Source organism: Pseudomonas sp. EL_65y_Pfl2_R96 (assembly GCF_963970905.1).
Lineage (GTDB): Bacteria > Pseudomonadota > Gammaproteobacteria > Pseudomonadales > Pseudomonadaceae > Aquipseudomonas.
On sequence record NZ_CAXAQH010000007.1, the window covers coordinates 169292 to 225642 of the forward strand.

Sequence of the window (56351 nt, forward strand, 5' to 3'; positions counted from 1 at the left end):
CGATCGGCCCGCGATGCCCGGCCTGTTCCAGCGACACCACCGCATCGACCATGGTCAGGCCGGAGCCAATGATCAGCACCGTCGACTGCGGATCGAGCTGCCGCATGGCGGCGACATCCCAAGGATCGAGCGCAGCCGCATTCAAGCCGCTGGACTCAGTCTGCGGCGTACGCGCGGCGGGAAACATCCCGGTCGCCAACACCGCGTAAGCGCCCTGCAATTGCTGCCCGTCACTCAGGCTCAGCCGTACCGAATCGTTCGACGTTTCCAGCGCAACCACCTCGGCCCGTACATGCTCGACGGTTGAGCCATTCACTGCCCCCACCGTTTGCGCCTCGGCCAGACGCTGCTGCACATAAACACCAAACAGACCGCGTGGCGGAAACAGTTCACTGACCGGCACATGCTGCTCATCGGATTCAGGCCAACCGCCGCCCGCGATGTATTCGGTCAGCCATTGGGTCAGGTCGTCGGCGTTGTCCGGATCGACGCTCATCCGCGCCGCGTTGCCGTTGAGCGTATGGCCCAGTTCGACCGCGCTGTACGCCTCGCCCCGACCGAGTTCGGCGCGGGGTTCGATTACCAGCACCTGGCGCTTGCCCGGTAAACGCAACAACTGCGCCGCCAGCATCGCGCCGCTCAGGCCACCGCCGATGATCAGGATGTCCGCGTGACGGATGGCGTCGGTCGCCTGTCCGCGTGGGGTGTCAGTCATGGCGCTCTCTCTGATCAATGTTCACTTAGATAGAAGTCGTGCATATCGCCCGTGCCAGTCACTCATCGGCGGTGCCGGGCAGTACCACTCGACCGATCCCGACATCTCCTTGACGATAATAGGCGATTGAGCTCATGCGATGTCCCGTTTGAATTCGGCGAGCCAGGTCGGCTCCGGCTGGGCGCCGGGGGGGCCAGCGCGAGCAGCAACAGATTCGGTTCGAACGCACCGCTCAAGGCCAGGCGCGAATTTTCGGTAAAACCCTGCTGGCGCAAGCCATCGGCCAACCGTTCGACATCGCGCAAGGCATCGATCCAGCGCCAGACGAACCACTGGCCGTGGCGCTTGTGTCGCAGGGCCGGTTGCAACGGACTGACCTAAGCCCAGTGCTGCAACTGCTCCAGGGCCCGGGGCACCTTGACCTGCCATTCGGCGGTGTCCGCGATGGGCAGACGTTTGAGTTCATGCACGCTCATTGGCTTACCTCTCATCCATGGGGTAAAAAACATGCGGTGGTCCGCCGGGCTGAAGGGGTTAACTCAATCTGTAAAACACCACCGAACCATTGTGGGGATGTGTGTTGTGTTCAAGTCATTCTGGCAGACGTCACTTTTTGGTCCTGTCGCCGCAACGCTGCCAGGTCGCGATAGCCGCTGCCCGAATTTCACGGGCCATCAAACCGTGCTCCGCACACTCGGTGGATGAATGCCGTTGAGGCGGAAATTGCCGATCAAGTGAAGTTTCCAGCGCAGCGGATCGTTCAGGGAGCCCGGCAATGGTGTGCGCTGGCCGGTGAGTTCGAATTCAGCGTTGCTCACGGTGTTTAACGCATCGGCGCTGGCCAGGTGCGACTCGGCAATGGCAATCGTGATTTCTGTATCCTCCTGAGCACCATTCAGAAACACTTCGGCACGCTCGAGCAACGCGGCGGCCACTTCAATGCGAATCTGCAAGTCGCCGAAACGGCTGATCACGTAAGGGTCGTCGGTGGCCTTGGCGAGGCCACTGCCGGCCCAGGGTTGAGCCTGCTGACGAACGAAGCGCAGGGTCGCGTCGAGCAAGGTGCGAGCGTTGTGCAGGTCGTGCTGACTCTTGGCCAGGGGCTGCCCGGCGGCAATCGGTTGGGTCAAGGCGTTCATGGGTCGCTCCTCAGTTCCAGGCGTGGCGCGCGGGTTTCACGCCATTGAGCAGGTAGTTGCCGATCAGGTGGTATTTCCAGCGCGCCGGGTCGTGCAGGGTGTGCGTCCGGGCGTTGCGCCAGTGACGGTCGAGGTTGTACTTGCCGAGCACCGAGCGGGTACCGGCGAGTTCAAAGAGTTTGCTGCTGGCAAGCAAAGCGATTTCGGCAGACAGGACTTTGGCCTGGGCAACCACGACCGAGGCGCGGGCAACGGTGTCTTCATTGGGTTTGAGCAATGCAGCGTCGATGGCCTGGCCAGCCTTTTTCAGGATCGCTTCGGTACCGTGGACCCGCCATTCCAGATCGCCGATGGCGGCGATGCTGAACGGGTCCTGCCAGCCGTGATCCTGCTGGCTGTCGATCCACGGCCGGGCTTCGCGGGCGTAGCGCTTGGTTTCTTCCAGGGCACCGACGGCAATGCCGGTGTCTACGGCGGCCTGGATGATTTGCGAGATCGGGCCGTCAGCGGTGGGCTCGTCGAATGCCTTGTGGGCCGGGATCACCGCGCTCAACGGCACGTTCACCGCGCTCAGGGTCACGCCGCCGCTGGCGGTGGTGCGCTGGCCGAAACCGTCCCAGCTGTCGATCACGGTCAGGCCGGGATTGTCACGCTCGATGAAGGCGATGAACGCCTTGTTCTGTTCATCGACCGCCACCGCCGGCACGATATGCGCGAACAAGACCCCGGTGCAGTAGAACTTCTCGCCGTCGATTTGCGCGGTGTCTTTCTCGAAACGGATACGGGTTTCGAAAGCCCCGGCGTTTTTGCTTTTGGATTCGGAGAAGGCGTTGCCGAAACGATAACCCTGCAGGACTTTGCCAAAGTAGTAGCGCTTCTGCTCTTCGGTGGCGGCTTGCAGCAGGATGTCGAGCACGCTGAGATGATTCTGCGGGATCTGGCCGAGGGACGGGTCGGCGGCGGAAATGATCTTGATCACGTCGCTGACCGTCACGTAAGACACGCCCGCGCCGCCGTATTCCTTGGGAATGGTGATGCCCCATAAACCACTGGCCGAAAACTCGTCGAGCTCGGCCACCGGCAGACGTCGCTCGCGGTCGCGAACACTGGACTCGACGGCGAAGCGGGCGGCGAGCTGGTGAGCGACGGCGATGGCCTCGGCGTCCGAGTGGATCACATGGGCAGTGTGAGGGGGTTGGGCTGAGGCTGTCATGGGCCGACTCCGGAACTCTGGTGAATGCCCCAGAGCTTTTGCAGGAGTCGTGCCTGAAATTAAATTTGTTCTATTTCAATACGTTGTGAAATTTTTATAGAAACACTTGCAGCTTTAAATCAGCAAAGTGTTTATCCAGTGTTGGTCTGCAAACAGTCAGATCACCACATTGCGCACAAACCGCGCCGCCACTTCCCCATCGTTGCGATAGGAATACGGCTGGTTGCTGGCAAACATGAAGAACTCGCCGGCAGCGATCTTCTGCGGCTGATCGCCGAGCATCAGGGTCAGGCAACCTTCGAATACATAAAGCTGTTCGCTGTAGCCTTCGGCATCCGGTTGCGAGGGGTAAATTTCGCCGGGTTGCAAGCACCATTCCCATTGTTCCACCTCGCGGGTGGCGGTGGCTTTGGACAATAAAACGGCTTTGCTGCCAGGAATTTTCCCGGCCCAGGCCAACTCATTGATGCGACTTGGGTCGCGAGCATCCGGTGCCTGGATCAGGTCGCTGAACGCCACGTCCAGCGCTTCGGCCACGCGGTCGAGGGTGGTCAGGCTGACGTTCTTCTCGCCGGCCTCGATGGCCACCAGCATCCGGCGGCTGACCCCGGACTTTTCCGCCAGGGCCGTCTGGCTCATGTCGGCGGCGTGGCGCAGGCGGCGGACGTTCTGGCTGACGTGCTGGAGGACCGACGCCCGTTGGGTGGAATCTCTGTGCACTATATTGCTCACTGGGTGGTGTTGGGCAGTATACTGCCCAACTTCCGGCGCATTGTGCGTCTCCCTCAGGTGGTGCGCAAGGTCATGACGTCGGTGAACGCTTCTCACACTTCCTCCCGTTTCTCGCGGCTCAGCAAGGCTGAGTGCGTGCTGGTGCTGATCACCGTAGTCTGGGGCGGGACCTTTTTGCTGGTGCAGCACGCAATGACCGTCAGCGGGCCGATGTTCTTCGTCGGCCTGCGTTTTGCCGCAGCGGCGAGCATCGTCGCCCTGTTCTCCTGGCGTCATCTGCGCGAACTGACCCTGTTCGAACTCAAGGCCGGGGCGTTCATCGGCGTGGCGATCATGCTCGGTTACGGCTTGCAGACCGTGGGCTTGCAGAGCATCCCCAGCAGTCAGTCGGCGTTTATTACCGCGCTGTATGTGCCGTTCGTGCCGTTGCTGCAATGGCTGGTGCTGGGGCGTCGTCCGGGGTTGATGCCGAGCATCGGGATCATGCTGGCCTTTACCGGGTTAATGTTGTTGTCGGGGCCGTCCGGCGCTTCGTTCAATTTCAGCGCCGGTGAAATCGCCACACTGATCAGCGCCGTGGCGATTGCGGCGGAGATCATTCTGATCAGCACCTATGCCGGCCAGGTCGATGTGCGGCGGGTGACGGTGGTGCAACTGGCGGTGACTTCGGTGCTGGCGTTTCTGATGGTGGTGCCGACTCAGGAAGTGATTCCGGACTTTTCATGGTTCTTGTTCGGCAGCGCATTGGGGTTGGGTGCAGCGAGTGCGGCGATTCAAGTGGCGATGAACTGGGCGCAGAAAAGTGTTTCGCCGACTCGGGCGACGTTGATATACGCCGGGGAGCCGGTCTGGGCCGGGATTGTCGGGCGGATTGCCGGGGAGCGCTTGCCGGCGATTGCGTTGGTGGGGGCGGGGTTGATTGTGGCGGCGGTGATTGTCAGTGAGTTGAAGACCAAGGGTAAGGTGGCTTCGCCTGAAGAAGAGCTGGAGCAGGAAGCACAGGGTTAAGCCGCAATATCTGCGTTGCATGATAGACAGCCATCGCGGGCAAGCCCGCTCCCACAGGGTCTGGAGGTGTACACGCGATTTGCGTACAACCAAAATCTCTGTGGGAGCGAGCCTGCCCTCGATGGGGCCGGGACAGGCGAAATCGCGCTCCCTGATACAACGATAAACAGGAATTTTCCGTCTACTTTGTAGGATTCTGCGACAGCTTGGCGTTTGGCGAACCGGGAGCTGGCACGTATGATGCTTCACAAACTTCCGCAGATTAGAAGCCTATGTCCCTGATAGTTCTACTGCTTCTGCCTTTTATCGGCAGCTGTCTGGCAGCCTTGCTGCCGCACAATGCGCGTAACACCGAATCACTGTTGGCTGGCCTGGTGGCCTTGATCGGCACCGTCCAGGTCGCCCTCTTGTACCCGCAAATCGCCCATGGCGGCGTGATCCGAGAAGAATTCTTCTGGTTACCCAGCCTGGGCCTGAACTTCGTGCTGCGCATGGACGGTTTCGCCTGGCTGTTCTCGATGCTGGTGCTGGGCATCGGCACGCTGGTTTCGCTATACGCCCGTTATTACATGTCACCGGACGATCCGGTACCGCGTTTCTTCGCGTTTTTCCTGGCGTTCATGGGCGCCATGCTGGGGCTGGTGATCTCCGGCAACCTGATCCAGATCGTGTTTTTCTGGGAGCTGACCAGCCTTTTCTCATTCCTGCTGATCGGCTACTGGCACCACCGCGCCGATGCGCGGCGTGGCGCCTACATGGCGTTGATGGTCACCGGTGCCGGCGGTTTGTGTTTGCTGGCGGGGGTCATGCTGCTCGGCCATGTGGTCGGCAGCTATGACCTGGACAAGGTCCTGGCCGCCGGCGATCTGATTCGCGCACATGCCCTTTATCCCATCCTTTTACCCCTGATCCTGATCGGCGCCTTGAGCAAAAGCGCACAATTCCCCTTCCACTTCTGGCTGCCCCACGCCATGGCGGCGCCAACACCGGTCTCGGCCTATCTGCACTCGGCGACCATGGTCAAGGCCGGGGTCTTCCTGCTCGCTCGCCTGTGGCCATCGCTGTCCGGCAGTGAGGAATGGTTCTACATCGTCAGCGGGGCTGGCGCCTGCACCCTGTTGCTCGGTGCTTACTGCGCGATGTTTCAGAACGACCTCAAGGGCCTTCTGGCCTACTCGACCATCAGCCATCTGGGCCTGATCACCCTGCTGCTGGGGCTGAACAGTCCGCTGGCCGCGGTGGCCGCGGTGTTCCACATTCTCAACCACGCCACGTTCAAGGCCTCGTTGTTCATGGCCGCCGGAATCATCGACCACGAAAGCGGCACCCGGGACATCCGCAAACTCAGCGGCTTGGTCAAACTGATCCCGTTCACCGCCACCCTGGCCATGGTCGCCAGCGCCTCCATGGCCGGCGTGCCACTGTTCAACGGCTTCCTGTCCAAAGAGATGTTCTTCGCCGAAACCGTGTTCATCAACGCCACGGCCTGGATCGAGATGACCCTGCCCATCGTCGCGACCATCGCCGGGACGTTCAGCGTGGCCTATTCCCTGCGCTTCACCGTCGACGTGTTCTTCGGCCCGACCGCCACCGACCTGCCGCACACCCCGCACGAGCCGCCGCGCTGGATGCGTGCGCCAGTGGAGTTGCTGGTGTTCACCTGCCTGGTGGTGGGGATGTTCCCCGCTCAAGTGGTCGGCCCGTTGCTCGCGGCGGCGGCATTGCCGGTGGTGGGCGGCACGCTGCCCGAGTACAGCCTGGCGATCTGGCACGGCTGGAACGCACCGATGATCATGAGCCTGATCGCCATGTCCGGCGGCATCGTGCTCTATCTGCTGCTGCGCAATCAGCTCAAGCGCGGGCGCTTCATGCACCCGCCGGTGATCCACCACTTCAACGGCAAGCGCCTGTTCGAGCGCAGCCTGGTGATCATGATGCGTCTGGCCCGGCGACTGGAGCGGCGGATCAGCACCAAGCGCCTGCAAACCCAACTGTTTGTGGTGGTGCTCGCCGCGGTGCTGGCCGGGTTGATCCCGATGCTGCACAGCAGCCTGAGCTGGGGCGACCGGGCGAAAATTCCGGGCTCGATCGTGTTCGTGATCCTCTGGCTGCTGGCGATTGCCTGCGCCCTCGGCGCAGCCTGGCAAGCCAAATATCACCGGCTCGCGGCCCTGACCATGGTCAGCGTCTGCGGCCTGATGACCTGCGTGACCTTCGTCTGGTTCTCGGCGCCGGATCTGGCCCTGACGCAACTGGCGGTCGAGGTGGTGACCATGGTGCTGATCCTCCTCGGCCTGCGCTGGTTGCCGCGACGGATCGAAGAGGTGTCGCCGTTACCGAGCAGCCTGCGCAAGGCGCGGGTGCGGCGGGTTCGCGACTTGCTGCTGTCGATCGCGGTCGGTGGTGGCATGGCGCTGCTGTCCTACGCCATGCTGACCCGTCAGACGCCCAACGATATTTCCTCGTTCTACCTCAGTCGCGCCCTGCCCGAAGGCGGCGGCAGCAACGTGGTCAACGTGATGCTGGTGGACTTCCGTGGCTTCGACACCCTCGGCGAAATCACCGTGCTGGTGGCGGTGGCCCTGGCCGTGTTCGCCCTGCTGCGACGCTTCCGCCCACCGAAAGAAAGCCTGCAACTGCCAGCCCAACAGCGCCTGCTGGCGCCCGATGTGGTCACCGATCTGGTCAACCCGCGTCACGCCAGCGACACCGCGCTCGGTTTCATGATGGTGCCAGCGGTGCTGGTCCGTCTGCTGCTGCCGATTGCGTTTGTGGTGTCGGTCTACCTGTTCCTGCGCGGGCACAACCAACCGGGTGGCGGTTTCGTCGCCGGTCTGGTGATGTCGGTGGCGTTCATCCTGCAATACATGGTCGCCGGCACCCAATGGGTCGAAGCGCAAATGAGCCTGCGCCCGCTGCGCTGGATGGGCACCGGGCTGCTGTTCGCCACGGTCACCGGGCTTGGGGCGATGGCGGCCGGGTATCCGTTCCTGACTACCCACACCTGGCATTTCGAACTGCCGCTGCTGGGCGACATTCACATCGCCAGTGCGCTGTTCTTCGACATTGGCGTGTACGCCGTGGTGGTCGGTTCGACCCTGTTGATCCTGACCGCCCTCGCCCACCAATCGGTACGCGGTCATAAAACCAACGCGCAAACCAGGCCCGTGGCCAAAGCCGTCGTCACGCAAGGAGCCATTTGATGGAAGAAGTCATCGCAATCGCCATCGGTGTGCTGGCCGCGTCCGGCGTGTGGCTGATACTGCGGCCACGGACGTTCCAGGTGGTCATGGGCCTGTGCCTGCTGTCCTACGGCGTCAACCTGTTCATCTTCAGCATGGGCAGCCTGTTCATCGGCAAGGAGCCGAACATCAAGGACGGCGTGCCTCAGGATTTGCTGCACTACACCGACCCGCTGCCGCAAGCACTGGTGCTGACCGCGATCGTCATCAGCTTCGCCATGACCGCGCTGTTCCTGGTGGTGCTGCTCGCCTCCCGGGGCCTGACCGGTACCGACCATGTGGATGGCCGGGAGCCTAAAGAATGATGGCGCTGCCCCACCTGATCGTCGCACCGATTCTGCTGCCGCTGCTGACCGCCGCCGTGATGCTGATGCTGGGCGAGAAACACCGCCCGTTAAAGGCCAAAATCAACCTGTTCTCCAGCCTGCTGGGGCTGGGCATTGCCGTGATGTTGCTGCAATGGACGCAAACCACCGGCGTGCCCGGCTCCATCGGCGTGTACCTGCCGGGCAACTGGCAGGCGCCATTCGGCATCGTGCTGGTGGTCGATCGCCTGTCGGCGTTGATGCTGGTGCTGACCGGGATCATCGGCGTCAGCGCGCTGCTATTCGCCATGGCCCGTTGGGACGGGGCCGGTTCAAGCTTCCACGCGCTGTTCCAGATTCAGTTGATGGGCCTGTACGGCGCCTTCCTCACGGCAGACCTGTTCAACCTGTTCGTGTTTTTCGAAGTGCTGCTCGCCGCCTCTTACGGGCTGATGCTGCACGGTTCGGGCCGGGCGCGGGTGTCGTCGGGGCTGCATTACATCTCGATCAACCTGCTGGCCTCGTCGCTGTTTCTGATTGGCGCGGCGCTGATCTACGGCGTCACCGGCACGCTGAACATGGCCGACCTGGCGCTGAAGATCCCGCTGGTGCCGGAGGCCGATCGCGGCTTGCTGCATGCCGGTGCGGCAATTCTGGCGGTGGCGTTCCTGACCAAGGCCGGGGTGTGGCCGCTGAACTTCTGGCTGGTGCCGGCCTATTCCGCGGCCAGCGCGCCGGTGGCGGCGATGTTTGCGATCATGACCAAGGTTGGCGTCTACACCTTGCTGCGCCTGTGGACGCTGCTGTTCTCCGGCCAGGCCGGGGCATCCGCGTACTTCGGTGGCGACTGGCTGATCTACGGCGGCATGGCGACCATCGTCTGCGCCGCCGTGGCGATCCTCGCCGCGCAACGCCTGGAACGCATGGCCAGCCTGAGCATTCTGGTGTCGGCCGGCATCCTGTTATCGGCCATCGGTTTCGCCCAGCCGAACCTGATCGGCGCGGCGTTGTTCTATCTGGTCAGCTCGACCCTGGCCTTGAGTGCACTGTTCTTGCTGGCCGAGTTGATCGAGCGTTCGCGTTCGGCCAACGAAATGCCTCTGTTCGATGACGGCGAGCTGCTGCCACGGCCTCTGGAGTCCTTGCAGCCACCCAAAGGCATCAACCTCGATGACGACCAGAAAGTCGTGGTCGGCCAAGTGATTCCCTGGACCATGGCCTTCCTCGGTCTGAGCTTCATCGCCTGCGCCTTGCTGATCATCGGCATGCCGCCACTGTCCGGGTTTATCGGCAAACTCAGCCTGCTCAGCGCCCTGCTCAATCCGCTGGGCCTGGGTAATGGCGGCGACGAACCGGTTTCGAACGGTGCGTGGGGTTTGCTGACGTTGTTGATCCTGTCCGGCCTGGCCTCGTTGATCGCTTTCTCGCGTTTGGGCATCCAGCGTTTCTGGGCCCCGCAAGAGCGTCCGTCACCCTTGCTGCGCCGCCTGGAATGCGTGCCGGTCGTCGTTCTGCTGGGGCTGAGCATTGCGCTGACGTTCAAGGCTGAACCGCTGCTGCGTTACACCCAAGCGGCTGCGCAGGCGCTGAATAATCCTCAGCCATACGTGATGGCGGTGCTTGGCACCCGTGCAATTGCGAGCCCGCAAGCCAGCGCAGCACGGGTGGAGGAGCAACCATGAAGCGTCTGTTTCCTGCACCGTGGTTGTCGTTGGCGCTGTGGCTGTTGTGGCTGGTGTTGAACCTGTCGATGAGCCCCGGCAATGTGCTGTTGGGCGCGGTACTTGGTATCTGTGCGCCGCTGATGATGCGCAAACTGCGGCCGCTGCCGATTCGCATACGTCGCCCCGGGGTGATCCTGCGTTTGTTCTTGCTGGTCGGACGCGATGTGCTGGTGTCCAACCTCGCCGTGGCCTGGGGCGTGCTCAATGCCGGGCGGCGTGCACCTCGCTCGCGGTTCATCAAGGTGCCGCTGGACTTGCGCGATGCCAACGGCCTGGCGGCGCTGTCGATCATCTGCACGGTGATTCCCGGCACGGTCTGGTCGGAGCTGGCACTGGATCGCAGCATTCTGTTGCTGCACGTTTTCGATCTGGATGACGAAAGCCAATTCATCCAGCACTTCAAGGCGACCTACGAGCGCCCCTTGATGGAGATCTTCGAATGAGCGCATTGCTGTCAAACGCGATCCTGCTGAGTCTGTTCCTCTTTTCGGTGGCGATGATTCTGACCCTGATCCGCCTGTTCAAGGGCCCGTCGGCCCAAGACAGGGTTCTGGCCCTGGATTACCTGTACATCGTCGCCATGCTGATGATGCTCGCGCTAGGCATCCGTTATGCCAGCGACACTTACTTCGAGGCGGCGCTGCTGATTGCCCTGTTCGGCTTCGTCGGCTCGTTTGCCCTGGCCAAATTCCTGCTGCGCGGCGAGGTGATCGAATGAGCACTGAACTGTCTTTGTGGGTGGAAATTGCGGTGGCGACTCTGCTGGTGTTCAGCAGCCTGTTTGCGCTGATCGGCGCGGTCGGGTTGCTGCGAATGAAGGATTACTTCCAACGCATGCACCCACCGGCACTGGCTTCGACCTTGGGCGCGTGGTGCGTGGCACTGGCGTCGATCATTTATTTTTCGGTGCTCAAGTCAGGGCCGGTGCTGCATGCCTGGCTGATTCCGATTCTGTTGTCGATCACCGTGCCGGTGACCACGCTGCTGCTGGCCCGGGCGGCGCTGTTTCGCAAGCGCATGGCCGGGGATGATGTGCCGGCGGAGGTGAGTAGTCGGCGTACGGAAAGTGGGAGTTAAGTTCAGAAGTTTTTGTTGATTGGGCGGGCCTCATCGCGAGCAGGCTCGCTCCCACAGGGATTTTGTGAACACTGAAGATCCAATGTGGGAGCGAGCCTGCTCGCGATGGCGATAGTCAGGTCGGCTCAAATCCAGGCCACTGCCAACAATCCGGCTCCCAACACCACACACAATGGCGAATAGGCCCAAGTATCCAGCCGGGCAAACTTGGAGTCCTTGACCTGCTTGAAGAACCCCATCAAATTCGAATCGCCGATCGCCCGGGCGAACATCAGCATGGCGATCGCGCTGATCACCCATTGCAACGACCAGTGATGCACCGTGGGCAGGTACAGCCCGACCCGCAGGCACACCAGCATCGCGATCAGCAGCAAACCCACCGCCACCAGCAACGTGGCAAAGCCCGACGGCTTGAATGCGGGCCTGGATGCCTCCCCGCCCTCCCCGGGTACGCGCGGCACCGCTGCCTCGCTGCCCCACTTGCCACCTGCGGCCCAATACAGGTGGACCAGGCTGATGAATAAAAAAATTGCAGCAATCCATTGCGCGACCAATAGGCTCATATTCAGACATCCGGTGTGAAATGTTGCAGCAGGATGAACTTCATTGGGTGTTTTTGTAAGGGCATTCGTTATCGACGGTAGCTCGGCTGCACGCGCGCGCCTACGGGCTTTATGTACATCCGGGAATTCCCGCGTGTACATAAATCGGTTCATTTCAACTCGGCAGAGACTTTGTCCGCCACTTCCTTGGGCACCCAGGCTTGCCACACCTGCGGGTACGCCTTCATGAACGCCTGCGCCGCCTGGCGTGGCGGGGTGTGTTTTTCGCTCATGTCCGCCAGGGCCTTGTTCAACGCCTCGATCGGCAAATCGACCTTGCTGAAGAACTCGACTATCTGCGGGTACTGTTTCTGAAAAGGCGCGGACACGCCGATGGACAGCTTCGAGGGCAGCGAGCGAGTCGGTTTCGGGTTGGGGTTATCGGCTTCGGTCAGGGTTTTCCAGGCTTCGGCGTCGAACGGCGGCTCTTGCAGCTGAATCAATTTGAAGCGGCCGAGCAACGGCGTCGGAGACCAGTAATAGAACAGGACCGGCTTGCCGCGACGAATCGACGAACTGATCTCCGCATCCAGCGCCGCCCCCGAACCACTGCGAAAGTTCACGTAGCTGTCGTCCAGCCCATACGCCTTGAGCTTCTGTTTGTTGACCACTTCCGAGGTCCACCCGATCGGGCTGTTGAGGAAGCGCCCCTTGCTCGGGGTTTCCGGGTCTTTGAACACGTCCTTGTAGCGCGGCAGATCGCTGACACTGCGCAGGCCCGGCGCCAGCGGCTTGATGCCCTTGGCCGGGTCGCCCTTGATCACATACTCCGGCACCCACCAGCCCTCGGTGGCGCCCTTGACCGTATCGCCCAGGCTCGCGACTTTGCCCTCGGCCTCAGCCTTGACCCAGACCGGACTGCGGCCCGCCCACTCTTCGCCAATGACCTGAATGTCATTGTTGGCCAGTGCGGTTTCCAGGGTAATGGTCGTTCCCGGCAAGGTGTCGGTCGGCAAGCCGTAGCCCTTCTCGACGATGATCCGCAAAGTCTCGGTGATCAGGCTGCCGCTTTCCCAGTTCAGGTCGGCGAAGTGGATCGGCGCCTGGGCAGCGAACACCGAAACGGGTGAAGCCAACACGCCGAACGTGGCCAGGGTAGCGGCCAGTAACCGTCGAAATCCCTTCATGCTCTTGCACCTCGCGCTGTTCACAGCAATAGCAGGATGGCCTGACAAAGAAGATCGCAAGCCTCTGAATACTCAGTCAACTGACTGTAGTAGAGGTTTCTGCTTTCGAGGGGCGAGGATTATTTTTCAGAAGGTTCCTGCAAGCGCGCGAGCTCTCTTCTGACCATGCTGGCGTACGCCGCCGGACGCAGCAGGTAGATCTGTGATGCCACCCAACTCAGCCAGGTTCCCTGCAAAACAACCTTCTGGTCAAACAGCCGCTGAGCCTCGGCTCGGGCGCTGGCCTGGTTCTGTTCGTGGAAATCGGCGCGGGTCAGGGTCATTACTCGCTGGCCTTGAAGGTCACCAGTTCGCCCTTGCGCCACTTGGCGGCTTTGGCGGTCACGGCCTTCAGGGTTTTGGTCAGGCCTTCCTGCAACTGTTGGTGGGCCGCGAACACCATCACTACGCTATGACCTTCCTTGAACACAATGCCATGGCCGTCTGCGGTGGTCACGAACGCGTAATCCCCCAGTCCGTACACCGTGAGCTTGATTTCGCGGAACTTGATGTCCAGTTTGCCACCTTCGCGACTGGGCAACACCGAGGCGCTGAAATGATCGCCGACCTTGAGTTTAAGCCCAGGCTTGTCATCCACCACCAGCGCTGATTCGGTGTCGATCTCGGCAATGTAAATGCCTTCAGCGTTCTGTTCGGTGATGTAGACGAAACGTGACTGAAACTGCTTAACCAGCTTTGCGCGCAAATCACCCAGTACGAACAAAGCATGCATATCGAGATTACTTACTGCCAAGGAAACATCCCCACATCTGAAATGATGCCGTACGCAGGAAACGCGCACAGCAGAAAAAAGCGGCAATGCCGAGGTGTAGCCAAATGACCCGGGTCGAATCCTGGAATGAGCAGAGGGCCCATTCATCGCGAGGTTTGAGAAGATTACTGGAACATCCCTCACGTCGTCTTGCCTGGCAGTCGTCAGAGGTTGAAGGAAAACGCCTTTCTGACGGCCAGAGAAAACCGGACTACCAACTTTAGGGAAAAATCTCTTTAAAAGAAGCACTTTTCCGACATATCGCCAGTAAAAAATTGCTTTAGATGGGCATCAATCGCCAACCAGTGACGGCAATTCTAGAGCAGCGACGCTCACCGAGACTACCCAAAACAACGTACACACGTCGGTAAAACCACGAAAAGGACTTCATATGTGCACACTGACTCACTTCGTCCTGCCTCAGGCACGGAACAAAAACGACTCGTCACCTCTACATTCGAGGGTGCTCCGGCAACAGGATTTCCTCCCTGAAGAGTGTCTGTTCCCGCGTTTTCAGGTGGTACTGGCCGGCAACGCCTTTTTTCACATCAGGGAAATATCCACCGGCCGTGTCAGAGGTTTCCGCGGCAACCATAATGATGCCTGCGCCCTTGCCCGTTCACTCGAGTCATACAGCTGACGCGCCTTGCAGCCCGCATTTCTATAGACGTTTCGTCACGCCGGTGACTTAACTCAGCCGCCGGCAGGCAACTACTGCCATACTGCCCGACCAATGAAACCCGTCCCCAGGGCGGACGGCGTTCAACACAACAGAATATTTCCAAGGGAAGACTGCTACGTGACGGAATTTGATATCGGTGAATTTTTTATCCGGGGCGAAGCCAGAGAGGTCGACGGCGAATTCCAGGCAGTCATTATCATGCGCACCAAACCACCGTTGACCACTTTGACGTATCACCAGGTCGAGAAGGATCGCTGGTTCAAGACCGCGGATGTCGCGGCCATTGCCGCCCAGGATGCCGCGAAAGCCCTGAAGCTTGCCGTCGATGAGGGGGCGTTGAACGCCTGAGATGGGAGTGGATAACGCAGCAGGTCAAGCCTGAGAATGTCAGTGGCGTGCCAGCCTTGTGCAGATAGCACGCCTTAATCTCGACAACCGGTCAGATCAGCTTGCGCTTGACTGCTTCATCCAGCGTGCTTTGGGTCAGGTGTTTGAGCACCGCGTCCCCACGCTCATTGAACGGCAAGCCGACAATCAGCAAAATCTGCATCCAGGTACGCGTGCTTTCCTGTTTGACGATTTTGCCCAGCAGGTTGCCTTCCCGATCCTTGAACACCGTTTCCAGCGTGAAGGTGTTGCTGAACGTTGTCGGGATCACGAAGAACGTGAAGCCTGTCAGCCAGGCGCTCGCGATATTTCCCTGCTCGTTATTGGTCAACGTACTCGTCACGTACAGGTTCGAGTCGACCTTGTCCGTGGTCACGTTCTTGAACTGCCCGGACGCCTTGAAGGTTTCCAGCATATTCTGTTCCACCAGCGCCGCATTGCCGACACCACCCGACAGTTCGCCGTTGAACTGCTGCTGGGTGGTCACGTGCAGATAAGCACTGGGCTTGTCCTGCCGGGCCTGCGCTGGCGGCCACTGGTCCACCGGCGCCAATTCATGTTGGGAATAGGAAATGCAGCCGGTCAGGGTGCTGCTGACCAAAAGCAGCAAAACCAGAAGATATTTACTCATGAGCAGCCAGTTCCTTTGACGGTGTACGCAATTGAGGGGTGGCACTGGCCAGCAGTTGAGCGATCAGGTCGCGCAATTGGGCACCGCCCAGGCGTGGATTGAGGTAGTCGGCGTTCCACATACCGACATTCTTGTCGAGCTTGACCTGCTCGACCGACCTGGCCAGTTGCTTGCCCTGACGGTCTTCGATGATCAGTTCGCCGGCGAGGTCGTATTTGTCGACGTAAATCGGCCCGTCGACCCAGATCCAGATAGTCAGCGTCACCAGCGCGCCGGGGATGTAAGCCGGGTGCATGGTACGTTTGCCTGCCAGTGAGGTCAGGTTGAACTTGAGCACCACGTCGTCTTCGCCCGCCTTGGCCGGGAACACCACGATTCGCTTGAAGTAGTCGCTTTTATCGACATAGGCGCTGACCTGCTCGGTCAGTTGTCGGCTGCCGGCGACACGCACCTTGTCGTCCAGGTCGGGAGCGGAAATCACCACGTCGCTGATCTCGGCACTGCGATCGAGGGTGGACGGCGCAGGGTTCAAGGGTTCGCCAATGGGCCCCAGCGGCGTGAAAGACACACAGCCAGTCAACGACAGGCCAAGTGCGATGGCCATCAGATAAACAAGACGCTTCACTGCTTACATCCTTTTCTGCGGGATCGGGGGTGGGTCGACTCGAAAGAAATCACGCAAGGGATGGGCAAATCAGCAGCGCAAGGCGCTAAACCCGAGACGACAACATCCATGTGCGGACTCTTTGAGTGGCGGCTTGATGACGCCAAAAATTCGACGGCATCGTAATCGCTGAAACAACGACAAGCAATAGCTCATTGCCATCATTGGTGGCGAATCCGCAGAAAACTGCTAAAACCCTATCGAACACTTGGCGTGCGGCTCCCTCAGATGCAATGAAGCCGCACCTCGGATCTCGCACCCGAGGCGACTGATTATCTGCAAGGAGATGAAGATGGATTCACCCACACATGACTTGAAAGGCTTGTTCGACCAGCTCGGTCTGGACTCCAGCGAAAAGGCCATCGACGATTTCATTGCAAGTCATTCACCCATGCCCGATGACAAGAAACTCATCGATGCCGAGTTCTGGACCCCGCAACAAGCCGGCTTCCTCAAGGAACAACTGCGTGAAGACGCCGATTGGGCGCACGTGGTCGACGACCTGAACCTGCGCATGCACCAGATCCACTAGCCACGGGTTCAGCGAGGACGTTCCGGTTTGTAACCCAGGCGCAAACCACCCCAATGCCGGCCCTTGAGCATGATCGGCACCGAGAGATCGTGCATCAGTTCACCGGTGTCGCGGGTGTAGGTCTGCAACAGCACGGCCTGCTGATGGCTGCCACAGCGAACCCCGGTGCGGTCGGCAAACTTGCGCTTGGTGCGGTTTTGCAGGGTATCGACCTGTACATCACCGGTCAGCGGCTGGCTGAACACGGTGTTGTGGGTCGGCACATAACCCTGCTGCGTGCAGGCGATGGCGAACACCAGGCCTTCATGACGCGGCAGCAACGGTTCCTGAATCGCCGGCAATACCTGATCGGTGTAGCGGTCGAAACGGGTCTGGTATTTGGCCGGGCTGGTGTTGGGGATCACCTGGTAATTGCGATCAAACAGATCATCGAGGCTGATCCGGCCCTGATCGACATCCGCTTCAAAACGCGCCGCAATCTGGCTCGCCCCTTCGCGGGCCAAGTCGTAAATCCGCTGATGGTAATCATCCAGTCCAACTTCGGCGAGGCGTTCGCTGATGGTTTCAGCCTGCCCTTCCATCTGCACCGCCGCCAGGGCCAGACGCTGGGTTTGCTGGTCGCTGATCGCCAGATCGCTGCGCATCTGCTCGATGGCGTGGAACAGACTGTCGAGCTGTTCTCGGTTGGTGTCCGCGCCTTGGGCGATTTCCCCGACCTGCCTTTCGACGCCGTCGGTCAGACGCGCGATGTTTTCCAGGTGCTGCCCCGTGTGCTCGACCTGCGCGACGCCGGTATTCAGATCGCTGGCCAGTTGACGGATCTGCTCCACCACTTGCGCCGTGCGTTGTTGAATATCGGCGACCATCTCCCCGACTTCGCCGGTTGCCGTCGCCGTGCGCGCGGCCAACCCGCGAACCTCATCGGCCACTACGGCAAAGCCGCGACCGTGCTCCCCGGCCCGCGCCGCTTCGATGGCCGCGTTCAGCGCCAACAGATTGGTCTGGCTGGCGATGGACTGGATCACCAGCGTGACCCGCTGGATATCGTCACTGCGCAGGCTCAGGGCTTCGATCAGCTCACGGCTGCTACTGGCGCGCTGACTGAGTTGATGCATGCGCGCAATGGACTCGACCAGTTCCGTGCGCCCTGCCGCGCTGCTCTGATGGGCTTCGCTGGCCGCGCTCAAGGCTTCCCGGCTAAGTTTCGATGTCGCGTGTTCGGTGGCGATCATCACTTCGGCGTTGCTGACAATCTGCGCCGCGGCGCCGAGTTGCGATTGCAGTTTGTCGGCCAGTTGCTTGACCGAAAAGGCCACGCTGGCAGCCGACAAAGCGTTATGACTGGTGGTATAGGAAAGATCGCGAGTCAACCCGGTGATGGCGCTGGTGCTGTCTGCGGGGGCTGCCGCAGGGAGGGTGCGCGAGCGCAGGCGCGGCAGCCAGATAATCAGCACGGCCAATGGCAGGCCAAGGTAAAGCGACCAGCCCGCCAATGCCATGCCGCATAGCAACAGCGTCAGGGCGATGCTTTGCAAGGTCGGCGTGAGCCACAGGTTTTTCGGCAAAAGTACGGCTGCAGGCACTGCCCCAGCCAGAGACCCGTCTCGCGTCATCGATTGTCACCCCAGGCATCTTCTAATTGTTGTATCCGCATTAAACGCCACTACAAGGCCATTATCTATGGTCCGTTAGTAGTAGGGGGTGCAGCAGATCAATAGAAGTGCGTCGGCTTTTTCGCAGACGTCGAAAAGCATCGCGGGCAAGCCCGCTCCCACAAGGTCCGTGTTGAACTTGTGGGAGCGGGCTTGCCCGCGATGGGGGCGCTACTGAATCAGGCCTGACGCTGGTGCTTGTCGATCTGCTCGTGACGCTCTTGAGCTTCGATGCAGTATTTGGTGGTCGGGCTGATCAGCAGGCGTTTCAGGCCAATGGCCTCGCCGCTGTCATCGCACCAGCCGAAGCTGTCTTCCTTGATGCGTTCCAGGGCCTGTTCCAACTGAGGCAGCATGCGCTGGTCGCGATCGATCGCGTTCACCAGCCAGGTGCGCTCTTCTTCGACGGAAGCCGCGTCAGCCGGATCGGCCGGGGTGTCCAGGCTCTCGATGGCGATGCGATTCTGTTCGATGCGCTCATGGGTTTCGACTTTCATGTTCTGCAACAGCTCAGAGAAAAAAGCATGTTGCTCGGCATTCATGTAGTCATCCGCCGGCATGGCCAGCAACTTGTCCTTTGTCATTGATATCTCTATAAAAAAACGTGCATTAAGGCGAATTAGGGAGCGTTCCGTTGAGCCTGTGGCTGTCATTGGAACGGCGCCGTTTATTCCAAGCGCCACCCGGCACTCAATTTACGAGGGGCGGCAGTCTAAGGCCGACTCGAGGCCTCAGCAACTGAAAAGACAGCAAATCTGTCCGACAAGGTCCTGAAAGTGCTCTATGGCAGGCTTTGAGGTGCTTATCGGAGTGCGTTTATATCAAGAAATTCAGTCGAGCAGCTGTATATAGAAGACAAACGGCTACGCCACGCGGGTCAGGCGTGGCGCATTTTCGTCTTTCGTCCGGCTTCAGCGCTTGAGTTTGCGCTTGTTGCGGTACTGGTCGATGACCACCGCCACCACAATGATCAGCCCCTTGATGATGTCTTGAATATAAGCGTCAACACCGACAAAGGTAAAGCCGCTGGCCATGACCCCGAGGATCAACGCGCCGATCACGGTGCCAGTGATGCGCCCTACGCCACCGGCCAGGCTGGTGCCACCGATGACCGCCGCGGCAATCGCGTCCAGTTCATAAGACATGCCCATCCCGGCCTGCCCGGTCGCGGCCCGCGCCGACGCCACCACCCCGGCCAGGCCTGCAAGCAACCCGGCGATGCTGTAGACGATCACCAGATGCCGCTTGACGTTGATCCCGGAGGTGCGTGCCGCCTGCATGTTGCCGCCGATGGCGTAGGTGTACTTGCCGTACTTGGTGTAACGCAGGGCGATGTGAAAGATCACCGCCACCACCAGAAAAATGATCACCGGCATCGCGCCGTGTCCGATGGCCGTGTAGGAATCCGAGAGCATGCTCACCGGCTGACCTTCGGTGTAGTAGCGCGCCAGGCCGCGAGCCGAGACCATCATGCCGAGGGTGGCAATGAACGGCGGAATCCCGGTGATCGCAATGATACTGCCGTTGATCGCCCCCGCCAGCAATCCCACCCCAAGCCCGGCGATCACCGGAATCCACACCGGCAAGTCCGTCAGGGACGGAAACACCGCCCGGGCAAAGTCGGAGGTCTGGGCCAGGCTGGCGGCAATCATCGCCGACAGCGCCAGCACCGAACCGGAGGACAGGTCGATGCCGGTGGTGATGATGACCTGGGTCACCCCGATCGCCAACAGGCCGATGATCGACACTTGCAGGATCATCAGCACCAGACGCTGGGAGTTCATCAGGAAGCTCTGGTCCCGCACGATCCAGCCGAACAGTTCGAAGACCAGGCCGATGCCGATCAGTACCAGGAAGATACTCAACTCGGTCGGAAAGCGCCGGCGACTCTTGACCGGTGCCACTGCTGGCTTGTTTTCCAGTATCGCGTTCATAACCACTCATCCTTCAAATGAAATCCGTGTGGCAAGGGAGCTTGCTTGTGGCGAGGGAGCTTGCTCCCGTTGGACTGCGCAACAGTCCCATTCTTTTAGGGCCGCTTCGCAACCCAGCGGGAGCAAGCTCCCTCGCCACACAATCCCCTTTCACCCTTGGACTGTGTTCATCTTCTCATTAGTGAACCGCGGACATACCCGAGGCCAGTTGCATCACCCGTTCCTGGGTCGCTTCGCTGCGGTCGAGGGTGCCCATCAGGTCGCCCTCGTGCATGACCATGACCCGGTCGCTCATGCCCAGCACTTCCGGCAGTTCCGAGGAAATCATGATCACCGCCATGCCTTCGCTGGCGAGGTAGGAGATAAGCCGGTAGATCTCGGCCTTGGCGCCGACATCGATGCCCCGGGTCGGCTCGTCGAGAATCAGGATGCGCGGATTGGTCATCAGCCAGCGCGCCAGCAAGGCCTTCTGCTGATTACCGCCGGACAGCGTGTCGATGCATTGCTCCAGCGACGGGGTTTTCACCCGCAGCTTCTTGCACATGTCTTCACACAAGGCGCGCAAGGCTTTCTGCTGGATGAAGCCGTTGCCGACGTAATGGGGCAACACCGCCATTTCCATGTTCTCGAGCACCGACAGGCACGGGAACAGGCCGCTGAGCTTGCGATCTTCGGTCAACAGCGCGAAGCCCTTCTCGATCGCCATGTGCGGATCGCTGATGCGCACCACCTCACCGTCGAGCCGGATTTCGCCACCGTCGCTTGGGGTGATGCCGAAAATCGCCTCGGCGACATTGGTCCGCCCCGAGCCCATCAACCCGGCGATGCCAAGGATCTCCCCGGCATGCAGGTCGAAGGAGACGTCTTTGAAAATGCCGTCCAGCTTGAGGTCGCGCACCGACAGCAGCAGATCGCCGATCGGCTTCTCCCGCACCGGGAACAACTGGCTCAATTCGCGGCCGACCATCATCGAAATCAGGCTGTCGCCGTCCATGCTGTCGGCCCGTTGCAGGCCGATGTAGGCGCCGTCACGGAACACCGCCACTTCATCGGCAATGCTGAACACTTCGTTCATTTTGTGAGTGATGTAGATGATGCCTTTGCCCTGGCTCTTGAGGTCGGCAATGATCGAGAACAGATGGGCGACTTCCTTGTCGGTGATGGCCGAGGTCGGTTCGTCCATGATCAGGATGTCGGAGTCGTAGGACACCGCCTTGGCGATCTCGACCATCTGCCGCTCGGCAATGCTCAAGTTGCCCACCTGCTCTTCCGGGTCGAGGTTGATCCGCAGACGCTCCAGCAGCTTGGCGGTGCAACGGTGCATTTCGCGGTGATCGATCATGTGCAGGCCGTTGAGTTGTTCGCGGCCGATCCAGATGTTCTCGGCGATGCTCATGTGCGGCATCAGGTTGAGTTCCTGGTGGATCATCGCGATCCCGGCCTGAAGCGCCGCCAGTGGTGTTTCGAAGACCACCGGTTTGCCCCGCAGACGCAACTCGCCGGCGTCTGGCTGGTAGATGCCGGCAATGATTTTCATCAGGGTGGATTTGCCGGCGCCGTTCTCACCCATCAGGGCCAGCACGGAACCGGGGCGGACCCGAAGCTGCACATCGGACAAGGCCACCACACCGGGAAACCCCTTGCTGACGTTGATGATCTCCAGCAGGTACGGTTCATCGACCGGTGTCGCGGTTGGCTGGATACCCACCAACGGGGTGCTCGAAGCAGTCGCTGAAGCGAACATGATCAGGTACTCCATCAGCAAGGTCGCGATCGCCACCTTGCGTGTTTATTGTTGTTATCGAACGGACGGATTATTTGAACTGGTCAACGTTTTGCAGGGTGATCAAGCGATACGGCACCCACACGGCCTGCTCGACCGGTTCGTTTTTGGCCATTTTCACCGCCGTGTCGACCGAACCATCGGCCTGACCCTTGGCGTCCTGGAACACCGAAACCACCAGAGAGCCCTTCTTCACCGCGTTCAAACCGTCGGGCGTACCGTCGACACCGGCGATCAGCACGCTACCTTTGGCGACACCCGCCTGTTGCAAGGCCATGGCCGCGCCAATCGCCATCTCGTCGTTGTTGGAGACGACCGCGTCGAACTTGCGGCCCTGGGTCAGCCAGTCGTTGACCAGGGTCATGCCCTTGTCTCGCGACCAGATGCCGCTCTGCTCTTGCTCGATCTTGATGTTCGGGTACTTGGCCAGCACCTCCTTTACGCCCTTGGTGCGGTTAGTGGTGGAGTTGTTGGCCAAATCACCCAGCAGAATCACGATGTCGCCCTTGCCGCCCATCTTGTCGGCCAGGTACTGCATCTGCATCTGGCCGGCCTCCAGATCGTTGGAGGCGACAGTGACCACGCCTTTGGGCAGGTTCAGGTCATCGGGACGACGATTGACGTACACCAGCGGAATGCCGGCCTTGACCGCTGCTTCAGTGATTTTCCTGGTAGCGGCGGTATCCACCGGGTTGACCACAATGGCGTCGACCTTCTGGCTGATGAAGCTTTCTACCTGGCTCAACTGCCTGACCACGTCGCTGCGGGCGTCTTCGAACTGCAGCTTGACGCCATCGGGATAGGACTTGGCTTTTGTGTCCATGGACTCGCGCAGGTAGGTCAGCCAGGTGTCATCGAACTGCGCCATGCTGACGCCGATCTTCATGTCAGCGAGGGCGGCGCCGCTGGCGAGCATCAGGGACAAGGCCAGTGAGGCGAAACGGATCTTGGTCTTCATGAAAGGTCTTTCTCCACATTCTTGTTGGTTTTATGGATAAGGCGTGACGATTTCAGTAAGTGGGCAAACGGACAATCGGTGCACCCGGAATACAGCAGACCAGGGCGCCCTTGCGTTCGACGCAAAGCAAGCGAGAGATGGAATGAAACGAGACGCGAGGCAGGTCGCGAGAGAGGTGCAGCGCGCAACGTAAAGCATGCAGAGCAGAGTTGAAGGTTTTCATCGACGGTACCTGGCTTTTGTTTCTTGTTTTGGTTCGTCCTTCACTCGTTCAAGGCCTGCTTGAGCGTGATCGGACGTTGATAGTCGGCAACCTGGAAACGACTTTATTGGAAAATAATTTCTATATCAACTCATTTTAGAATTTTATTCTGGTTTTATTCCATGGCTCTCGAACGGGCTCAACGCCACCACTTGATGCCGCTCGAAACTGAGCCGCGCAGCGTCTAGCACGCGGGTGGTCGCCAGTGCATCACGGGCCTCGACCGGCAGTGGGCCACCGCTCTGTAACGCGGTTTGTAGCTGCAAATAGAACTGGTTCCAGCAGCCTCGCTCGGACGGCACCCGCTCGCGCACCTCGCCTTGTTCGAACCAGCCCCAGCGACGATGCTCTTCGACGCCCCAGCGCTCGCCCTCGGATTTGGGCGTGAGCCCGGCCAGGGTCGACGCCTCTTGCCCGTCCAGACCGTCGACGCTGTAGCAGCCCTGGGTGCTGGTCACGCGAAAACGCGGGCCAGGAGTGCTTTGCAGACAACTGCCACCCAGGTGCGAGATCACCCCATTGGCATGGGTCAGGGACATAAAGAAGCCGTTGTCGAAGGGCTGATCTTTTTCGAGGTAATCCAGTTCGGCATAAACCCGGGCGACGGGACCGAACAACAGCAGCGCCTGATCCACCAGATGGCTGCCCAGATCGCGCAGAAAACCACCGCCGCTGCCGTTGTTCACCGACTGTGGCGAGTAGCGCTCGATCCGCGATTCGAAACGGGTGACCTGCCCCAGCGCACCGGACTCGATGAGTTTGCGCACGGTGAGAAAGTCCGAGTCCCAGCGCCGGTTCTGGTAGACGCTCAGTTGCACACCCTGACGCTCGGCCATGGTGATCAGGGTTTGCGCCTGTTGCGTGTCGGCGGCGAACGGTTTGTCGCTGACCACCGCCACCCCGTGTTCGATGGCGTCGAGCACCAGCGCCGGGCGACCTTTGAGCGGCGTGGACACCACCAGCACATCGACCCCCGCTTCGACCAGTTGGCCGATGCTGTCGAAGGCCGGCACGCCGGGGTGTTCCGTGGCCAGCCATTGCCGGCGCTCGGCGGATCGGGTGACCACGCCCACGAAGGTCGCCGCCGGCAAACTGCTGATCAGCGGCGCATGGAAAAACCGGCCGCCATGGCCGTAACCGACAAGTCCGATACGCATGAAAGTATTCTCCTTATAGAACGCGGCCCCTGTGGGAGCGGGCTTGCCCGCGATAGCAGTCTGACAATCACTGAGATGTTGAATGTGTCGCCGTCATCGCGGGCAAACCCGCTCCCACAGGTTTTGTGTAAGGTCCGTCAGCGACAGAGTTCGCTTTTGACGCGCTCGAGCATCATCCGGTTGGACTCATCCGGCCGGTCTTCCCAGGCGAACACCGAGACGGTGGTGATGCCATCGAACTTGATCTCGCGCAAGGTGCCGAAAAACGCTTCCCAATCGACCTCGCCCTGGCCGATGTCCAGATGCTGGTGCACGGTGGCGGTGACGCCCGGCGGGTTGACGATGTAGCGCAAGCCCGAGGACGCCTTGTGGTTGTAGGTGTCGGCAATGATCAGGTGGCTCAGTTTCGACCCGGCGTACTTGAGCATCGAGGCGATGTCACCCTGGCCATCGTCGTAGAAAAACGTGTGTGGCGCGGCGTAGAGGTAGTTGATCCAGTCACGGTCCAGACCGCGAATGATGTCCACCGACTCGTTGTTGCGCTCGCAGAAATCATAAGGATGGGCCTGGATATCGAGCTTGATGCCTTCGCGTTCGAACTCGGGGATCAGTTCGTCCATGGAACGCATGAACTGGTTCTCGCACACCAGCGGGTTGTCCGACTGGCCGGTGAACTCGGTGTTGACCAGCTCGCAGTCCATCTCCACGGCGATCTGGATCGCCCGCTTCCAGTTGCGCACCGCGGCCACGCGCAAGCCTTCGTCGGCGGCGGCCCAGTGGTACATCGGTAATAAAGAAGAGAGTTTGACCCCGGTGTCGCTCAGGGCTTTGCGAAATGCCTTGATTCGCGCCTTGTCGACCCGCGGGGCTTTATAGAACGGCAGGAAATCTTCCCGGGGCGACAGCTCGATGTGTTCGTAACCGAGCTCGGCGACCTTGTCGACCATCTTGCCCAGGGACAGATTGCGGTACATGTAGGGGTCTAGTGCGATGCGCATGTTGTTGTTCTCCATCACTTGACGTTGATCGTTCCCACGCTCTGCGTGGGAACGCCGCCATGGACGCTCCGCGTCCGCTTTGTGACGCGGAGCGTCACGGGATGCATTCCCACGCGGAGCGTGGGAACGATCGGCGCTCTGCGTGGGAACGATCGGTTAGTCGTAGAAGCGGGGGCGGTCTGGCAGGCCGACTTTGACGATCTGGCCGCTGTTCTGCGCTTCGATGCAGGCATCCGCAGCGACTGCGGCGGCGAAACCGTCCCACGCCGACGGCCCGCCCACCTGCCCGGCCCGCACGCCATCGATGAATGCCTGCAACTCGACGTCATACGCGGCGATGAACCGGTCCTTCCAGTCCATCAGAATCGCATTGGACAGCTTCGCCCCGCTGCGCAATTGAACCTGCGACGGTTCCGGCAATTTGGCGATGCCCGTCTCCCCCACCACTTCGCACTGGATGTCGTAGCCGTACTGGCAGTTGACGAACACCTCCACATCGATGCGCGTGCCCTTGGCGGTTTCCAGCAGCACGATCTGCGGGTCTTTCAAATGGGCGTGAGCCTTGCTGGTCTTGCGCGGGAACACCACTTGCACCGACACGTAATCGTCGTCGAGCAACCAGCGCAATACGTCCAGCTCATGGATCAGTGTGTCGGTGATCGCCATGTCGGTCTTGTAGTTCTCACCCACGGTCGGGTTACGGTGAGCGCAATGCAGCATCAACGGCTCGCCGATCTGGCCGCTGTCGATCACTGCTTTCAACGCCCGATACCCTTCATCGTACGGGCGCATGAAACCGACCTGCACCAGCCGTTTGCCGTGGGCCACTTCGGCCTCGACGATCTTGCGGCAGCCTTCGGCGGTGACGGCCAATGGCTTCTCGCAGAACACCGGTTTGCCGGCGGCAATCGCAGCCAGCACGAACTCTTCGTGACTCGGGCCCCAGGAGGTGACGAGGATCGCCTCGACTTCCGGCGCCTTGATCAGTGCGTGGCCGTCGGGATAGACCTCGGCGGTCAGTTTCAGGTCGGAAACGACCTTGGCCGCTTGCTGCAAATTGATATCAGTGACCGCAACGACCTGGCTATTGAGCAAGGTCTGGCTGCAACGACGGATGTGATCCTGGCCGATGGCCCCGGTGCCGATGACGCCAATGCGCAATGAATTGGAAAGCAAAGACATGTAAACACTCCTGTGGGTTCGTTCAGGGCAATCAATATTGACGGGCCTTGGCCAGTCGCTCGTTGAGGGTCTTGGCCACCGCGTCGGTGCGGGCGCTGGTGGAGACTTGCGCCACGCCGACCCGCCACCACGACAGGTATTTGTGAATCATGGTTTTGGGCAGGACCTTGATATCGATCAGCGTCGACACCGTTTGCAACCGCGCATCCGCCAACGCAGCTTGCAACTCTTCAACGGTGTTCACTTTGTAGGTCTTGCAGCCGTAAGCCGCCGCGCTCATGGCGAAATCCACCGGCACGAAGCCGCCATCGAGCTTGCCGGTTTCCGGATTACGGAAACGGAACTCGGTGCCGAAGCTGTCCATGCCGTGTTCCATTTGCAGGTTGTTGATGCAGCCGAAGGTCATGTTGTCCAGCAGCACCACGTTGATCTTGCGCCGCTCCTGGATCGAGGTCGCCAGCTCCGAATGCAGCATCATGTAGGAGCCGTCGCCCACCAGCGCATAGACCTCGCGTTCAGGCTCGGCGAGCTTCACGCCCAGTGCGGCATTCACCTCGTAACCCATGCACGAATAACCGTACTCGACGTGGTAAGTGTTCACGCCTTTGCTGCGCCAGCTGCGCTGCAAGTCACCGGGCAAACTGCCGGCGGCGGCGACGATTACGGCGTCATCGGCCAGGATTTCATTGAGCACGCCGAGTACCCGGCTTTGGGTCAGGCAGGAACCGGTCAACTCGATGAATTCGCGCAGCACCGCCGGGTCCAGGTGGTCGTTGATTTCCGGGACGAAATCTTTCGCCGAGTATTCGACCTGATAAATTCGATCGACTTCCTCATCCAGCTGCGCCTTGGCCTGGCGGGGTTGATCGCCCCAACTCGAGCGGTAATCGCCCAGCGCTTCGGCCAGCGCCTGCAAACCGGTTTTGGCGTCCGCCAGCAGTTGCACGCCATCGAGTTTCAGGGCGTCGCAGGGGCTGATATTGAGGTTGAGAAACTGCACATCCGGGTGTTTGAACAAGGATTTCGACGCGGTGGTGAAATCGCTGTAGCGAGTGCCCACACCGATGATCAGATCAGCGTCCCTGGCCAGCAGGTTCGCCGCCAGGCAACCGGTTTCGCCGATACCGCCGACGTTCAGCGGATGGCTGGACACCACCGCGCTTTTGCCGGCCTGGGTTTCGGCGAAGGGAATATCGAAGCGCTCGGCGAACGCCTGCAACGCTGCATTGGCGCCGGAGTATTTGACCCCGCCGCCGCAGATGATCAGTGGCTTGCGTTTGCCTTTGAACAGCGCCAACGCATCCCCGAGCATCGCTTCGGTGGCCGGACGGCGCTCGATGCGGTGCACGCGTTTTTGCAGGAAGTAATCGGGGTAGTCGTAAGCCTCGGCCTGCACGTCTTGCGGCAAGGCCAGGGTCACGGCGCCGGTTTCGGCGGGGTCGGTAAGCACGCGCATGGCGTGGATCGCCGCCGTCATCAATTGCTCGGGACGGTTGATGCGGTCCCAGTATTTGCTCACGGCCTTGAACGCATCGTTGGTGCTGATGCTCAGGTCGTGGAACTGCTCGATCTGTTGCAGCACCGGATCCGGTTGGCGGCAGGCATAAACGTCGCCGGGCAACAGCAGCAAGGGAATACGGTTGGCGGTGGCCGTCGCGGCAGCGGTCAGCATGTTCGCTGCCCCCGGGCCCACCGATGAAGAACAGGCGTAGATCTTGCGCCGCAGGTGTTGCTTGGCGAAACCGATGGCGGCGTGGGCCATGCCTTGTTCGTTGCGCCCCTGATGGACGATCAGGTCGCCGCTGTCCTGCTCCAGGGCTTGCCCCAGACCCAGCACGTTACCGTGGCCGAAAATGGTAAAGATCCCGGCGACGAATTTGCTCTGAACCCCATCGACCTCGATGTACTGGTTATCGAGGAATTTCACCAGGGCCTGGGCCATGGTCAGTCTTGTTGTGGTCATGTCCGATCCTTCAATACGTGAAGAAACCCTGTGGGAGCGAGCCTGCTCGCGATTGCGGTGTATCAGGCGCTATCAATGTTGAATGTGCCGCCCTCATCGCTAGCAGGCTCGCTCCCACAGTTGATCTGCGTTGGCCTCAGGCCAGGGATTTCTGCAGGTGATCCATGCTCGCGCCGATCGCCGTCTGGATATCCGCCAGGCCATGGACGCTGTCGGCGAACGGTTCGAACGACAGGTAGCCGCTGTAGCCGGTAGCGAGCAAGGTTTCGATCTGTGCCGCGTTGCCAAGGATGTCGCCCTCGCCCACCAGCACCCGATGGCCGTCGCGGATGGTCGCCAGCGGCGCCTCGGCATCTTCGACACCGGAGATGTGCACCAGGCCGGTCAGCTCAGGGAAGAATTCATGTTCGCTGGCCAGGTGATGGTGAAAGGTGTCATGCACCAGACGGAACACGTCCAGCCCGCCGATGGCCTTGATCGCATCGACCGCCGTGCGTTTGCGCCGCAGCGAACATTCTTCGAAACCCAGCGGTTCGATGAAGCCGAGGATGCCGTGATCGCGCAGGATCGGCGCCAGTTCGCTCAGCGCCGTGCGCAACCCAGAAGCACGCTGTGCCTCGGTTCGTGGATCGGCGCGGTCGTTCAACGGGCACATCACCAAACCCTGCGCGCCGCAATCACGGGCATAACCGGCGAGCTTGAGCGCGTGTGCACGGCGCTCGTCATTCCAGACATCGAACGGATACAGCGCGTTGATCGACAGCACGGTGATGCCTTTGGCCGCGCACAGCTCACGGACGTGCTCGGGTGCGGTACCGTCCTCGATTTCGACACCCTTGAGGTCATTGCGGATCTCAATGGCGTCTGCCTTGAGGGTCACCGCCAACTCGATGAACGCGGGCAGGGACAAACGTGGGGCGACCATACGGTTCAGGGCGAAATGCAGGGGTTTGCTCATTTTTTATTGTTCTCCGCACAAGTGAATCATTTGGCTGTCGGCATGCTGAATTCAGGGCCCTTGGCGATGCTGTCGGGCCAGCGCTGCATCACGCTTTTGTAGCGGCTGTAAAAGCGAATGCCTTCTTCGCCATACGCGTGGTGATCACCGAACAGCGAGCGCTTCCAGCCGCCGAACGAGTGCCAGGCCATGGGCACCGGAATCGGTACGTTGATGCCGACCATGCCGACCTTGATGCTGCGGGCAAACGACCGGGCAATGCCGCCATCGCTGGTGAAACAGGACACGCCGTTGCCGAACTCATGGGCGTTGATCAGTGCCACGGCGCTGGCGAAGTCCGGCACGCGCACGATGCCCAGCACCGGCCCGAAGATCTCTTGCTGGTAGATGCTCATCTCGGTCGTGACGTTGTCGAACAGCGTGGCGCCGACGAAGAAGCCATTCTCGGCCCCCGGCACCTTGAAGTTGCGCCCGTCGACAATCAGCTGCGCGCCCTGGACCACGCCTTCGCCGATAAAACCTTCGACCTTGGCCTTGTGCTCGGCAGTCACCAGCGGCCCCATGTCGCTGTCGCCCTGCATGCCATTGCCGACTTTCAGTTGATCGATGCGCGGCAGCAGTTTGGCAATCAACTGGTCGCCGACATCGCCCACCGCCACGGCAATCGAAATCGCCATGCAGCGCTCACCGGCCGAACCGTACGCCGCGCCGATCAACGCATCTGCCGCTTGATCCAGATCGGCGTCGGGCATGACGATCATGTGGTTCTTCGCCCCGCCCAGGGCCTGCACACGTTTGCCGCGCGAGGTTGCTTGCTGGTGGATGTACTCGGCGATCGGCGTCGAACCGACAAAGGAAATCGCCTCGATGTCCGGATGTTGCAGCAAGGCATCGACCGCGCTCTTGTCGCCCTGGACCACGTTGAACACACCGTCCGGCAATCCGGCTTCGGTCAATAATTTCGCCATCAGCAAACTGGCCGACGGGTCGCGCTCGGAGGGTTTTAGGATGAAGCAGTTACCGGTGACCAGCGCCAGCGGAATCATCCACAGCGGCACCATCACCGGGAAGTTGAATGGGGTAACGCCGGCACAAACACCCAACGGCTGACGCAGGTTCCAGTTGTCGATGCCACCGCCGATGTTGTCGCTGAAATCGGTTTTCAGCAGGTTCGGTGCGCCACAGGCGTACTCGACGATTTCGATGCCGCGCGTCACTTCGCCCTTGGCGTCCGAGAACACCTTACCGTGTTCACGGCTGATGATTTCGGCCAGTTCGTTGTGATGGCGGTCGAGCAATTCCTTGAACTTGAACATCACCCGCGAACGGCGCAGGGACGATTGCTCGGACCACGCCGGAAATGCCTTCATGGCCGAGGCGACGGCGTCATCCACGGTCTTCTGGCTGGCCAGCCCGACCCGCGCCTGAACGCTGCCGGTGGCCGGGTTGAAGACATTGCTGAACCGCTCGCTGCCGCTGTCCTGCACTTGACCGTCGATGTAATGGCCTATTACCTGGGCGTCGCTCATTGCGCTTGTTCTCCGTTCGAATGTTCAAATTCAGGCGTTGTAATTCAGAGATCGAGCAGCCAGCTGTGCTGCGGATCGTTATGGAACTGCCAGACGCGTTTCGGGCCGGCCATCACGTTCAGGTAATACGACTCATAGCCGTAGGGCACGCTGACCGGGTGATAGCCCTTGGGTACGACGACCAGGTCGCTGTTTTCCACGGCCATGGCCTGATCGATGCTGCGATCGTCGGTGTAGACCCGCTGGAACACGAAGCCCTGGGGCGGGTTGATCTGGTGGTAATAGGTTTCTTCGAGAAAGCTCTGGTGCGGCAGATCGTCGGTGTCGTGCTTGTGCGGCGGATAGCTCGACGAGTGCCCGGACGGCGTGCGCACTTCCACCACCAGCAGCGAATGGGCCGGCTCGGTGTCTGGCAGGATGTCGCAGACGTAACGGGTGTTGGCGCCCTTGCCGCGCACGTTGCGCTTCATGCTGTCGGGTTTGATCAGCCGTGGGCCGAGGTTTTCGGTGGTCGAACCGGGGGCGGCGCAGACGGCGATTTGCACGTCGCTGAGCGCGACCACTTGCGCCTGGCTGCCGGGCGGCAAGTACACCGCGAACGGGGATTTGTCTTCGAAGACCGATTGGCGATCACCGATGTTGTCCCAATCGAACGCTCCCTGCCCCGGCGCTTCGCCTTTGACGCTGACCCGACCACTGAGCAACACCAGGCACAGTTCCTTGTCGCCGGCGCTGACCGGCAGGGTTTCACCGAAGCTCAGGCGGTAAGCGGCGAAGCCGACGTATTCCAGCTCACCCGGCCCCAGCTCGACCATGGTCCGGCCGCGCGCATTGCTTTTGACCAACAGGCTCATCACGCGGTCCTCTCATTGAGCAGCGCACGCAAGGTGTCGTAGCCTTTTTTGGCGTAAACGTAACTCGGCGCCACCGCCGGATCCTGCTCGGCCTCGACCACCAGCCAGCCGTGGTAATCGGCAGTCAGCAGCACATCAAGCAAGGCGCCGAAGTCGATGTCGCCATCACCGGGCACGGTGAACGTGCCGTTGATGATGCAGTCCGGGAAGCTCCACAGGTTATTGCGCGCCAGTTGCACCACCGGTTTGCGCACGTCCTTGAAATGCACGTGGCAAACCCGTTCGATGTGCTTGCGCAACACCTGCAACGGCTCGCCGCCGCCCATGTAGCAGTGGCCCGAATCGAACAGCAGGCCGACTTCGCTGCCGGTCAATGCCATCAGTTTGTCGATGTCCGCCGGGGATTCGACATAGGCACCCATGTGGTGGTGGTACGCCAGACGCACGCCTTGAGACAGAGTGAAACGCGCCAGTTCGGTGAGTTTGTCAGCGTATTCCTGCCAGGCTTGCTCGGTGTGGAAACGCGGGCGTTCGACCAAGGGAATGCGCTGGCCTTGAATGGAGTCGGCGACTTCGCCATAGACCAGCACCTTGGCGCCGTTCTTCGCCAGCAGCTCGACATGGCTGCCGATGGCGTCGATTTCCTCGGCCACGGAGCGGCGGGCCAGACGGCTGGAATACCAACCGGAGACCAGCGCCAGATCGTAGGGCCGCAGCACGTCGCCGACGCCTTTGGCATCTTTGGGGAATTTGCCGTTGAGTTCGAAGCCTTCGTAGCCGATTTCCTTGCCTTCGCTCAGGGCGGTGCTCAACGGCGTCTCGCCACCGAGGGACGGCAAGTCGTCGTTGCTCCAGGAGATCGGGTTGATGCCAATTCGGATAGCGGGCATGGCTGCACCTTTTATTGTTTTACATAACCAGTAAGAGCGACACAAAACCCTGTGGGAGTGGCGGTGCGACGATTCGACTTGCCCGCGATAGCGATCTAGCTGTCACATTTATGTTGAATGTGCCGCCGTCATCGCGGGCAAGCCCGCTCCCACAGGTATTGCGGTGTTCCATCAGGCCCGGGCCGTGCGCCAGGCGTCGATCAGTTCGACGAACGTGCCCTGCACCTGGCGGATCAGCGTTTCGTCGTCGATTTCACCGGCCATCCACGCGCGGCTCGGTTCCTGGAAAATCGTCCGGCCCACGGCAAAACCTCGGCAGGTCTGGCTCTGGCTGGCTTGCTGAAACCCTTCGGCCAACGCCGCCGCCGGCGCATTCAAACCCAACAGCACGACACCACGGCAATACGGATCACGTTCCTGAATCAGTTCGTCGAGTTGTTTCCATTCCTCAGCACTTTGCGCTTCGATCTTCCACCACGCCGGGTAGATGCCCAGGTTGTAGAGGCGTTTGAGGGCGCGATACAGCACGTCCGGATGGGTTGACGGGTGATCCTTGGGCGGAATGATCTCCAGCAGCAGTTCATGACCGCTGACCTGGGAGGCCTGATACAAGCCCTTGATCTGCGCTTCCTGCTCCAAGCGCAGCAACGGCTCATCGTCGGGATGGAATTGCACCAGGCATTTGATGATCTGTTCTTGCGGCCAGGCGATCAGGTTGCTGCCGATCGAGCGCCCGTGTTCGAACGCCAATGGCCGCGAGCCTTGTACCTCCACCGGTCGTGCCACCCACCAGCCGCGACCGGTGGCGGCGTTCAGCGAGTCCTGGCCGAAACGTTGATCGGCCAGCAAGCCGACATCGGCGTCGACACCCTGCTCACGCAAATCCGCTTCGACCCGCTCCACCGCTTTGATAAAGAGTTGTTTGAGTTCGCCGATAGCGCTCAGGTCGCGCCCGCCCTTGTGGGCCAGCTCCACCAGTTGCCCGCGATGATCGAAGGCAAAGATGAACAGTTGCTTCCACTGTTTGCGCGGCACACTGACCTGATGCAGACGCTGCAACACCGCGTCCTGATCCGGCCGGGTGATCGGCACCGGGCTGTTGAACAGGTAATCGAGTTCGGCGCGGGTCGGCATCGCCGGGGCGCAGGCATGGCGTGACACCACCAGACCGCCGCAGGCATTGGCCAACTGGCAGCAGCGTTCGTCGCTGGCGTCCTCCAGCCAACCGCTGAGGAAACCCGACATGAAGGCATCGCCGGCCCCCAGCACATTCAACACTTCGACGCGCACGCCGGGATAGATCGCGCCGTCTTCGAGACGCGCCGGGATCACCCCGTGGATCACCGTGCAACCTTGCGGGCCGAGCTTGACCACCAACGTTGCCGCGCTCAGGCGCCGGACATTACGCAGCGCGGTGAGCAAATCCTCGGAGCCGCCGGCGATCAGGAATTCTTCTTCAGTGCCGACGATCAGGTCGAAACGCGGGAGGATTTTCTGCACGTGCTGGCTGACGTTCTGGTCGGCGACGAAGCGGGTTTCACCGTCCGCCTTGCCGGCCAGCCCCCAGAGTACCGGTCGATAATCGATGTCCAGCACCCGTTTGACGTTGTGCTTCTCGGCGTAGTCCAGCGCCTGAATGCTCGCCTTGTAGACGCCGTCGGTGGAGAAATGGGTGCCGGTGATCAGCAAGGCTTTGCTGGAAGCGATAAAGGCTTCGCTGATGTCTTCAGCCCGCAGCGCCATGTCGGCGCAGTTTTCGCGGTAGAACACCAAGGGAAAGGTTTCGCGGTCCTTGAGGCCCAGCAGGACCATGGCGGTCAGGCGTTCCGGATCGATCTTGATACCGCTGACGTCACAGCCTTCGCGGGTCAGCGATTCAACCAGGAAGCGACCCATGTGGTCGTCCCCTACCCGGCTCAGCATCGCCGACTTCAAACCCAGCCGAGCGGTGCCGAAGGCGATGTTGGCGGACGAACCGCCGAGGTATTTGGCGAAGCTGCTCACATCCTCCAGCCGCGCTCCGACTTGCTGCGCATAGAGGTCGACGCCAAGGCGCCCCAGGCAAATCAGATCCAATTGACGCCCACTGGCAAAACGAGTCTGGCCCATGCTGGCTCCTGTTATTTTTATCAGCCTGCGTTCGGGGCGATGCAGGCGCCGAACACTCTTGGTGGATGCAGACTAAAACGTCCGGGGCCGGACAATCAATAATTATTCTAATTATTTTTACATGGAATATTTTTTCCAATAAGCTTTTGCACAAGCGTTCCAGACACCGTGCATCGTTTCAGCAGACCCCACGCCGGGCGCAAGCTCAAGATTTTATTCCGGCCTACCCTGTAGACTGCGCACAGCCAACCTATTGTCAGGGGATGACGCTATCCGTCATCTCTATAAGAACAAGCCAGAAGGATTTCTTATGTCCCGCACCGATCAGCCGGCTCCGACCGAGAGCACGCCCGACAGCGATCTCGCCAGCCCCCCGATCAATGCCGAGCGTCTGTTGCAGCTGATCACCAACGAATACGAAAGCCTGCCGCGCCAGCTCAAACGCATCGCCAGCTACATGAGCCAGCAGAGCGACCGGATCATGGTCGACCGCATCAGCGACATCGCCCGCGAATGCGAAGTGCACCCGTCGGCCATCGTGCGGTTTTCCCAGCGCTTCGGGTTCAGCGGGTTCAGCGAAATGCAGGCGCTGTTCCGCGAGGCCTACACCCACAAAACCACGCCGGTGCAGAACTACCAGCAACGCATCCGCAGCATGATCGCCAACAAGTCCCAGAAGGCCAGTGGCGGCGACCTGGCACGCGAATGCATCAACGCCACCCTGTCGGGTATCGAACGGTTGGGGCTGGAACTCGATGACCAGGCCTTCGACAAGGCCGTGGATCTGGTGGTGAATGCCGACAACATCTACGTGGTCGGGGTGCGCCGCTCGTTCGCGGTGGCCGATTACCTGGTTTACAACCTGCAACACACCAACAAGCGCATCCACCTGGTGTCGGGCCTCGGTGGCAGTTACCGCGAGCAGATGCGCAGCGTGCGCGCCAATGACCTGGTAATCGCCATCAGCTTCACGCCCTACGGCAAGGAAACCCAGCACTGCCTGCGCATTGCCCAGCACCATCAGGCGAAAACCCTGATCATCACCGACAGCAACCTCTCGCCGCTGGCCAAACGCGCCAACACCGTGCTGCTGGTCAACGAAGGCAGCTCGTTCGCCTTCCGCTCGTTGAGCGCGACCTTGTGCCTGTGCCAGGCGCTGTTCATTGCCGTGGCTTATCGACTGGAATTGAAGGTCGATGAGATTCATGAGCAGGCAGGCTTTGAGGATTAGCCTTCGAGGATGAACAATAGGCCTGAGGATGAGCGCGAAACCGTTTGCAGGTCGCTGAACCTCGGCTAAGGTTGTCCATCCCCAAGGACCGTCTGTAAGGAGAGGCTCAATGAAACTGATTGGCATGCTGGATTCGCCCTACGTGCGGCGCGTCGCCATTTGCGCCAAATGCCTGGGCATCCCGCTGGAACACGAGTCGGTTTCGGTGTTCAGAAACTTCGAGCAGTTCCAGCAGATCAACCCGGTGGTGAAGGCCCCGACGCTGGTACTGGATGACGGCGAAGTGTTGATGGATTCGACGCTGATCATCGACTACCTGGAGGCCCTGGCCGCGCCGGGTAAAAGCCTGATAGCCAACGATCCGGATCAACGATTGCGCTCGCTGCGATTGATCGGCCTGGCGTTGGCGGCGTGTGAGAAGTCGGTGCAGCTTTACTACGAACGTAGCCTGCGACCAGCGGAGATTCAGTACGGGCCTTGGGTGGAACGGGTCGAGGGGCAATTGGCGGCGGCGTATTCGGCGCTGGAGCGGGAACTGGAAAAACAGCCGCTGAAGACCGACGGCTCGATCACGCAAGACGGGATTACCCTGGCGGTAGCCTGGAGCTTTACCAACCTGGTGGTGCCGGATCAGGTGGAGGCCACGCAGTTTCCGCTGATCGATGCGTTCACGGCGTATGCCGAGGGGCTTGAGGTGTTTGTCGGTACGCCGATCGACTAGGCAGTACGCAGTAAGCCGAAACACTGCAAATCCCTGTGGGAGCGAGCCTGCTCGCGATAGCGATGGGTCAGCCAACATTGATGCTGAATGTACCGCCGCCATCGCGAGCAGGCTCGCTCCCACAGGTTGCGCACCTTAACTGTCTGATATTGGAGTCTGGCCGATTACTACTTGGCCAACTCCATAATCATCCGCGACAACAGATAAATCCGCGGCGCCACGCTCTCGACCTCGGCGTACTCTTCAGGCGTATGGATATTCCCCCCGACAATCCCGAACCCGTCCAGCGTCGGCGTGCCTACACCGGCCGAGAGGCTGGCATCCGCTGCCCCACCACTGCCTTCCTCCGTCAATTTACGGCCAATTTCGCCGTAAATCCCCTGGGCCATGGCCATCAAGCGATCCGACTCTGCGGTGTGCGGCATCGGCGGCAATCCGCGCTTGAGGGTGGTGGTGACTTCCGTATCGGCAATCAGTTTGTCCTTCGAAACCCGCGCCAGGTCCTTTTCGATCCGGTCGAATTCTTCCGGTACCACTGCTCGCACATCAGCCTTGGCCGTGGCTTGGTCCGGAATCACGTTAGTGCGGTCGCCAGCCTTGAGCACGGTGAAGTTGATGGTGGTTTTCTTCTGCGCGTCCCACAGTTTGCCGAGTTGCAGTATCTGGTGCGCGGCCTCCATCGCGGCGTTGCGCCCCAATTGCGGCGCAACCCCTGCGTGAGCCGCCTTGCCTTTGACCTCGACCACCGCGGTGGCGCGGCCTTTGCGCCATACCACCAGGCCATCGGCCGGGCGCCCCGGTTCGAGGTTGAGGGTCACGTCGTGGGCCTTGGTGGTGTTCTTGATCAGGTCGGTGGCGACGCCCGAGCCGGTTTCTTCGCTGGCGTCGAGCAGGAAGGTGATCTGCGCGTAATCCTTGAAGTCGAGGTTCTTGAGGACTTTCAGCGCGTAGATCCCGGCGACGATACCACCCTTGTCATCCATCACACCCGCCCCATAGGCGCGGCCGTCCTTGATGTGGAACGGGCGCTCAGCGGCCGAGCCTTCCTTGAACACGGTGTCCATGTGCGCCATCAGCAGGATTTTCGCCTTGCCGGTGCCTTTGAGGGTGGCGAGCACATGGTTGCTCTCGTCCGGGGTGTTGGGCACGAGTTCAATGCTGGCGCCAAGCTTCTTCAACTCGTCGATGACGATGTCACTCACCTGGGTCAAACCCGGTTCATAACTGGAGCCGGAGTCGATGTTCACCAACTGCTCCAGCAGTTTCAGGGCTTCACCCTTGTACTGTTCGGCATCGGCGAGGACTTGTTTGTGGGGGTCGGCGAAGGCTGCGGGGGAGAAGGCGCTGAGGGCGAGGGTCAGGCCGAGGCTGGTGGCCAGGAGGGAACGAGGGAGCTTGAACGTCATGAATCGATCCTTGTTTCGTGTCGGTTTCCTGAAACCCTGCCTGACTGCGCCGCAAGGCTCCATACACAATACGACACACACAAACCTGATTAGTCACAGTTCCAATGTGTGGGCTTGCTCGCGAAGGCGGCGGCACATTCAATACGGATGTGACTGACACACCGCTTTCGCGAGCAAGCCCGCACAGGGGATGTGTGGTGATTGGGCTACACCGAATCGAGCAACGCCTTACGCGGCTTGCCGTCGCCATGGCAAATGACGCGGTTGCGGCCGGTGGACTTGGCTTCGTAGAGCGCCTGGTCGGCGTCGTTGAGCCATAGGATCGCATCGTCGTGGGCCGGGTTGAAGGCCGTCAGGCCGATGCTCAGACTGACTTTCAGCGCCGGGTTCTGCTCGTAACCCAACGTGGAAAAACGATCACGAAGTGCATCCATCGCCACCGCGGCGCGGTCCAGCGGCAGGTCAGGCTGTCGGTGCGGCTCAGGGCCAACAACTCGCGCTTGTGTCGGCCGAGGGTATGGGCCTGACGGAAACAGATCCAGCCCAGGGTCATCGGATAAATCGACAGCAAAGGCAAACAGGCGTACAGCTGAAACGGACTGGTCTGCGGGACAAAAGCCGGCATGAACACCAGCAACCCGAGGCCTATCCCGAGCATTTGCGCGACGGCGCCCACCAACAGAAAACGCAAACCGCCGATGGCCACGTTGTGCATCGCCATCATCGACAGCGTTGCCGCGCTGGGCAGCGGATTGAACCGCATGGCCGCCACCCAGAAACCGCCGAGAAACGCGTCCACCAAGATGTTGCGATGTTCGACGTGGAGAGGAACGTTCGCCCGACGCGCCCATTGATAAGCCACATGCGGCCAGAGCAGCCCGTTGAGCAGCATCACCACCCAGACCCATGGCGCCGGGTCGAGTGGATACATCCCTGCGCCGACGCACAATAATCCAAGGGCCAGACCCAGGATTCGCGATCCATAAAGCCTCCTGGCCAGTGAAAGTCCCTTTCCTCCCTTTTTTTCCATAGAGGCCTCTGTACCACTGAACGGAGCCTGGCAACACGCGGGATTGAAAGTGTGTTTGAAGTCTATCAGGGCACCGGCAAATAGCCATCACCGGCTGGCGGTCTGAATAGCGTGGGCTCGCCATGAGCTGAGTGCCCACTGTTTGGTCTATACATGAAGGGAGGGATCGATAAACAACGATGAGGAGGTCCATGCAAAGTCCTGCCGACCACATTCTGTCCTGATCATTGCAAGGAATCGCCTGATGCTTTTGTTGGTTGTCGTTATCGCAGTCTTCGTGGCCTGGAGCTGGTTGAGTTACCCGGCCATCGGTTACTGGCTCTATGACTTGAACATGGCGCTGGAGGCCCGGCTGTATCGGTTGCACAAGATCGTCGTGCCGATCACCGAAATGACCGTCTCGACCTGGCAAGGCGGGCCTTACGAAGCCTCCAGCAGTGTGCTGATGCTGCATGGCTACAGCGCCGACAAGAACGTCTGGCTGCGCTTTGCCCGGCATTTTGTCGACGACTACCGGGTGATCATTCCCGACCTCGCCGGCCATGGCGAAACCGGCTTCAAGGCCGGCGGCGGTTATGACATTCCGGTTCAGGCCAAGCGGCTGATCCAGTTGCTCGATGTCTGCGGGGTCGAGAAAGTGCATGTGATCGGCAACTCCATGGGCGGTTACATCGCGGCCTGGCTGGCGGCCAATTATCCAGAGCGCATTGTCTCGCTGGCGTTGCTCGACCCGGCCGGCGTCACCGCCCCGGAGCCCAGCGACATGGAGCGACACCTGGCTCGCGGCCACAACCCGTTCTTGATTCATTCCCGTGAAGAGTTCCAGAGCTTCTACGCCATGACCATGGCCTCCCCGCCATGGGTGCCAGGGATCGTGCTGGACGCCGTCGCCCAGCGCTATGAACAGCAGCGCGACGAACTGGAAGAAATCTTCAGGGACTTCCACGCCAGCCCGCCGATGGAGCCGAAACTGCCCGACATCAAATGCCCGGCGCTGCTCCTGTGGGGGCGCAAGGACCGCTTGATCGACGTCAGCAGCGTGCCGGTCTGGAGCAAGGGCATCGCCGATCTGCAGGTGGAAATCTGGGACGGTGTCGGCCATATGCCGATGGTTGAACAGCCGGCCAACACGGCGCGGTTGTACCGGGAGTTTTTGGGAAGGAAAAACTGATGAGATCCCCTGTGGCCAGAGGGCTTGCGCAACTCATGTGGGAGCGGGCTTGCTCGCGAAGACGGCGGCACATCCAGCCTTGATGTCGACAGACGCACCGCCTTCGCGAGCAAGCCCGCTCCCACAGGTTTCGCACTTTAACCCACCGGCATTGAAGGTTGCCCCCTCGCCACAGAGGTTCGCGAAATGAACGGATCGCGACGATGAACATTCTTTACGACGAACGCATCGACGGTGTTCTGCCCGATGTCGACAAGGCCGCGCTGCTCAAGGCCTTGCAACAGGAGGTGCCAGACCTGGACATCCTCTGGCGCGAAGAAGAGCTCAAACCCTACGAATGCGACGGTCTCTCGGCCTATCGCACCACGCCGATGCTGGTGGCCCTGCCCCGACATCTGCAACAGGTGCAGGCGCTGCTCAAGCTCTGCCATGCCCGGAATGTGCCGGTGGTGGCGCGTGGGGCCGGCACCGGGTTGTCCGGTGGTGCGCTGCCGCTGGACAAAGGCGTGCTGCTGGTGATGGTGCGGTTCAACGACATCCTGCACATCGACCCTGCCGCCCGCACCGCACGGGTCCAGCCGGGGGTGCGCAACCTGGCGATATCCCAGGCAGCGGCACCGTTCGGTTTGTATTACGCGCCTGATCCGTCCTCGCAAATCGCCTGCTCCATCGGTGGCAACGTCGCGGAAAACGCCGGCGGCGTGCATTGCCTCAAATACGGCCTGACCGTGCACAACCTGCTGAAACTCGAAATACTGACCCTCGAGGGCGAACACCTGACCCTCGGCGCGGATTCGCTGGACGCGCCGGGGTTCGACCTGCTGGCGCTGTTCACCGGGTCCGAAGGCTTGCTGGGGATCATCACCGAAGTCACGGTCAAACTGCTGCCCAAACCCCAGGTCGCCAAAGTCCTGCTGGCCAGTTTCGATTCGGTGGAAAAGGCCGGCCGCGCGGTGGCCGAGATCATCGCCGCCGGGATCATCCCGGGAGGCCTGGAGATGATGGACAACCTGGCGATCCGTGCCGCTGAAGACTTCATCCACGCCGGTTACCCGGTGGACGCCGAGGCGGTCCTGCTGTGCGAACTGGACGGTGTCGAAGCCGATGTCCACGACGACTGCGAACGAGTCCGCGAGGTGCTGCAACAGGCCGGTGCCAGCGAGGTGCGCCAGGCCCGGGATGAGGCCGAGCGCGTGCGGTTCTGGGCCGGGCGCAAGAACGCCTTCCCGGCCATCGGCCGCCTCTCGCCCGATTACTACTGCATGGACGGCACCATCCCCCGCCGCGAACTGCCCGGCGTGCTTCAGGGCATCGCCAATCTGGCGCAAGAATATGGCTTACGGGTGGCCAACGTGTTCCACGCCGGGGACGGCAATATGCACCCGCTGATCCTGTTCGACGCCAACCAGCCGGGCGAACTGGAACGGGCCGAAGCCCTTGGCGGCAAGATCCTCGAACTGTGCGTGAAAGTCGGCGGCAGCATCACCGGCGAGCACGGCGTCGGCCGGGAGAAAATCAATCAGATGTGCGCGCAGTTCAACAGTGACGAGTTGACCCTGTTTCACGCCGTGAAAGCCGCGTTCGACCCAAAGGGTCTGCTCAACCCCGGCAAGAACATCCCGACCCTGCACCGCTGCGCGGAATTCGGCGCGATGCACATCCACGCAGGAGAACTGCCGTTCCCTGAGCTGGAGCGTTTCTGATGCCGGACTTCGATGCCAGTGAAGCCCTGCTGGAGCAGGTCAAACAGGCGCGGGAAAACGTCACGCCGCTGCGCATTCAGGGCGGCAATACCAAGGCGTTTCTCGGCCGTGAAGTGGCCGGAGAAATACTCGACACCCGCGCCCATCGCGGCATCGTCAGGTACGACCCGACGGAACTGGTGATCAGCGTTCGCGCCGGCACGCCGCTCCGCGAGCTGTTTGCCGCACTGGATGCGGCGGGGCAAATGCTGCCCTGCGAGCCACCGTCGTTCGGCGAAGGCGCCACCGTCGGCGGGATGATCGCGGCGGGGTTGTCCGGGCCACGGCGGCCGTGGTCCGGCTCGGTGCGGGATTTTGTCCTCGGTACACGGATGATCAGCGGCCTCGGCACCCACCTGCGCTTTGGCGGCGAAGTGATGAAAAACGTCGCCGGCTACGACCTTTCGCGCCTGATGGTCGGCAGTTATGGCTGCCTCGGCGTGCTGACCGAAGTCTCGCTCAAGGTACTGCCCAAACCCCGGCAATGCCTGAGCATCAGCCTGGGCATCGACTGCGCCCGCGCCTTGGCCAATCTGGCGCAATGGGGCCAGCAACCGTTGCCCATCAGCGCCGCCAGCCATGACGGCCAGCGTTTGTACCTGCGCCTGGAAGGCGGCGAAGGGTCGGTCGCGGCTGCCCATCAACGGCTCGGCGGCGAACCGCTGGATTCCGGTTATTGGGCCGACCTGAACGAACAACGGCTAGACTTTTTCAATGAGGGCCTGCCGCTGTGGCGCTTGTCGTTGCCCAATAACCTCGGGCCTCTGGACATGCCCAGCGAGCAACTGATCGACTGGGGCGGCGCGCAACGCTGGTTGAAATCCGCGGCCGACAATATTCAATCACTGGCCCATGAACTCGGCGGCCACGCCACCTGTTTCAGCCATGGCGTCAGCGACACGCCGTTCCAGCCGCTGGCCCCGGCGCTGCTGCGCTATCACCGGCAACTCAAGGCGCAACTGGACCCGCAAGGGCTGTTCAATCCCGGCCGGATGTACGCGGAGTTCTAGGGGGGCGTTCTCAATGCAAACCAACCTCAGCGAACAGTCCCGGCAACTGCCCCGCGCCGAAGAAGCGGACAAGATTCTGCGCACCTGCGTGCATTGCGGGTTCTGCAACGCGACCTGCCCGACCTATCAACTGCTGGGCGACGAACTGGACGGGCCGCGCGGGCGCATCTACCTGATCAAACAAGTGCTCGAAGGCGCTCCCGCCACGGCCAAAGCCCAGTTGCACCTGGATCGCTGCCTGACCTGCCGCAACTGCGAAACCACCTGCCCGTCCGGGGTGGATTATCACAACCTGCTGGACATTGGCCGCGCCGTGATCGATCAAGCGGTGCCGCGCCCGGCCGGTCAGCGGCTGCTGCGTCAGGGGCTGCGGGCAATGGCGCCGAATCCATATCTGTTCAGGACCTTGCTGCAAATCGGCGCCACATTCCGGCCGTTGCTGCCACGGGGCGTCGAGGCGAAGTTGCCCCACGACCTCCCCGCCACAGGGGAGCGCCCTGCCCCTCGGCATGCTCGCCGGGTGTTGATGCTCGAAGGCTGCGTGCAACCCGGCCTCTCGCCGAACACCAATGCTGCGACGGCGCGGGTGCTGGATCGGTTGGGGGTCAGCGTGATTCCGGCACCTGAAGCGGGGTGCTGCGGCGCGCTGGACTATCACCTCGACGCCCAAGCCATGGGCCTGGACCGCGCCCGACGCAACATCGACGCCTGGTGGCCGCACCTGGAAAACGGTGCCGAAGCCATCGTGCAAACCGCCAGCGGCTGTGGCGCATTCATCAAGGATTACGGGCATTTGCTGGAGCGCGATCCGGTCTATGCGGCCAAGGCCCGGCGGGTCAGTGAACTGGCGCTGGATCTGGTGCAAGTGCTGGCCGATGAGCCTTTGGAACAGGTCTGCGCCGCCACCGACCGACGGATCGCCTTCCACTGCCCCTGCACCTTGCAGCACGCACAGAAACTCGGTGGCGCAGTCGAGGCGGTTCTGACCCGGCTGGGCTTCAATCTCACGGCAGTGCCCGACAGTCATTTGTGTTGCGGCTCGGCGGGCACCTATTCGATCACCCAACCGGAACTGGCCCGGCAACTGCGCGACAACAAACTCAACGCTCTGGAAAGCGGCCACCCCGAAATCATCGCCACCGCCAACATCGGCTGCCAGAGCCACCTCAACAGCGCCGGACGAACGCCGGTCAGGCACTGGATCGAATTGGTGGATCAAGTGCTGCGTTGACCGAACAGCCCAAGTGGCAAGAACAGTCCTTGGCAGAATGAGGTTCGTCAGAAACTTCGTTTGTCGGCGCCGCCGAAGGCTGCGATCTTTTCCGGCATCCGTTATGTCACTGCGCCAGGAATTTTTTCATGAGCCTCCCGAACTTCGTCAGCCCCGACCTGATCCGCCAACGCTTCTCCAAAGCGATGTCCGACATGTACCGCGAAGAAGTGCCGCTGTACGGCGCGCTGATGGAACTGGTGGAACAGACCAACCGCCACGTGCTGGACAGCGACCCGCAAATCGCCCGACAGCTGCACAGCACCGGTGAAATCCAGCGGCTGGACCTGGAGCGCCACGGTGCGATCCGCGTCGGCACCGCCGCCGAACAGGCGACCCTCGCCCGCCTGTTCGCGGTGATGGGCATGCAACCGGTGGGCTATTACGACCTGACCCCGGCCGGCGTGCCGGTGCATTCCACCGCGTTCCGTGCCGCGCATGAGGCGGCGTTGCAGGTCAGTCCGTTCCGGGTGTTCACCTCGCTGCTGCGCCTGGAACTGATCGAAGACGCCGAATTGCGGGCCTTTGCCCAGTCGGTGCTGGACTCGCGTTCGATCTTCACCCCGGCGGCATTGACCCTCATCGAACGCGCTGAAACCCAGGGCGGCCTGAGCGAATACGAGGCGCAGGATTTCGTCGCGCAGGCGCTGGAAACCTTCCGCTGGCACCACAGCGCCACCGTCACCGCCGAGCAATACCAACGACTCAGCGCCCAGCATCGACTGATCGCCGACGTGGTGGCGTTCAAGGGCCCGCACATCAACCACCTGACACCACGCACCCTGGACATCGACATCGTCCAGGCGCAAATGCCCGCCCACGGCATCACCCCCAAAGCGGTGATCGAAGGCCCGCCCCGCCGCCAATGCCCAATCCTGCTGCGTCAAACCAGCTTCAAGGCACTGGACGAGCCGATTGCTTTTACCGATCAAGCCGAGATACGTGGCAGCCACAGCGCCCGTTTCGGTGAAATCGAGCAACGCGGCGCGGCGCTCACCCCCAAAGGCCGGGCGCTTTACGACCGTTTGCTCAACGCTGCCCGGGACGAACTCAAGGAGTTCCCCAACGAGGCCAATGCTGCACGCTACAACGCACTAATGACGCAGCACTTTGGTGAATTTCCTGACACCGTCGAGGAGATGCGCCAACAGGAACTGGCGTACTTTCGCTATTTCGTGACGGAAAAAAGCCTGGCGGCGAATGGGCTGAAAGGCGCGTCGCTGGAGGATTTGCTCCGTGACGGGTATGTGCGGGTTGAACCGCTGGTGTACGAAGACTTTCTGCCGGTCAGCGCGGCGGGGATTTTTCAGTCGAACCTGGGGGATGCGGCGCAAGCCCACTATGGCGTGCATTCCAACCAGCAAGCGTTCGAAAAAGCCTTGGGGCGTGCGACGATTGATGAGCTGGGGCTGTATGCCGAGACGCAGCGGCGGTCGATTGAGGAATGTTTTGCGGCGTTGGGATTGCCGAATCTGAATTGACCCAAAGAGTTCTCAGTCAAACACACTTTGTGGCGAGGGAGCTTGCTCCCGCTTGAGTGCGTAGCACTCACAAAGTCTCCGCTCGTACGCAGAATTTTGGGGCCGCTACGCAACCCAGCGCGAGCAAGCTCGCTCGCTCGCCACATAAAATTCGACCCGCTGGCTATCTGGGCTTACCCCAGCTTCGCCAACAGCGCCTTGGAGTAAAGGGCAGCGCTGTTCGTTGCGCCCATTGTCCGAATGATGGCTCATAGCCTTGATGCGCAAGAAGTTGCGCAGTCGTTTCCCAAAAACGCCCTCTAAAAGCGCTACAGGCCTTGTAAACAAAGCCCTCCAGCCAAGTGCGCAAGAAGTTGCGCACCACTGCGCAACTTCTTGCGCACTTTTTCAGGTGATCCTTGCCGAAAATCCTTTCAGCGCTCTAAAAACATCCTCAACTACCTGATTTATATAGACTTAATCATTTCTGGCACGATCCTTGATAACTGTCAGGCACCCACCGGGCGATACCGCCTCCCGGGCACCCTAACTTTTAGCAAGGAGCACATCCATGGCAACACCAGCGTACATGTCGGTTACCGGCGAAAAACAAGGCCTGATCACTGCCGGCGCGTTCACCGCCGACTCCGTTGGCAACACCTATCAGGAAGGTCACGAAGACCAGGTCATGGTTCAGGCTTTCAGCCACGACGTGATCATTCCGCGTGACCCACAGTCCGGCCAACCGACCGGTCAGCGTGTACACAAGCCAGTCGTGATCACCAAGGTCTACGACAAGTCTTCGCCACTGCTGCAAGCGGCGCTGACCTCCGGCGAGCGCATGAGCGAAATCGTTATCCAGTGGTACCGCACTTCGGCTCAAGGTACCCAAGAGCACTACTACACCACCAAACTGGAAGACGCGATCATCGTCGCCATCAACAACAAAATGCACAACTGCCAGGATCCGTCGAACTCGCACTTCACGCACCTGGAAGAAGTGCAATTCACCTACCGCAAAATCACCTGGACCCACGAAGTATCCGGTACTTCGGGTTCCGATGACTGGCGTGTTCCAGTCGCTTAATCGCGGCTGACGGTTCCAAACATCGGCCAGCTCTGCTGGTCGATGTCATTTGCGCCTTCCAGGAATTTTCGCGTCCGCAAGCGCCCATTTGGGGGCAGGCGTGCGCCGCAGCACTGCACGAGGAACAAGGGATGTTCGCGCCGGCCAATCAAACCCACTTTGCCCTGACCGTCGAAGGTCTGGAAAACGATCTCCAGGTCCTTGCCCTGCAAGGTCGGGAAGCCATCAGCCAACCTTTTGTGTTTGAGGTGGAGCTGGTCAGTGAGCAGCCGTCCCTGGACCTCGAAACGCTATTGCACAAACCGGCCTTCTTGCAGCTCTCGCCTGATGGTAGCGGCATTCATGGCCAGATCTATCGCGCCGCCCAGGGCGATTCAGGCAAACGCCTGACCCGCTACGCCGTGACCCTGCGCCCGCAGCTGTCTTACCTGGCGCACCGCATCAACCAACGCATCTTCCAGAACCTCACCGTGCCGAAAATCATCGGTATGGTCCTCGAAGAGCATGGCATCCAGAGCAATGCCTACGCATTCAAAGTCGGGGCGATCTATCCCGAGCGCATTTACTGCGTTCAGTACGATGAATCGGACCTGCAATTCATCCAGCGCCTGTGCGAGGAAGAAGGTATCCACTACCACTTCCAGCACAGCGCCACGGCCCACAAGCTGGTGTTCGGCGATGACCAGACGGTATTCCCGAAACTCGCGCCCGTGGCCTACCAGCAAGACTCCGGCATGGTCGCCAACGACCCGGTGATCAAGCGCTTCGACCTGCGCCTGGAAACCCGCACCAGCCGCACCACCCGCCGCGACTACGACTTCGAAAAACCGCGCCTGACGCTGGAAAGCGAAAACCGTGGCGACGCCCTGCCCGACCTCGAAGACTACGACTACCCCGGCCGCTTCATCGACCGCGAGCGCGGCAAGCACCTGGCCAAACGCGCCCTCGAGCGTCACCGCAGCGACTTCCAGTTGGCCGAAGGCCGAAGCGATCAGCCGTTGCTGGTCAGCGGCCATTTCCTGGCCCTGACCCAACACCCCAAGGCCAAGTGGAACGACCTGTGGCTGCTGACCGAAATCCTCCACGAAGGAAAACAGCCGCAAGTGCTGGAAGAGTCGGTCACCAGCAACACGACTAACCTCAAGGACGATTTCCACCAGGGCTACCGCAACCGCTTCCAGGCCACCCCTTGGGATGTGCCGAACCGCCCGCCGCTGAACCACCCCAAGCCACGCATCCTCGGCAGCCAGAGCGCCGTGGTCACCGGGCCAAAAGGTGAAGAGATCCACTGCGACCAATACGGCCGCGTCAAAGTGCAATTCCATTGGGACCGCGAAGGCCAAGCCGACGACAAGACCAGCTGCTGGCTGCGCGTCTCCTCCGCCTGGGCCGGCGCCCACTACGGCGGCATCGCCATTCCGCGCATCGGCATGGAAGTGCTGGTCAGTTTCCTGGAGGGCGACCCCGACCAACCGCTGATCAGCGGCTGCCTGTACCACAAGGAAAACGTCGTCCCGTACGCCCTGCCAGCGAACAAGACCCGCAGCACCTTCAAAACCATGAGTTCCCCCGGCGGCGGCGGTTACAACGAACTGCGCATCGAAGACAAAAAGGGCCAGGAACAGATCTTCCTGCACGCCCAGCGCGACTGGGATGAAAACGTCGAGCACGACCAGAAAATCCGCGTCGGCAACGAACGCCACGACACCGTCGAGCAAAACAGCTACAGCGAATTCAAGGCCGAAGAACACCACACCGTCCACAAAGACCGCAAAGTCGAAACCCGCGCCAACGACCACCTGACCGTGGGCGTCAACCAGCACATCAAGGTCGGCACCGGCCAGTTCATCGAAGCCGGCCAGGAAATCCACCTGAGCAGCGGCATGAAAGTCGTGCTCGAAGCCGGCAGTGAACTGACCCTGATTGGTGGTGGAAGCTTCATCAAGATTGATGCAAGCGGCGTGACCATGAGTGGGCCGGTGATCAACATGAACTCCGGCGGCGGGCCGGGTAGTGGGACGGGGGCGGCGCCATTGTTGCCGGGGCCGCTGAAACAGGCGGATGCGGATAAGGCGGGGGCGGTGCTGACCCCGGCGCAGATTAATACGCTGAAGCGCAATGCGCCGTTCTGTGAAGAGTGCGAAAAATGCAAGGCAGGTGCTTGTGCGATCTGATCTGTTGACTCCACAGGCGTGGTTGGCTGAACGGCCGTTGCAGACGGGTGAGCGGTTGTACTTGATCGTCAGCGCGGCAAGTGATGCCGAGCCACTCAAGGCCTTCTACCAGCAAGAGATGGCGCCGGAATTGATCCCAATCTGGAAGGGCACGCCCTATGCCGATTGGCAGCCCGTCATGCCCTACCTCGCCGAGTTGAAACCCAATATCGGTTTTCTGCAGTGGATTGCCGACACCGACGCCCAGGATTGGGGTTGGCTGGCGGTGTCCACCAGTACGTCGGATGTGGTGTTCGAGCACCTTCGCAGCCTGACTCAGGTTCGCATGCCCGATGGGACCGAAGTGTTTTTCCGGTTCTGGGACGGTCGGCATATTTACCCGATTCTTGAGGGATTGGGTGAGGCGGCGGGTGAGGTTTTGTCGGTGTTTGATCGGTACCTGATTAACGGGCAGAGCCTGGAAGTAGGGCCGAGGGCCGTACCGCCAGCGAAGGAATGGCCGTGGTGGGAGGTGCCGCAGAAGTTGCTCGACGCGCTGGCGGAAAAAGACCACACCACCGTCGTCGACAACCTGATGCAGTGGCTGGGAGAGGACTGCCCGGAACTGTTCTTCGCCTTCCCCGAAAGTAACTTGCGCCATAAGGTCGAGCGCTTCGTCCGCCAACAACCCAATACAGAAGATTTGGCAGAGCGTCTTGCTGCTCAGCTGACAAAGGAAGTCACGTCATGAATACCCCGATTGGTACCTTGGTCCTGCGCGTACTGGACGCCAAAACCCCTGACGTGAACCTGATTCTCAAAGACTTCAAAAATTGCCTGAGCGATTACAAGGAGTGGGCGGACGGTTTCCTGACTGGTTGGGCACTAGATGTCGACCAGACCTTCAAAGTCGGAAATGAAGTCAGCGTGACCAAACGCAAGACCAAAACCGGCAAGGTCGAGACTTACGCGACCTGCCCTCTGGCGGGCGACTTCACGCTGATCCACATGTTCGAGTCGGCGCGCTTCGTACCGATCGGCAATACGCCAGTGAAACTGGAACCCGTCACCAAAGGCACTTTCTACGACGACGTCACCGGACCTGTTATTGAAACAACGATCGGCCCGAGCGGCATCAAAGTGATCGACGGCTGCAAGAAAGGCCAGATGTACCGCATCACTTTTTTCCCGAACGTATCCCAAAGCAATGTCAAAGCGCTGTACGACTCCTACCAGGGTGTGATCGGCAATCTAAATGGCTGGTTGCAAAGTGAATGGTCGAGCAAGTTCCAGCCACAGTGGGCCAGCTACTCGGCTGCTGACCGCGCGGGTCGGTCTGTCATTCTGTTGAAACGAGCGATGGATGGTCTGGAGAAGGCCCTACTCAGGCTGTGGGACGACATCAAAAGCCTGTTCGAATTGCTCGCGAACCCTAAGATTAAGGAAAATCTTAAAAAGCTCCGCCAATACCTGTCGGACGCTGAGATCGACAAGCTCTATGCCGCGTCCAAGGAATCCATTGCGTCAGGTCTGTTGATTCTCAGTGACGAACCATTGATGTTCATCTACATCTCGGCGATTGTGGCGTGGGTCGGCATGCTGCCGCCGCAAGTCATCGTTGACGTGGTGACGGCCATTGCGGCGGAATTCCTGATCAACGTGGTGCTGGGTATTTGCCTCACTGGCGGTGCCGGAATCGCGGTGCGGGTGGGGACCAGAACCCTGTCCACGGTCAAATCCGGTACGGCGATCAAGTACCTCGAAGAGCTGGCCGCGAAACTGACGACCCTGAGCGGCAAGCACAGCCTGCCAGCGCACGCCGAAGTGTCGAAGCCGTTGATTGCCAGTGCCAATAATGTGCCGATGAAGCCGGCCAAAACAGCGGCGATCAAAATCGACGAGGCTGCCGCCAACGGTTCTAAAAGCCAGGTGCCGAAAACTACGGATACACCGAAGCAGGAAGTGAAAGACGCTTCTTCGTTTCCGCGTGGCAAGAAAGAAAAACAGACCACCCTCGCACCCAAGGAAAAGGTCGACGACGCTTCTACTCAGTCGAAAACGCCTGACGACAAAAGCGCCGCCTGCGCCAAGAAAACCTGCACCAATGGTTGCCCGGTATCGATGGTCACTGGCGAAGAGCTGCTGACCCTGACCGACGGCGAACTTGGCGGTTTGCTACCTTTCAGCTGGACGCGCCTCTATCGCACCAGCGCCGCAGAAATCGATTGCGGTCTCGGCTACGGCTGGAGTCACGCCCTCGCGCAACGCGTCGACATCAACGACGACGAAGTGATCTGGACCGACCACGAAAACCGCGTCACCACGTTCCCGCTCCCAAGTGTGCAGCGCCCGGCGATCACCAACAGCCTGTCGGAAGCGGCGATCTTCATCGGTGACGATCCGTCCGAACTGATCCTCACCCAAGCTGGCGAACGCAAGCAGTTCTACCACTTCCGCTACAACAGCAAAGGCGCGACGCTGATCGCCATCAGCGACAATTACGACAACCGCCTGTACATCACTCGTGACATTCACGGGCGAATCAAACGCGTCGATAACGGCGCCGGTCGCGCCCTCCTCGTGCGTTATGACCGCAAACACATCGTCGCCATCGACTATCAGCAGTTCAGCCCGGCGGACAACCTGGAAGATGCCTGGAGCACTGTTCAGAACCTGGTCACCTACGGCTACGACGCCCAGCACCGCCTGATCGAAGCCAAAAACGCCGCCGGTGAAGCCGAACATTACGCCTACAACGAACAAAACGTCATTCTCGAGCGCCAACTGGCCGGTGGCGCCAGTTTCTACTGGGAATGGGAAAAAGAAGGCAAGTCGGCACGCTGCATCCATCACTGGGCCAGTTTCTCGCAGATGGACGCGCACTACGCCTGGGATGACAAGGGCAGCGTCACGGTTACTAACGCTGACGGCAGCGAAGAGGTCTACACCCACGATGATCAGGCTCGACTGGTCGCCAAAGTTGACCCGGACGGAGCCGAACACCTGAAGGCCTATGACGACAAGGGCCGCCTGATCGCTGAAAAAGACCCACTCGGCGCGGTCACCGAATACCAGTACAACGAAGCCGGCCGAATGGTTGCGGTGATTCCGCCGGAAGATGCTCCCACCACTTACGAGTACTACCGTGGTTTTGTCCGTGTGGTGAACCGTGGCCCGGCAAAGTGGACATACTGGCGTAACGATCAGGGCGACATCACCGAACAAGTCGACCCGGACGGCAACTCGACCCACTACAGCTACAATCGCCAGGGCCGTCTGCTGGAAATCCGTCACCCCGACGGCAGCCGCCATCAACTGGGCTGGAACAACCTTGGCCAGCTGCTCGAGGAACAACTACCGGACGGCGGCCAGCGCAAATATCGCTACGACGCCTTGGGTCGGCAGATCACCCGTCAGGACGAAAGCGGCGCCATCACTCAATACCAATGGGACGCCGCCAACCGCCTCGCGCAAATCACCCTGCCCGGCGGCGCTACCCGTGCCTTCACCTACAACGCCTACGGCAAAGTCACTGCCGAACGCGATGAACTCGGCCGCGTCACCCGCTACGAATATGCCGACAATCTGCACTTGGTCAGCCGTCGAATCAACCCAGACGGCAGCCAGTTGCACTATCGCTACGACAACGCGCGCCTGTTGCTCAGCGAGATCGAAAATGAACGTGGCGAGCACTATCACCTCGATTACTACCCGAACGGCCTGATCCAGCAGGAAACCGGCTTCGACGGTCGCCGCACTGCCTACGAGTACGATCTCAATGGGCAACTGCTGAAGAAAACCGAATTCGGTGACGACGGTAGCGAGTTGGTGACCGAGTACCAACGTGATGCGGCTGGCCGGCTGCTGGTGAAAACCCTGGCTGATGGCGAAGAAATTCACTACAGCTACGACGCCCTCGGCCGTCTCGTAAACGTCGACGACGGTCATTGGTCGCTCGCCTACGAATACGACCGGCAAGACCGCCTGATCACCGAACACCAGGGCTGGGGCACCACGCGCTACGAGTACGACAACCTCGGCCAACTCAGCCACTGCCGCCTGCCAGACGGCAGCAAGCTCGACTACCGCCACCAATCCGGCGGCCGCCTGAGCAGCATCGACCTCAACGGCTCGCGCCTGACCACGCACCAGTTCAGTGCCGGCCGCGAACAGCAGCGCCAACAAGGCCTGCTGCTCAGTCAATACCAGTACGACGAACAAGGCCGACTGCACGCCCACACCGTCAGCCAGCAGGAGCGCAATCTGTTCCGTCGTCGCTACGCCTACGATGCCAACGGCAACCTTGCCGGTATCGACGACAGCCGCAAAGGCAACCGCAGCTATCATTATGATCCGCTCGACCGCCTGATCAACGTCCGTGGCACTACCCCGGAAAGCTTCGCCCACGACCCGGCGGGCAACCTCCTCGGCCAAGGCGACCAGCCGACCGCGAACCTGGCCAACGTCAAAGGCAACCGCCTGCTGATGCAGGGCGACCGCCACTATGACTACGACGCCCACGGCAACCTGATCCGCGAACGTCGCGGCACCGGGCAGAAACTCGTCACCGAGTACCGCTACGACTGCCAGCATCGCCTGATCGGCGTGAGCCTGCCCGGTGGCAGCATCGCGAGCTACCAGTACGACGCCTTCGGCCGACGCATCGCCAAAACCGTCGATGGCCACACCACTGAATTCCTCTGGCAAGGCGAACGCCTCATCGCCGAGAGCGCCGACAACCGCTATCGCAGCTACATCTACGAACCCGGCAGCTTCCGCCCGTTGGCCATGCTCGACGGCGAAGGCCCGCTGAAGGCCGCGCCGTTCTACTACCAACTCGACCACCTCGGCACCCCGCAGGAACTCACCGACTACAGCGGCGAGATCATGTGGTCGGCGAAATACCGCGCCTACGGCAACCTCGCCACCCTCGATGTTGCCGAAATCGACAACCCGTTGCGCTTCCAGGGCCAGTATTTCGATGCGGAAACGGGCTTACATTACAACCGGCATCGCTACTACAATCCGGGCACTGGACGGTATTTGACGCCGGATCCGATCAAGCTGGCGGGTGGGTTGAACAACTACCAGTACGTGCCTAACCCTACGGGGTGGGTGGATCCGTTGGGGTTGAATACTTGCCCCAGCCCCAACTGTTCCCCGACGGATTCAACACCCGTTGTACTAGATGAAGGCATTACTCCGCCTGCAGTAACAGAATCGAGACCAGACTTTTATGTAGGACCTTCTGGGCCGGACTCCACATTGCCGGGTACTGGCTATCGATATGTAAGGTTTCAAAATGATGACGGAACGCTTAATGATTACGGACAAGACACAATTCGCATGAAGGAAGCGCCTGTCACATATGCTGGTTTTGAAAAGCACGAGACTGGTAAAAGCGCTAGAGATGCCTATCAAGTCAAGGGACCGGAGGTCGGCCCCGACGCAAATGGCCCAGGATCTTGGAGTGACTCACGAATAAGAGCAGAATTCGATACGTTACAGTTGTATGTCGACGGCAAACCACAAGCCAGAGTTCCTTTTTGGAAAGGTGATAGTGACAAAACCAGACTGGAGCCTACGACCGAAGCCTACGAAGAGTACGGTGAAGGCGGAGCTCAGCAAGTACACCTCGATAGACGAACAGTAAAATTCGATAAAGTCGATATTCTCCCGGAGGAGTAATGAAAGATTTTTATGTCATTGGAAAAAAAGATGTCGAGCCTGAGATCCCAAACAGCCCAGACTGGCCAAAGATCATCGGTTATTGCTACGAAAATAATTCATTTATTTTCATTGAAGGCAACGGCCATGGCTTCAATGGCATTGTTTTGCCCGAACTTATCGCAAGAGAACCTCGATGGGATAGATTATTTAAAATACTAGACGCCGACTGGTTCCTGAATCTCATTGACAGCACGCCAAACCTAGACAAAACATCTGTTGAGAATCATATAAAATCAAAAACCAATACCATTGAAATTATAAAATCATAGAGCGCGAACTCACCTTTAACCCTGAGCAAAAACAAGCATCGCCTCAGCTATTTCCACAAGCGACCTTGGGATTGCAAAATTTCTGCGTAGACGCCTTAACATGTAGATCGTCGGTTTTCAACAAAAACTTGCTGTAGGTGGCATAGGCTTTTTTTGCATGTAATCTTTACGGAAATGATCACGTTCAGCATGAAAAAGATATGCTAGATTCATCTCAAGAGCTTTACGAACAAGAGGATATAAAGCCTCTTCTACAGGCTGGGCCTATTGCCTTATCTCGATCTTCAAAACGCTGTTCAGCGTGCCGGATTCACCATCGTCGAGTTCTCAGATCAACAAGCATACTTCGGCTGTTGGTCGCTGACCGTCGAAGGTCATGGACATACCTACCGAATAGTCAATGAAGGACGAGTAGGTTGGTTAATGTTTTATCGCGTGGGCACCGCAGGGACACTTACTGAGCTGGACAAGAAAGTATCGACTTGGATGGACGACGCCGATAAAGCAACTCAATGCCTGATCTGGCTTTCTGGCTGCTGTCCTCCTCTACAGCCCCGCAAAGTCCGAAATTATTATGTGATTGCCGAAAAAGGATCTTGTACCGGAGCAACCCCACAGCTCTGACTGGCCAAAATTAATCGGCTACTGCTACGACGATGACTACTTTTTGTTTTTTGAGGGCAAGGGTCATGGGCTGGGTGGGACCGCAGCGAAGGCAAAAAAGCTGAGTGGCTAACGATATTTAGGGCACTGGACGTCGAGTAGTGGACTTGCCCCTACCAAACCGGACACCAACTCCCCGTTAAATTGATGCTGCCGCCAAGCGCCTGAACTCCCTCGGTGAACGATATTTCAAGGCGCTGTGCGGATGCTGCTCGTTGTAATGCTCGAAGGCAATGGCCAGGTTACGCAACGCCGTTTCTCGATCCGGCTTGGGCATGTGTGCCACGTAGTCACGCTTGATTGTCTTCACGAAGCTCTCGGCCATGCCGTTGCTCTGTGGGCTGCGTACTGGGGTGGTCACTGGTTGCAAACCGATCTGTCGAGCAAACAGGCGTGTCTGTTCGGCCGTGTACGCCGAGCCGTTGTCGCTGAGCCATTGAACTGGCGTGGTCGGTAGTTGATCACCAAAACGCTTCTCCACGCTTTCCAGCATCAAGTCGCGGATATCATCGCCGCTGTACCCGGTCGGGCTCGCGACCCAACCGATGGCTTCGCGATCACAGCAATCCAGGGCGAAGGTCACGCTCA

At 60.2% G+C, this 56351-nt stretch carries 49 protein-coding genes and 2 pseudogenes (1 of these 51 cut by a window edge); 23 read left to right on the top strand and 28 right to left on the bottom strand.

The window, feature by feature from the left end; genetic code table 11:
* The 5 genes and pseudogenes from AACY49_RS10580 to AACY49_RS10600 all read right to left on the bottom strand — a co-directional run.
* Nucleotides 1-715: the 5' portion of an FAD/NAD(P)-binding protein gene (locus AACY49_RS10580; RefSeq protein WP_339523520.1), read on the bottom strand. Its footprint begins 713 nt before the window's first position; only the first 715 of its 1428 coding nucleotides appear in the window; the start codon lies at nucleotides 713-715; its stop codon lies beyond the left edge, outside the window.
* A 191-nt stretch (nucleotides 716-906) separates the two neighbouring features.
* Nucleotides 907-1191 (bottom strand): annotated as a pseudogene (locus AACY49_RS10585) (AMP-binding protein); the annotation flags it as partial.
* Nucleotides 1192-1389: 198 nt separating this feature from the next.
* On the bottom strand, nucleotides 1390-1854 hold the full coding sequence (locus AACY49_RS10590) for an acyl-CoA dehydrogenase (RefSeq protein ID WP_258700145.1): 465 nt from the start codon (nucleotides 1852-1854) through the stop codon (nucleotides 1390-1392).
* A gap of 10 nt (nucleotides 1855-1864) precedes the next feature.
* Nucleotides 1865-3067 carry an SfnB family sulfur acquisition oxidoreductase gene (locus AACY49_RS10595; RefSeq protein WP_339523523.1) on the bottom strand — a complete coding sequence of 401 codons (1203 nt, stop codon included), beginning with the start codon at nucleotides 3065-3067 and terminating at the stop codon, nucleotides 1865-1867.
* Nucleotides 3068-3223: 156 nt separating this feature from the next.
* Nucleotides 3224-3787 (bottom strand): helix-turn-helix domain-containing protein, encoded by a 564-nt coding sequence (locus tag AACY49_RS10600; RefSeq protein ID WP_258700143.1) that lies wholly within the window; start codon nucleotides 3785-3787, stop codon nucleotides 3224-3226.
* On the opposite strand from AACY49_RS10600, the gene AACY49_RS10605 reads away from it, so the two are divergent.
* The 7 genes from AACY49_RS10605 to AACY49_RS10635 all read left to right on the top strand — a co-directional run bounded on the left by AACY49_RS10605 (nucleotide 3782) and on the right by AACY49_RS10635 (nucleotide 11155).
* A complete protein-coding gene (locus AACY49_RS10605) occupies nucleotides 3782-4807 on the top strand; it encodes a DMT family transporter (RefSeq protein ID WP_339523525.1) in 1026 nt (341 codons plus the stop codon). The two genes, AACY49_RS10600 and AACY49_RS10605, sit on opposite strands and share 6 nt — an antisense overlap.
* A gap of 272 nt (nucleotides 4808-5079) precedes the next feature.
* Nucleotides 5080-8010 (top strand): monovalent cation/H+ antiporter subunit A, encoded by a 2931-nt coding sequence (locus tag AACY49_RS10610; protein ID WP_339523527.1) that lies wholly within the window; start codon nucleotides 5080-5082, stop codon nucleotides 8008-8010.
* A complete protein-coding gene (locus AACY49_RS10615; RefSeq protein WP_007935994.1) occupies nucleotides 8010-8354 on the top strand; it encodes a Na+/H+ antiporter subunit C in 345 nt (114 codons plus the stop codon). The genes AACY49_RS10610 and AACY49_RS10615 overlap by 1 nt, the downstream gene beginning before the upstream one ends.
* Nucleotides 8351-10036, top strand: coding sequence for a monovalent cation/H+ antiporter subunit D (locus AACY49_RS10620; protein WP_339523532.1), 1686 nt, complete (start codon nucleotides 8351-8353; stop codon nucleotides 10034-10036). The genes AACY49_RS10615 and AACY49_RS10620 overlap by 4 nt, the downstream gene beginning before the upstream one ends.
* Complete coding sequence (locus AACY49_RS10625) at nucleotides 10033-10521, top strand: Na+/H+ antiporter subunit E (RefSeq protein ID WP_258700139.1); 489 nt, start codon at nucleotides 10033-10035, stop codon at nucleotides 10519-10521. The genes AACY49_RS10620 and AACY49_RS10625 overlap by 4 nt, the downstream gene beginning before the upstream one ends.
* On the top strand, nucleotides 10518-10796 hold the full coding sequence (locus AACY49_RS10630; protein ID WP_237881723.1) for a K+/H+ antiporter subunit F: 279 nt from the start codon (nucleotides 10518-10520) through the stop codon (nucleotides 10794-10796). Before AACY49_RS10625 ends, AACY49_RS10630 begins: the two co-directional genes overlap by 4 nt.
* Nucleotides 10793-11155, top strand: coding sequence for a Na+/H+ antiporter subunit G (locus tag AACY49_RS10635; RefSeq protein ID WP_339523538.1), 363 nt, complete (start codon nucleotides 10793-10795; stop codon nucleotides 11153-11155). Before AACY49_RS10630 ends, AACY49_RS10635 begins: the two co-directional genes overlap by 4 nt.
* Before the next feature lie 125 nt (nucleotides 11156-11280).
* Here the strand turns inward: AACY49_RS10635 and AACY49_RS10640 are convergent, their stop codons facing one another.
* The 4 genes from AACY49_RS10640 to AACY49_RS10655 form a co-directional block, all read right to left on the bottom strand.
* Nucleotides 11281-11718 (bottom strand): DUF3995 domain-containing protein, encoded by a 438-nt coding sequence (locus AACY49_RS10640; protein WP_320394056.1) that lies wholly within the window; start codon nucleotides 11716-11718, stop codon nucleotides 11281-11283.
* A 149-nt stretch (nucleotides 11719-11867) separates the two neighbouring features.
* Nucleotides 11868-12884 carry an ABC transporter substrate-binding protein gene (locus tag AACY49_RS10645; protein ID WP_320394055.1) on the bottom strand — a complete coding sequence of 339 codons (1017 nt, stop codon included), beginning with the start codon at nucleotides 12882-12884 and terminating at the stop codon, nucleotides 11868-11870.
* Between the two features lie 119 nt (nucleotides 12885-13003).
* A complete protein-coding gene (locus AACY49_RS10650; RefSeq protein WP_258700135.1) occupies nucleotides 13004-13207 on the bottom strand; it encodes a hypothetical protein in 204 nt (67 codons plus the stop codon).
* Entirely contained in the window at nucleotides 13207-13677 is a 471-nt protein-coding gene (locus AACY49_RS10655) for a hypothetical protein (protein ID WP_008035847.1), read from the bottom strand. Before AACY49_RS10655 ends, AACY49_RS10650 begins: the two co-directional genes overlap by 1 nt.
* A 409-nt stretch (nucleotides 13678-14086) precedes the next feature.
* Here AACY49_RS10655 and AACY49_RS10660 point away from each other — a divergent pair, with 409 nt between their 5' ends.
* The gene (locus tag AACY49_RS10660; protein WP_258700134.1) at nucleotides 14087-14335 is read left to right on the top strand and encodes a hypothetical protein; all 249 of its coding nucleotides are present in this window, start codon (nucleotides 14087-14089) and stop codon (nucleotides 14333-14335) included.
* A 159-nt stretch (nucleotides 14336-14494) separates the two neighbouring features.
* Nucleotides 14495-14725 (top strand): hypothetical protein, encoded by a 231-nt coding sequence (locus tag AACY49_RS10665; RefSeq protein ID WP_258700133.1) that lies wholly within the window; start codon nucleotides 14495-14497, stop codon nucleotides 14723-14725.
* A gap of 91 nt (nucleotides 14726-14816) precedes the next feature.
* On the opposite strand, the gene AACY49_RS10670 is transcribed toward AACY49_RS10665, so the two are convergent.
* Complete coding sequence (locus tag AACY49_RS10670) at nucleotides 14817-15395, bottom strand: hypothetical protein (protein WP_258700132.1); 579 nt, start codon at nucleotides 15393-15395, stop codon at nucleotides 14817-14819.
* Nucleotides 15388-16020 (bottom strand): hypothetical protein, encoded by a 633-nt coding sequence (locus tag AACY49_RS10675; protein WP_320394052.1) that lies wholly within the window; start codon nucleotides 16018-16020, stop codon nucleotides 15388-15390. Before AACY49_RS10675 ends, AACY49_RS10670 begins: the two co-directional genes overlap by 8 nt.
* Nucleotides 16021-16351: 331 nt before the next feature.
* On the opposite strand from AACY49_RS10675, the gene AACY49_RS10680 reads away from it, so the two are divergent.
* A complete protein-coding gene (locus AACY49_RS10680) occupies nucleotides 16352-16591 on the top strand; it encodes a DUF2789 domain-containing protein (protein WP_258700130.1) in 240 nt (79 codons plus the stop codon).
* An 8-nt stretch (nucleotides 16592-16599) separates the two neighbouring features.
* On the opposite strand, the gene AACY49_RS10685 is transcribed toward AACY49_RS10680, so the two are convergent.
* The 14 genes from AACY49_RS10685 to AACY49_RS10750 form a co-directional block, all read right to left on the bottom strand.
* Nucleotides 16600-18204, bottom strand: coding sequence for a methyl-accepting chemotaxis protein (locus AACY49_RS10685; RefSeq protein WP_339523543.1), 1605 nt, complete (start codon nucleotides 18202-18204; stop codon nucleotides 16600-16602).
* Between the two features lie 218 nt (nucleotides 18205-18422).
* Entirely contained in the window at nucleotides 18423-18827 is a 405-nt protein-coding gene (locus AACY49_RS10690; protein WP_007907888.1) for a TraR/DksA family transcriptional regulator, read from the bottom strand.
* A gap of 327 nt (nucleotides 18828-19154) precedes the next feature.
* The gene (locus AACY49_RS10695) at nucleotides 19155-20177 is read right to left on the bottom strand and encodes an ABC transporter permease (RefSeq protein ID WP_320394050.1); all 1023 of its coding nucleotides are present in this window, start codon (nucleotides 20175-20177) and stop codon (nucleotides 19155-19157) included.
* Nucleotides 20178-20355: 178 nt separating this feature from the next.
* Nucleotides 20356-21921, bottom strand: coding sequence for a sugar ABC transporter ATP-binding protein (locus AACY49_RS10700; RefSeq protein WP_339523547.1), 1566 nt, complete (start codon nucleotides 21919-21921; stop codon nucleotides 20356-20358).
* A gap of 70 nt (nucleotides 21922-21991) precedes the next feature.
* Complete coding sequence (locus tag AACY49_RS10705; RefSeq protein WP_320394048.1) at nucleotides 21992-22918, bottom strand: sugar ABC transporter substrate-binding protein; 927 nt, start codon at nucleotides 22916-22918, stop codon at nucleotides 21992-21994.
* A 366-nt stretch (nucleotides 22919-23284) separates the two neighbouring features.
* Complete coding sequence (locus tag AACY49_RS10710) at nucleotides 23285-24337, bottom strand: Gfo/Idh/MocA family protein (protein WP_339523549.1); 1053 nt, start codon at nucleotides 24335-24337, stop codon at nucleotides 23285-23287.
* A 137-nt stretch (nucleotides 24338-24474) separates the two neighbouring features.
* Nucleotides 24475-25335, bottom strand: coding sequence for a sugar phosphate isomerase/epimerase family protein (locus AACY49_RS10715; protein WP_339523551.1), 861 nt, complete (start codon nucleotides 25333-25335; stop codon nucleotides 24475-24477).
* A 156-nt stretch (nucleotides 25336-25491) separates the two neighbouring features.
* Nucleotides 25492-26517, bottom strand: coding sequence for a Gfo/Idh/MocA family protein (locus tag AACY49_RS10720; protein ID WP_339523553.1), 1026 nt, complete (start codon nucleotides 26515-26517; stop codon nucleotides 25492-25494).
* 31 nt (nucleotides 26518-26548) lie between these two features.
* The gene (iolD, locus tag AACY49_RS10725) at nucleotides 26549-28480 is read right to left on the bottom strand and encodes a 3D-(3,5/4)-trihydroxycyclohexane-1,2-dione acylhydrolase (decyclizing) (RefSeq protein WP_339523555.1); all 1932 of its coding nucleotides are present in this window, start codon (nucleotides 28478-28480) and stop codon (nucleotides 26549-26551) included.
* Nucleotides 28481-28616: 136 nt separating this feature from the next.
* Nucleotides 28617-29438 (bottom strand): TIM barrel protein, encoded by an 822-nt coding sequence (locus tag AACY49_RS10730; protein ID WP_339523557.1) that lies wholly within the window; start codon nucleotides 29436-29438, stop codon nucleotides 28617-28619.
* A gap of 26 nt (nucleotides 29439-29464) precedes the next feature.
* Entirely contained in the window at nucleotides 29465-30967 is a 1503-nt protein-coding gene (locus tag AACY49_RS10735) for a CoA-acylating methylmalonate-semialdehyde dehydrogenase (RefSeq protein WP_339523559.1), read from the bottom strand.
* 44 nt (nucleotides 30968-31011) lie between these two features.
* Nucleotides 31012-31821, bottom strand: a complete 810-nt coding sequence (iolB, locus tag AACY49_RS10740) for a 5-deoxy-glucuronate isomerase (protein WP_339523561.1) — start codon at nucleotides 31819-31821, stop codon at nucleotides 31012-31014.
* Nucleotides 31821-32711 carry a myo-inosose-2 dehydratase gene (gene iolE / locus AACY49_RS10745; protein WP_339523564.1) on the bottom strand — a complete coding sequence of 297 codons (891 nt, stop codon included), beginning with the start codon at nucleotides 32709-32711 and terminating at the stop codon, nucleotides 31821-31823. The genes iolB and iolE overlap by 1 nt, the downstream gene beginning before the upstream one ends.
* Nucleotides 32712-32882: 171 nt before the next feature.
* Nucleotides 32883-34820 (bottom strand): bifunctional 5-dehydro-2-deoxygluconokinase/5-dehydro-2-deoxyphosphogluconate aldolase, encoded by a 1938-nt coding sequence (locus AACY49_RS10750; RefSeq protein ID WP_339523566.1) that lies wholly within the window; start codon nucleotides 34818-34820, stop codon nucleotides 32883-32885.
* Between the two features lie 310 nt (nucleotides 34821-35130).
* Here AACY49_RS10750 and AACY49_RS10755 point away from each other — a divergent pair, with 310 nt between their 5' ends.
* Together AACY49_RS10755 and AACY49_RS10760 are read left to right on the top strand one after the other, a co-directional pair.
* Nucleotides 35131-36051 carry a MurR/RpiR family transcriptional regulator gene (locus tag AACY49_RS10755; protein ID WP_258700117.1) on the top strand — a complete coding sequence of 307 codons (921 nt, stop codon included), beginning with the start codon at nucleotides 35131-35133 and terminating at the stop codon, nucleotides 36049-36051.
* Nucleotides 36052-36160: 109 nt separating this feature from the next.
* A complete protein-coding gene (locus tag AACY49_RS10760) occupies nucleotides 36161-36772 on the top strand; it encodes a glutathione S-transferase family protein (protein WP_258700116.1) in 612 nt (203 codons plus the stop codon).
* Nucleotides 36773-36939: 167 nt separating this feature from the next.
* On the opposite strand, the gene AACY49_RS10765 is transcribed toward AACY49_RS10760, so the two are convergent.
* Nucleotides 36940-38178 (bottom strand): M20/M25/M40 family metallo-hydrolase, encoded by a 1239-nt coding sequence (locus AACY49_RS10765; RefSeq protein ID WP_339523589.1) that lies wholly within the window; start codon nucleotides 38176-38178, stop codon nucleotides 36940-36942.
* Between the two features lie 206 nt (nucleotides 38179-38384).
* Nucleotides 38385-39208 (bottom strand): annotated as a pseudogene (locus AACY49_RS10770) (MASE2 domain-containing protein).
* A gap of 244 nt (nucleotides 39209-39452) precedes the next feature.
* On the opposite strand from AACY49_RS10770, the gene AACY49_RS10775 reads away from it, so the two are divergent.
* From AACY49_RS10775 to AACY49_RS10825, 11 genes are all read left to right on the top strand, one after another.
* Nucleotides 39453-40379: an alpha/beta fold hydrolase gene (locus AACY49_RS10775; protein WP_339523591.1), complete on the top strand. Its 927-nt coding sequence runs from the start codon at nucleotides 39453-39455 to the stop codon at nucleotides 40377-40379.
* 203 nt (nucleotides 40380-40582) lie between these two features.
* Nucleotides 40583-42082: a glycolate oxidase subunit GlcD gene (gene glcD / locus AACY49_RS10780; protein WP_258700113.1), complete on the top strand. Its 1500-nt coding sequence runs from the start codon at nucleotides 40583-40585 to the stop codon at nucleotides 42080-42082.
* A complete protein-coding gene (glcE, locus tag AACY49_RS10785) occupies nucleotides 42082-43131 on the top strand; it encodes a glycolate oxidase subunit GlcE (protein WP_258700112.1) in 1050 nt (349 codons plus the stop codon). Before glcD ends, glcE begins: the two co-directional genes overlap by 1 nt.
* A gap of 13 nt (nucleotides 43132-43144) precedes the next feature.
* Nucleotides 43145-44362 carry a glycolate oxidase subunit GlcF gene (gene glcF, locus AACY49_RS10790; RefSeq protein WP_339523595.1) on the top strand — a complete coding sequence of 406 codons (1218 nt, stop codon included), beginning with the start codon at nucleotides 43145-43147 and terminating at the stop codon, nucleotides 44360-44362.
* Between the two features lie 128 nt (nucleotides 44363-44490).
* Nucleotides 44491-45882, top strand: a complete 1392-nt coding sequence (gene hglS / locus AACY49_RS10795; RefSeq protein WP_339523597.1) for a 2-oxoadipate dioxygenase/decarboxylase HglS — start codon at nucleotides 44491-44493, stop codon at nucleotides 45880-45882.
* A 550-nt stretch (nucleotides 45883-46432) separates the two neighbouring features.
* Nucleotides 46433-46948, top strand: coding sequence for an Hcp family type VI secretion system effector (locus AACY49_RS10800; RefSeq protein WP_007900657.1), 516 nt, complete (start codon nucleotides 46433-46435; stop codon nucleotides 46946-46948).
* Nucleotides 46949-47079: 131 nt separating this feature from the next.
* Nucleotides 47080-49122, top strand: coding sequence for a type VI secretion system Vgr family protein (tssI, locus tag AACY49_RS10805; protein ID WP_339523604.1), 2043 nt, complete (start codon nucleotides 47080-47082; stop codon nucleotides 49120-49122).
* The gene (locus AACY49_RS10810) at nucleotides 49112-49852 is read left to right on the top strand and encodes a DUF4123 domain-containing protein (RefSeq protein ID WP_339523606.1); all 741 of its coding nucleotides are present in this window, start codon (nucleotides 49112-49114) and stop codon (nucleotides 49850-49852) included. The genes tssI and AACY49_RS10810 overlap by 11 nt, the downstream gene beginning before the upstream one ends.
* The gene (locus AACY49_RS10815; RefSeq protein WP_339523608.1) at nucleotides 49849-54789 is read left to right on the top strand and encodes an RHS repeat-associated core domain-containing protein; all 4941 of its coding nucleotides are present in this window, start codon (nucleotides 49849-49851) and stop codon (nucleotides 54787-54789) included. The genes AACY49_RS10810 and AACY49_RS10815 overlap by 4 nt, the downstream gene beginning before the upstream one ends.
* Nucleotides 54789-55100 carry a hypothetical protein gene (locus AACY49_RS10820; RefSeq protein ID WP_339523610.1) on the top strand — a complete coding sequence of 104 codons (312 nt, stop codon included), beginning with the start codon at nucleotides 54789-54791 and terminating at the stop codon, nucleotides 55098-55100. Before AACY49_RS10815 ends, AACY49_RS10820 begins: the two co-directional genes overlap by 1 nt.
* A gap of 267 nt (nucleotides 55101-55367) precedes the next feature.
* Complete coding sequence (locus AACY49_RS10825) at nucleotides 55368-55724, top strand: hypothetical protein (RefSeq protein ID WP_339523612.1); 357 nt, start codon at nucleotides 55368-55370, stop codon at nucleotides 55722-55724.
* Between the two features lie 178 nt (nucleotides 55725-55902).
* Here the strand turns inward: AACY49_RS10825 and AACY49_RS10830 are convergent.
* Nucleotides 55903-56351 (bottom strand): integrase core domain-containing protein (locus AACY49_RS10830; protein ID WP_339523614.1); only part of this gene is annotated, 449 nt, incomplete at its 5' end.

Coding starts and splice junctions, on each gene's coding strand:
- AACY49_RS10705 (WP_320394048.1), bottom strand. CDS start 22,918: ATGAAGACCAAGATCCGTTTCGCCTCACTGGCCTTGTCCCTGATGCTC.
- glcF (WP_339523595.1), top strand. CDS start 43,145: ATGCAAACCAACCTCAGCGAACAGTCCCGGCAACTGCCCCGCGCCGAA.
- AACY49_RS10630 (WP_237881723.1), top strand. CDS start 10,518: ATGAGCGCATTGCTGTCAAACGCGATCCTGCTGAGTCTGTTCCTCTTT.
- glcE (WP_258700112.1), top strand. CDS start 42,082: ATGCCGGACTTCGATGCCAGTGAAGCCCTGCTGGAGCAGGTCAAACAG.
- AACY49_RS10775 (WP_339523591.1), top strand. CDS start 39,453: ATGCTTTTGTTGGTTGTCGTTATCGCAGTCTTCGTGGCCTGGAGCTGG.
- AACY49_RS10695 (WP_320394050.1), bottom strand. CDS start 20,177: ATGAACGCGATACTGGAAAACAAGCCAGCAGTGGCACCGGTCAAGAGT.
- AACY49_RS10595 (WP_339523523.1), bottom strand. CDS start 3,067: ATGACAGCCTCAGCCCAACCCCCTCACACTGCCCATGTGATCCACTCG.
- glcD (WP_258700113.1), top strand. CDS start 40,583: ATGAACATTCTTTACGACGAACGCATCGACGGTGTTCTGCCCGATGTC.
- AACY49_RS10820 (WP_339523610.1), top strand. CDS start 54,789: ATGAAAGATTTTTATGTCATTGGAAAAAAAGATGTCGAGCCTGAGATC.
- iolD (WP_339523555.1), bottom strand. CDS start 28,480: ATGACCACAACAAGACTGACCATGGCCCAGGCCCTGGTGAAATTCCTC.
- AACY49_RS10635 (WP_339523538.1), top strand. CDS start 10,793: ATGAGCACTGAACTGTCTTTGTGGGTGGAAATTGCGGTGGCGACTCTG.
- AACY49_RS10645 (WP_320394055.1), bottom strand. CDS start 12,884: ATGAAGGGATTTCGACGGTTACTGGCCGCTACCCTGGCCACGTTCGGC.
- AACY49_RS10750 (WP_339523566.1), bottom strand. CDS start 34,820: ATGGGCCAGACTCGTTTTGCCAGTGGGCGTCAATTGGATCTGATTTGC.
- iolE (WP_339523564.1), bottom strand. CDS start 32,711: ATGCCCGCTATCCGAATTGGCATCAACCCGATCTCCTGGAGCAACGAC.
- AACY49_RS10720 (WP_339523553.1), bottom strand. CDS start 26,517: ATGTCTTTGCTTTCCAATTCATTGCGCATTGGCGTCATCGGCACCGGG.
- AACY49_RS10715 (WP_339523551.1), bottom strand. CDS start 25,335: ATGCGCATCGCACTAGACCCCTACATGTACCGCAATCTGTCCCTGGGC.
- AACY49_RS10685 (WP_339523543.1), bottom strand. CDS start 18,204: ATGACGCGAGACGGGTCTCTGGCTGGGGCAGTGCCTGCAGCCGTACTT.
- AACY49_RS10800 (WP_007900657.1), top strand. CDS start 46,433: ATGGCAACACCAGCGTACATGTCGGTTACCGGCGAAAAACAAGGCCTG.
- AACY49_RS10610 (WP_339523527.1), top strand. CDS start 5,080: ATGTCCCTGATAGTTCTACTGCTTCTGCCTTTTATCGGCAGCTGTCTG.
- iolB (WP_339523561.1), bottom strand. CDS start 31,821: ATGAGCCTGTTGGTCAAAAGCAATGCGCGCGGCCGGACCATGGTCGAG.
- AACY49_RS10625 (WP_258700139.1), top strand. CDS start 10,033: ATGAAGCGTCTGTTTCCTGCACCGTGGTTGTCGTTGGCGCTGTGGCTG.
- AACY49_RS10760 (WP_258700116.1), top strand. CDS start 36,161: ATGAAACTGATTGGCATGCTGGATTCGCCCTACGTGCGGCGCGTCGCC.
- AACY49_RS10710 (WP_339523549.1), bottom strand. CDS start 24,337: ATGCGTATCGGACTTGTCGGTTACGGCCATGGCGGCCGGTTTTTCCAT.
- AACY49_RS10735 (WP_339523559.1), bottom strand. CDS start 30,967: ATGAGCGACGCCCAGGTAATAGGCCATTACATCGACGGTCAAGTGCAG.
- AACY49_RS10815 (WP_339523608.1), top strand. CDS start 49,849: ATGAATACCCCGATTGGTACCTTGGTCCTGCGCGTACTGGACGCCAAA.
- AACY49_RS10755 (WP_258700117.1), top strand. CDS start 35,131: ATGTCCCGCACCGATCAGCCGGCTCCGACCGAGAGCACGCCCGACAGC.
- AACY49_RS10590 (WP_258700145.1), bottom strand. CDS start 1,854: ATGAACGCCTTGACCCAACCGATTGCCGCCGGGCAGCCCCTGGCCAAG.
- AACY49_RS10700 (WP_339523547.1), bottom strand. CDS start 21,921: ATGTTCGCTTCAGCGACTGCTTCGAGCACCCCGTTGGTGGGTATCCAG.
- tssI (WP_339523604.1), top strand. CDS start 47,080: ATGTTCGCGCCGGCCAATCAAACCCACTTTGCCCTGACCGTCGAAGGT.
- AACY49_RS10650 (WP_258700135.1), bottom strand. CDS start 13,207: ATGACCCTGACCCGCGCCGATTTCCACGAACAGAACCAGGCCAGCGCC.
- AACY49_RS10670 (WP_258700132.1), bottom strand. CDS start 15,395: ATGAGTAAATATCTTCTGGTTTTGCTGCTTTTGGTCAGCAGCACCCTG.
- AACY49_RS10690 (WP_007907888.1), bottom strand. CDS start 18,827: ATGACAAAGGACAAGTTGCTGGCCATGCCGGCGGATGACTACATGAAT.
- AACY49_RS10640 (WP_320394056.1), bottom strand. CDS start 11,718: ATGAGCCTATTGGTCGCGCAATGGATTGCTGCAATTTTTTTATTCATC.
- AACY49_RS10680 (WP_258700130.1), top strand. CDS start 16,352: ATGGATTCACCCACACATGACTTGAAAGGCTTGTTCGACCAGCTCGGT.
- AACY49_RS10620 (WP_339523532.1), top strand. CDS start 8,351: ATGATGGCGCTGCCCCACCTGATCGTCGCACCGATTCTGCTGCCGCTG.
- AACY49_RS10730 (WP_339523557.1), bottom strand. CDS start 29,438: ATGAGCAAACCCCTGCATTTCGCCCTGAACCGTATGGTCGCCCCACGT.
- AACY49_RS10660 (WP_258700134.1), top strand. CDS start 14,087: ATGTGCACACTGACTCACTTCGTCCTGCCTCAGGCACGGAACAAAAAC.
- AACY49_RS10765 (WP_339523589.1), bottom strand. CDS start 38,178: ATGACGTTCAAGCTCCCTCGTTCCCTCCTGGCCACCAGCCTCGGCCTG.
- hglS (WP_339523597.1), top strand. CDS start 44,491: ATGAGCCTCCCGAACTTCGTCAGCCCCGACCTGATCCGCCAACGCTTC.
- AACY49_RS10615 (WP_007935994.1), top strand. CDS start 8,010: ATGGAAGAAGTCATCGCAATCGCCATCGGTGTGCTGGCCGCGTCCGGC.